The organism is Mesorhizobium sp. ES1-4, from assembly GCF_020164745.1.
In the GTDB taxonomy this organism is placed as follows: domain Bacteria; phylum Pseudomonadota; class Alphaproteobacteria; order Rhizobiales; family Rhizobiaceae; genus Mesorhizobium.
In genome coordinates this window covers 1-55097 of record NZ_JAIUGV010000010.1, presented here as the reverse complement: position 1 = coordinate 55097, position 55097 = coordinate 1, and the positions used below count along the sequence as shown (strand labels likewise).

Annotated in this window: 58 protein-coding genes and 1 other RNA gene (1 of these 59 running past the window's edge); 18 read left to right on the top strand and 41 right to left on the bottom strand. The window is 63.2% G+C overall.

Translation table 11 applies throughout. The annotated features are described in order from the left end of the window. Positions 1 to 520 carry the 5' portion of a hypothetical protein gene (locus tag LB556_RS20080; RefSeq protein ID WP_224569475.1) on the bottom strand. The gene continues 197 nt to the left of window position 1, outside the view, so the window shows 520 of its 717 coding nt (coding positions 1–520); its start codon is at positions 518 to 520; its stop codon lies off the left edge, out of view. 33 nt (positions 521 to 553) lie between these two features. After that, positions 554 to 1666: an endonuclease/exonuclease/phosphatase family protein gene (locus tag LB556_RS20075; RefSeq protein ID WP_224569474.1), complete on the bottom strand. Its 1113-nt coding sequence runs from the start codon at positions 1664 to 1666 to the stop codon at positions 554 to 556. A gap of 186 nt (positions 1667 to 1852) precedes the next feature. On the opposite strand from LB556_RS20075, the gene LB556_RS20070 reads away from it, so the two are divergent. After that, positions 1853 to 2395 (top strand): BA14K family protein, encoded by a 543-nt coding sequence (locus LB556_RS20070; RefSeq protein WP_224569473.1) that lies wholly within the window; start codon positions 1853 to 1855, stop codon positions 2393 to 2395. Positions 2396 to 2489: 94 nt separating this feature from the next. Here the strand turns inward: LB556_RS20070 and ilvC are convergent, their stop codons facing one another. Continuing rightward, positions 2490 to 3509, bottom strand: coding sequence for a ketol-acid reductoisomerase (gene ilvC / locus LB556_RS20065; protein WP_023757108.1), 1020 nt, complete (start codon positions 3507 to 3509; stop codon positions 2490 to 2492). Between the two features lie 26 nt (positions 3510 to 3535). Next, positions 3536 to 4189 (bottom strand): TetR/AcrR family transcriptional regulator, encoded by a 654-nt coding sequence (locus LB556_RS20060; RefSeq protein ID WP_224569472.1) that lies wholly within the window; start codon positions 4187 to 4189, stop codon positions 3536 to 3538. Positions 4190 to 4493: 304 nt separating this feature from the next. Between LB556_RS20060 and LB556_RS20055 the strand changes: the two genes are divergently transcribed. Then, positions 4494 to 5183, top strand: coding sequence for a hypothetical protein (locus LB556_RS20055; protein ID WP_224569471.1), 690 nt, complete (start codon positions 4494 to 4496; stop codon positions 5181 to 5183). 23 nt (positions 5184 to 5206) lie between these two features. On the opposite strand, the gene LB556_RS20050 is transcribed toward LB556_RS20055, so the two are convergent. Continuing rightward, on the bottom strand, positions 5207 to 6478 hold the full coding sequence (locus LB556_RS20050) for an FAD-dependent oxidoreductase (RefSeq protein ID WP_224569470.1): 1272 nt from the start codon (positions 6476 to 6478) through the stop codon (positions 5207 to 5209). A gap of 52 nt (positions 6479 to 6530) precedes the next feature. Beyond that, positions 6531 to 6941, bottom strand: a complete 411-nt coding sequence (locus LB556_RS20045; protein ID WP_224569469.1) for a winged helix-turn-helix transcriptional regulator — start codon at positions 6939 to 6941, stop codon at positions 6531 to 6533. A 135-nt stretch (positions 6942 to 7076) separates the two neighbouring features. Here LB556_RS20045 and LB556_RS20040 point away from each other — a divergent pair, with 135 nt between their 5' ends. Then, positions 7077 to 7967 (top strand): SDR family oxidoreductase, encoded by an 891-nt coding sequence (locus tag LB556_RS20040; RefSeq protein WP_224569468.1) that lies wholly within the window; start codon positions 7077 to 7079, stop codon positions 7965 to 7967. Positions 7968 to 8000: 33 nt separating this feature from the next. Here LB556_RS20040 and LB556_RS20035 read toward each other — a convergent pair whose 3' ends face one another. The 4 genes from LB556_RS20035 to LB556_RS20020 all read right to left on the bottom strand — a co-directional run bounded on the left by LB556_RS20035 (position 8001) and on the right by LB556_RS20020 (position 13942). Beyond that, positions 8001 to 9041 carry an SDR family oxidoreductase gene (locus LB556_RS20035; RefSeq protein WP_224569467.1) on the bottom strand — a complete coding sequence of 347 codons (1041 nt, stop codon included), beginning with the start codon at positions 9039 to 9041 and terminating at the stop codon, positions 8001 to 8003. Between the two features lie 36 nt (positions 9042 to 9077). Then, positions 9078 to 10997 (bottom strand): potassium transporter Kup, encoded by a 1920-nt coding sequence (locus LB556_RS20030; protein ID WP_224569466.1) that lies wholly within the window; start codon positions 10995 to 10997, stop codon positions 9078 to 9080. Positions 10998 to 11190: 193 nt separating this feature from the next. Beyond that, positions 11191 to 13104 (bottom strand): potassium transporter Kup, encoded by a 1914-nt coding sequence (locus tag LB556_RS20025; protein ID WP_224569465.1) that lies wholly within the window; start codon positions 13102 to 13104, stop codon positions 11191 to 11193. A 97-nt stretch (positions 13105 to 13201) separates the two neighbouring features. Beyond that, positions 13202 to 13942, bottom strand: a complete 741-nt coding sequence (locus tag LB556_RS20020) for a pyridoxine 5'-phosphate synthase (RefSeq protein WP_224569464.1) — start codon at positions 13940 to 13942, stop codon at positions 13202 to 13204. A 162-nt stretch (positions 13943 to 14104) separates the two neighbouring features. On the opposite strand from LB556_RS20020, the gene LB556_RS20015 reads away from it, so the two are divergent. After that, positions 14105 to 14533 (top strand): STAS/SEC14 domain-containing protein, encoded by a 429-nt coding sequence (locus LB556_RS20015; protein WP_224569463.1) that lies wholly within the window; start codon positions 14105 to 14107, stop codon positions 14531 to 14533. A gap of 29 nt (positions 14534 to 14562) precedes the next feature. Here LB556_RS20015 and LB556_RS20010 read toward each other — a convergent pair whose 3' ends face one another. From LB556_RS20010 to LB556_RS19965, 10 genes are all read right to left on the bottom strand, one after another. Then, positions 14563 to 15690 (bottom strand): ATP-dependent RecD-like DNA helicase, encoded by a 1128-nt coding sequence (locus LB556_RS20010; RefSeq protein ID WP_224569462.1) that lies wholly within the window; start codon positions 15688 to 15690, stop codon positions 14563 to 14565. A gap of 136 nt (positions 15691 to 15826) precedes the next feature. Continuing rightward, positions 15827 to 16192, bottom strand: a complete 366-nt coding sequence (locus LB556_RS20005; RefSeq protein WP_224569461.1) for a nitrile hydratase accessory protein — start codon at positions 16190 to 16192, stop codon at positions 15827 to 15829. Further along, complete coding sequence (nthB, locus tag LB556_RS20000; RefSeq protein WP_224569460.1) at positions 16179 to 16838, bottom strand: nitrile hydratase subunit beta; 660 nt, start codon at positions 16836 to 16838, stop codon at positions 16179 to 16181. Before nthB ends, LB556_RS20005 begins: the two co-directional genes overlap by 14 nt. Continuing rightward, the gene (gene nthA, locus LB556_RS19995) at positions 16835 to 17458 is read right to left on the bottom strand and encodes a nitrile hydratase subunit alpha (RefSeq protein WP_224569459.1); all 624 of its coding nucleotides are present in this window, start codon (positions 17456 to 17458) and stop codon (positions 16835 to 16837) included. Before nthA ends, nthB begins: the two co-directional genes overlap by 4 nt. An 80-nt stretch (positions 17459 to 17538) precedes the next feature. Beyond that, the gene (locus LB556_RS19990) at positions 17539 to 20706 is read right to left on the bottom strand and encodes an efflux RND transporter permease subunit (protein WP_224569458.1); all 3168 of its coding nucleotides are present in this window, start codon (positions 20704 to 20706) and stop codon (positions 17539 to 17541) included. Next, positions 20703 to 21962 (bottom strand): efflux RND transporter periplasmic adaptor subunit, encoded by a 1260-nt coding sequence (locus LB556_RS19985; RefSeq protein WP_224569457.1) that lies wholly within the window; start codon positions 21960 to 21962, stop codon positions 20703 to 20705. Before LB556_RS19985 ends, LB556_RS19990 begins: the two co-directional genes overlap by 4 nt. A gap of 221 nt (positions 21963 to 22183) precedes the next feature. Continuing rightward, a complete protein-coding gene (locus LB556_RS19980) occupies positions 22184 to 22654 on the bottom strand; it encodes a nucleoside deaminase (protein ID WP_224569638.1) in 471 nt (156 codons plus the stop codon). Between the two features lie 122 nt (positions 22655 to 22776). Continuing rightward, complete coding sequence (locus tag LB556_RS19975) at positions 22777 to 23373, bottom strand: LysE family translocator (RefSeq protein ID WP_224569456.1); 597 nt, start codon at positions 23371 to 23373, stop codon at positions 22777 to 22779. 120 nt (positions 23374 to 23493) lie between these two features. Continuing rightward, complete coding sequence (ilvN, locus tag LB556_RS19970) at positions 23494 to 24069, bottom strand: acetolactate synthase small subunit (RefSeq protein ID WP_224569455.1); 576 nt, start codon at positions 24067 to 24069, stop codon at positions 23494 to 23496. Positions 24070 to 24146: 77 nt separating this feature from the next. Beyond that, positions 24147 to 25943, bottom strand: a complete 1797-nt coding sequence (locus LB556_RS19965) for an acetolactate synthase 3 large subunit (protein WP_263485387.1) — start codon at positions 25941 to 25943, stop codon at positions 24147 to 24149. Between the two features lie 455 nt (positions 25944 to 26398). Here LB556_RS19965 and LB556_RS19960 point away from each other — a divergent pair, with 455 nt between their 5' ends. After that, the gene (locus LB556_RS19960; RefSeq protein ID WP_224569454.1) at positions 26399 to 28207 is read left to right on the top strand and encodes an NAD(P)/FAD-dependent oxidoreductase; all 1809 of its coding nucleotides are present in this window, start codon (positions 26399 to 26401) and stop codon (positions 28205 to 28207) included. 49 nt (positions 28208 to 28256) lie between these two features. Here the strand turns inward: LB556_RS19960 and LB556_RS19955 are convergent, their stop codons facing one another. Continuing rightward, positions 28257 to 28847 (bottom strand): HD domain-containing protein, encoded by a 591-nt coding sequence (locus LB556_RS19955; protein ID WP_224569453.1) that lies wholly within the window; start codon positions 28845 to 28847, stop codon positions 28257 to 28259. After that, a complete protein-coding gene (locus tag LB556_RS19950; RefSeq protein WP_224569452.1) occupies positions 28844 to 29995 on the bottom strand; it encodes a gamma-butyrobetaine dioxygenase in 1152 nt (383 codons plus the stop codon). The genes LB556_RS19955 and LB556_RS19950 overlap by 4 nt, the downstream gene beginning before the upstream one ends. 117 nt (positions 29996 to 30112) lie before the next feature. Here LB556_RS19950 and LB556_RS19945 point away from each other — a divergent pair, with 117 nt between their 5' ends. Continuing rightward, positions 30113 to 31000: a LysR substrate-binding domain-containing protein gene (locus tag LB556_RS19945; RefSeq protein WP_224569451.1), complete on the top strand. Its 888-nt coding sequence runs from the start codon at positions 30113 to 30115 to the stop codon at positions 30998 to 31000. Positions 31001 to 31004: 4 nt separating this feature from the next. Here the strand turns inward: LB556_RS19945 and LB556_RS19940 are convergent, their stop codons facing one another. From LB556_RS19940 to LB556_RS19930, 3 genes are read right to left on the bottom strand one after another with little or no spacing between them, the layout of a single operon-like run. Further along, a complete protein-coding gene (locus tag LB556_RS19940; RefSeq protein WP_224569450.1) occupies positions 31005 to 31535 on the bottom strand; it encodes a GNAT family N-acetyltransferase in 531 nt (176 codons plus the stop codon). Positions 31536 to 31594: 59 nt separating this feature from the next. Continuing rightward, the gene (locus LB556_RS19935; protein ID WP_224569449.1) at positions 31595 to 31903 is read right to left on the bottom strand and encodes a hypothetical protein; all 309 of its coding nucleotides are present in this window, start codon (positions 31901 to 31903) and stop codon (positions 31595 to 31597) included. A gap of 4 nt (positions 31904 to 31907) precedes the next feature. After that, on the bottom strand, positions 31908 to 32471 hold the full coding sequence (locus LB556_RS19930) for a helix-turn-helix domain-containing protein (protein WP_224569448.1): 564 nt from the start codon (positions 32469 to 32471) through the stop codon (positions 31908 to 31910). Positions 32472 to 32626: 155 nt separating this feature from the next. Between LB556_RS19930 and LB556_RS19925 the strand changes: the two genes are divergently transcribed. After that, positions 32627 to 34459: an ATP-binding protein gene (locus LB556_RS19925; RefSeq protein ID WP_224569636.1), complete on the top strand. Its 1833-nt coding sequence runs from the start codon at positions 32627 to 32629 to the stop codon at positions 34457 to 34459. A gap of 216 nt (positions 34460 to 34675) precedes the next feature. On the opposite strand, the gene LB556_RS19920 is transcribed toward LB556_RS19925, so the two are convergent. After that, positions 34676 to 35470 (bottom strand): GGDEF domain-containing protein, encoded by a 795-nt coding sequence (locus tag LB556_RS19920; RefSeq protein WP_224569447.1) that lies wholly within the window; start codon positions 35468 to 35470, stop codon positions 34676 to 34678. A gap of 104 nt (positions 35471 to 35574) precedes the next feature. Then, positions 35575 to 36540, bottom strand: a complete 966-nt coding sequence (miaA, locus tag LB556_RS19915) for a tRNA (adenosine(37)-N6)-dimethylallyltransferase MiaA (protein ID WP_224569446.1) — start codon at positions 36538 to 36540, stop codon at positions 35575 to 35577. Between miaA and serB the strand changes: the two genes are divergently transcribed. Together serB and LB556_RS19905 are read left to right on the top strand one after the other, a co-directional pair. Next, on the top strand, positions 36530 to 37417 hold the full coding sequence (serB, locus tag LB556_RS19910; RefSeq protein ID WP_224569445.1) for a phosphoserine phosphatase SerB: 888 nt from the start codon (positions 36530 to 36532) through the stop codon (positions 37415 to 37417). The genes miaA and serB overlap by 11 nt on opposite strands. Then, on the top strand, positions 37414 to 37986 hold the full coding sequence (locus LB556_RS19905) for a GNAT family N-acetyltransferase (RefSeq protein WP_224569444.1): 573 nt from the start codon (positions 37414 to 37416) through the stop codon (positions 37984 to 37986). Before serB ends, LB556_RS19905 begins: the two co-directional genes overlap by 4 nt. A 46-nt stretch (positions 37987 to 38032) precedes the next feature. Here LB556_RS19905 and LB556_RS19900 read toward each other — a convergent pair whose 3' ends face one another. The 6 genes from LB556_RS19900 to LB556_RS19875 form a co-directional block, all read right to left on the bottom strand. Further along, positions 38033 to 39550 (bottom strand): DegQ family serine endoprotease, encoded by a 1518-nt coding sequence (locus LB556_RS19900; RefSeq protein ID WP_224569443.1) that lies wholly within the window; start codon positions 39548 to 39550, stop codon positions 38033 to 38035. A gap of 144 nt (positions 39551 to 39694) precedes the next feature. Continuing rightward, positions 39695 to 39883 carry a DUF2065 domain-containing protein gene (locus LB556_RS19895; protein ID WP_013894746.1) on the bottom strand — a complete coding sequence of 63 codons (189 nt, stop codon included), beginning with the start codon at positions 39881 to 39883 and terminating at the stop codon, positions 39695 to 39697. Between the two features lie 6 nt (positions 39884 to 39889). Next, the gene (hflC, locus tag LB556_RS19890) at positions 39890 to 40855 is read right to left on the bottom strand and encodes a protease modulator HflC (protein WP_224569442.1); all 966 of its coding nucleotides are present in this window, start codon (positions 40853 to 40855) and stop codon (positions 39890 to 39892) included. Continuing rightward, entirely contained in the window at positions 40855 to 41970 is a 1116-nt protein-coding gene (gene hflK, locus LB556_RS19885) for an FtsH protease activity modulator HflK (protein ID WP_224569441.1), read from the bottom strand. The genes hflC and hflK overlap by 1 nt, the downstream gene beginning before the upstream one ends. A 111-nt stretch (positions 41971 to 42081) precedes the next feature. After that, on the bottom strand, positions 42082 to 42654 hold the full coding sequence (locus LB556_RS19880; RefSeq protein ID WP_224569440.1) for a dihydrofolate reductase: 573 nt from the start codon (positions 42652 to 42654) through the stop codon (positions 42082 to 42084). Then, the gene (locus LB556_RS19875; RefSeq protein WP_224569439.1) at positions 42654 to 43667 is read right to left on the bottom strand and encodes a DUF4424 domain-containing protein; all 1014 of its coding nucleotides are present in this window, start codon (positions 43665 to 43667) and stop codon (positions 42654 to 42656) included. The genes LB556_RS19880 and LB556_RS19875 overlap by 1 nt, the downstream gene beginning before the upstream one ends. A 124-nt stretch (positions 43668 to 43791) precedes the next feature. Between LB556_RS19875 and cobF the strand changes: the two genes are divergently transcribed. Further along, positions 43792 to 44559 carry a precorrin-6A synthase (deacetylating) gene (cobF, locus tag LB556_RS19870; protein ID WP_224569438.1) on the top strand — a complete coding sequence of 256 codons (768 nt, stop codon included), beginning with the start codon at positions 43792 to 43794 and terminating at the stop codon, positions 44557 to 44559. Between the two features lie 32 nt (positions 44560 to 44591). Here the strand turns inward: cobF and LB556_RS19865 are convergent, their stop codons facing one another. The 4 genes from LB556_RS19865 to modA form a co-directional block, all read right to left on the bottom strand. Then, complete coding sequence (locus LB556_RS19865; protein WP_140701847.1) at positions 44592 to 44933, bottom strand: winged helix-turn-helix domain-containing protein; 342 nt, start codon at positions 44931 to 44933, stop codon at positions 44592 to 44594. Between the two features lie 74 nt (positions 44934 to 45007). Next, entirely contained in the window at positions 45008 to 46120 is a 1113-nt protein-coding gene (modC, locus tag LB556_RS19860; RefSeq protein ID WP_224569437.1) for a molybdenum ABC transporter ATP-binding protein, read from the bottom strand. Continuing rightward, positions 46117 to 46821, bottom strand: coding sequence for a molybdate ABC transporter permease subunit (modB, locus tag LB556_RS19855; RefSeq protein ID WP_224569436.1), 705 nt, complete (start codon positions 46819 to 46821; stop codon positions 46117 to 46119). The genes modC and modB overlap by 4 nt, the downstream gene beginning before the upstream one ends. 25 nt (positions 46822 to 46846) lie before the next feature. Further along, positions 46847 to 47641, bottom strand: a complete 795-nt coding sequence (gene modA / locus LB556_RS19850) for a molybdate ABC transporter substrate-binding protein (RefSeq protein WP_224569435.1) — start codon at positions 47639 to 47641, stop codon at positions 46847 to 46849. A 105-nt stretch (positions 47642 to 47746) separates the two neighbouring features. On the opposite strand from modA, the gene LB556_RS19845 reads away from it, so the two are divergent. After that, positions 47747 to 47896, top strand: a complete 150-nt coding sequence (locus LB556_RS19845) for a hypothetical protein (protein ID WP_224569434.1) — start codon at positions 47747 to 47749, stop codon at positions 47894 to 47896. 9 nt (positions 47897 to 47905) lie between these two features. Here the strand turns inward: LB556_RS19845 and LB556_RS19840 are convergent, their stop codons facing one another. Both LB556_RS19840 and LB556_RS19835 read right to left on the bottom strand, forming a co-directional pair. Continuing rightward, positions 47906 to 48700, bottom strand: coding sequence for a thymidylate synthase (locus LB556_RS19840; RefSeq protein ID WP_224569635.1), 795 nt, complete (start codon positions 48698 to 48700; stop codon positions 47906 to 47908). Between the two features lie 163 nt (positions 48701 to 48863). Beyond that, a complete protein-coding gene (locus LB556_RS19835; RefSeq protein WP_149902293.1) occupies positions 48864 to 49175 on the bottom strand; it encodes a DUF2853 family protein in 312 nt (103 codons plus the stop codon). A gap of 168 nt (positions 49176 to 49343) precedes the next feature. Between LB556_RS19835 and ssrA the strand changes: the two genes are divergently transcribed. The 3 genes from ssrA to LB556_RS19820 all read left to right on the top strand — a co-directional run bounded on the left by ssrA (position 49344) and on the right by LB556_RS19820 (position 50909). Next, positions 49344 to 49704: a transfer-messenger RNA gene (gene ssrA, locus LB556_RS19830) on the top strand. Between the two features lie 110 nt (positions 49705 to 49814). Beyond that, entirely contained in the window at positions 49815 to 50390 is a 576-nt protein-coding gene (locus LB556_RS19825) for an AAA family ATPase (protein ID WP_224569433.1), read from the top strand. An 81-nt stretch (positions 50391 to 50471) separates the two neighbouring features. After that, a complete protein-coding gene (locus tag LB556_RS19820) occupies positions 50472 to 50909 on the top strand; it encodes a VOC family protein (RefSeq protein ID WP_224569432.1) in 438 nt (145 codons plus the stop codon). A 162-nt stretch (positions 50910 to 51071) separates the two neighbouring features. Here the strand turns inward: LB556_RS19820 and LB556_RS19815 are convergent, their stop codons facing one another. Beyond that, positions 51072 to 52277, bottom strand: coding sequence for a multidrug effflux MFS transporter (locus LB556_RS19815; protein ID WP_224569431.1), 1206 nt, complete (start codon positions 52275 to 52277; stop codon positions 51072 to 51074). Between the two features lie 185 nt (positions 52278 to 52462). Between LB556_RS19815 and LB556_RS19810 the strand changes: the two genes are divergently transcribed. From LB556_RS19810 to LB556_RS19795, 4 genes are all read left to right on the top strand, one after another. Then, positions 52463 to 53152, top strand: coding sequence for a TetR/AcrR family transcriptional regulator (locus LB556_RS19810; RefSeq protein WP_224569430.1), 690 nt, complete (start codon positions 52463 to 52465; stop codon positions 53150 to 53152). A 146-nt stretch (positions 53153 to 53298) separates the two neighbouring features. Next, on the top strand, positions 53299 to 53835 hold the full coding sequence (locus LB556_RS19805; protein ID WP_224569429.1) for an SspB family protein: 537 nt from the start codon (positions 53299 to 53301) through the stop codon (positions 53833 to 53835). Between the two features lie 16 nt (positions 53836 to 53851). Next, a complete protein-coding gene (locus LB556_RS19800) occupies positions 53852 to 54049 on the top strand; it encodes a DUF4169 family protein (protein WP_224569428.1) in 198 nt (65 codons plus the stop codon). Further along, on the top strand, positions 54046 to 54273 hold the full coding sequence (locus LB556_RS19795) for a ribbon-helix-helix domain-containing protein (protein WP_224569427.1): 228 nt from the start codon (positions 54046 to 54048) through the stop codon (positions 54271 to 54273). Before LB556_RS19800 ends, LB556_RS19795 begins: the two co-directional genes overlap by 4 nt. Here LB556_RS19795 and LB556_RS19790 read toward each other — a convergent pair. Continuing rightward, on the bottom strand, positions 54270 to 55097 hold an 828-nt coding region (locus tag LB556_RS19790), incomplete at its 5' end, for a chloride channel protein (RefSeq protein WP_224569426.1). The two genes, LB556_RS19795 and LB556_RS19790, sit on opposite strands and share 4 nt — an antisense overlap.

Here is a 55097-nt window from a genome sequence, read left to right as displayed (position 1 = left end):
CGCTTGACGTCGACAGGGCGTGCCAGCGCACGCCGCGCCTGGCGTTCGACAAATCGAGGCCGGTCTCCTCGCGCACCTCGCGGATCATGTTGAAGTCGACATCGACCAGCCCATCACGGAAATCGATCGGCTCGAACGAGCCGGCGGCGAAATAGACGCGGCCGGCATTGACCGTTCGTGGTCCCATGCGAATCGCCACCAGCGCATTGTCGGCGGCCACCAGGACGGCATGGGCATAGGCGTGTTCGGCGCCGGAATTTTCGCGCCGCTTGCGCCACAGCATGAAGGCCGAGTAGTTGACCGCATGGCAGCGGCCAATGAGCCTGCGGTCGCGATAGGCAAGTTCCGAAAGCAGCACCACCGTACCGTCGAACAGCGCCGGATTGGCGGCGATCTCGCTCTGCCAGTTCTCGGTGATCGCCTCGACATTATCCAGCGCGAAGGGATGCGGACCGGCATCGAGGCGCACATCGATAGCGTCGACCGGCAGGATGACGTTGCGCGGAAGATCAAAGCTCATGTCGGCTCCGCCCATCAGGCCCCATCTCGCCCATCAGGCCATATCCAGCGTGATCGCCACCGGGCAATGATCCGAAGCCTTGGGCCGATCCCAGCCGGCACGCGGGAAGCGCTCGACTTCCTGGCCCGCGGGAAAAATCGTGCGCCAGGGTTGGCCGTTGCGGATGATGTCGGGAACGGCGGTGGCGTTCTTCGCCGCCAGTCCCCTGGAAAGCAGGACATAGTCGAGCTGGCACAGATGCCGCTCGTCGGGTCCGCGCGTGTGATAGAAGGTCCAGCGGTTCATTTCCGGCCGCCGCTCGACCACATTTTCGCAGAACCCACCCGCTGTCAGCACGTCGATGCACGACAGATTCTCGTCGACCACCTGGAAACGGTAGCCGTCGACCTCATCGCCGGCGATCTTCACGCGCTGGCGATAATCGTTCAGATCGCCACAGATCGCCCAGCGCTTGTCGGCGGCATGCTCTCCGCCGAAACGCTCCTCGATGATGCGCCGCACGGCCTGCGCCTCGGCAATGCGAACCGGCATCGTCGCCTCGCGTCCGTCGAGCCCGTTGCGGGGCGACCCCATCGACTTGAAGTGCACGAGATAGAGCGTCATCGGCGCGCCACCCACCTTGATGTCGATTTCAAGGCAGTCGCGCCGGAAGATGCGTTCATTGGCCTGGTTGCCGAGGGCCGCCAGTTCCGGCGTGTGCAACCCGAACTGCTCGTAGGTGACATAGGCGTGGCTGGTCATGCGCACGAACTCGATCGGCTGTCCCTGCGCGGTTTCGTTGCGCATCATCACGGCGACATCGATGCCGCGCGCATCATTGCCCGACGTGGTGTATTTCTGGCGGTAGCCCTGCCCCACCATCTTGAACAGATAGCCATACTCGAAGGCCTTCAACGCCTCGATGTTGTCGACCTCCTGCATGCAGATGATGTCGGCACGGGTCGCGGCGATGGCCAGCGCCGTCAGCTGGCGCGTGTCGTCGGATTGCGCGATGGCGCGCGCCTGTTCCAGCATCTTGTATTCGGCCTCGCTCTGGATATCGAACAGCGCCAGCGTCCGATCCTCGTTGAGCTGGTTGCGATAACCGGAAAAATCGAACCTGTTCATCAGGTTCTCGACATTGAAGGTGGCAAGGCGCAGCGACATGCCTGACCTTTGCCTGCAAGAGCGCCGGAAAACAAGATCGCAGGACCACAAGCAGGGATCGGCTGGTCCTGACGGCGTTCGCGCCATGGTTGACGGAACCTTTCCGTTCATCCGCCGTTCAGACGCAAATACCCACAGTAGGTCCATTCCAGGTAGGCGTGGGGCCTGTAGCTCTTGGAGACTGCGATGAGTTCGCTCTTTTCTTCCACGATCAAGTCCGGGCTGATTGCGCTCGGTATCGTCTCAGGCATAACGGCGCCATCCGCCGCGGGTCCGATCCTGCAGCCGGATCTGTCGATCCCGGCCAGCACGGCCGCGCCGACGGTCACCCCGGTCCGCGACAGTTGGGCGGGCGGCAACAACAACAGCAATTGGAGGTGGCGGCGATCGGGTAACTGGAATAGCCACCACTGGAATGGCGGCGGCCACTGGAACGGAGGTCGTCACTGGAACCACGGCGGCTGGCGCCATTATCGGGGCGGTCGCTACTACGACGACGGCGCGGGCGCCGCGATCCTGGGCCTCGGCCTCGGGCTAGGCCTCGGCAGCATGTACAACAATTATGATTACTACGACAGGCCGGTACCGCGCCGTTACTATCGCGCCGGCCGGCTGTCGAGCGCGCATGTGCGTTGGTGCTATAATCGCTACCGGTCATACCGTGCCTATGACAACACCTTCCAGCCCTATCACGGCCCACGCCAGCAATGCTGGTCGCCCTACAGCTGAACTGCCGGCTGCCAGAAGGAGAAACGGCGCCACACGGCGCCGTTTCTGATTTTTGACAGCTCGAAGTTGGAGGGCTTCGAGCGGATCGATTCGCTCAGTTCTTGGCTTTGTCGACCAGCTTGTTCTTGGAAATCCACGGCATCATCGCGCGCAGCTTGGCGCCGACTTCCTCGATCTGGTGGCTGTCGTTCATGCGGCGGATACCCTTGAAGCGCGACATGCCGGCGCGGTATTCTTGCATCCATTCCGAGGTGAACTTGCCGGTCTGGATGTCCTTCAGCACGCGCTTCATCTCGGCCTTGGTCTCGGCGGTGATGATGCGCGGACCCGAGACATACTCACCCCATTCGGCCGTATTCGAGATCGAGTAGTTCATGTTGGCGATGCCGCCTTCATAAATCAGGTCCACGATCAGCTTGACCTCGTGAAGGCACTCGAAATAGGCCATTTCCGGCGCGTAACCGGCTTCCACCAGCGTCTCGAAGCCGGCGCGGATCAGTTCGACCAGGCCGCCGCACAGCACGACCTGCTCGCCGAACAGGTCGGTCTCGCACTCCTCGCGGAAATTGGTCTCGATGATGCCCGAACGACCGCCGCCGACGCCGCAGGCGTAAGAGAGAGCGAGGTCGAGCGCATTGCCCGAGGCGTCCTGGTTGACGGCGACCAGGCACGGCACGCCGCCGCCCTTCTGGTACTCGCCGCGCACCGTGTGACCGGGGCCCTTCGGCGCGATCATGACGACGTCGACGGTCGACTTCGGCTCGATAAGGCCGAAATGCACGTTGAGGCCGTGCGCGAAGGCAATCGCGGCACCGTCGCGGATGTTCGGCGCGATCTCGTTCTTGTAGATGTCGGCTTGCAATTCATCGGGCGTCGCCATCATCATCAGGTCGGCCCACTTGGCGGCGTCGGCGACGCTCATCACCTTGAGCCCGTCGGCCTCGACCTTCTTGGCGGTCGCCGAGCCGGCCTTGAGGCCGATGGCGATCTCCTTCGCACCGGAATCCTTGAGGTTGAGCGCATGCGCCCTGCCCTGGCTGCCGTAGCCGATGATGGCGACCTTCTTGCCCTTGATCAGGTTGAGATCGGCATCACGATCGTAATAGACACGCATTTTGTTTTCCTTCCCGTTTTCTAAGATCAAAGGCCCTGCGGCCCGGTTTTTGCTCCGAAAAGAGCGAGAAACTGTTGCGTCGCGCGGATGGCATCGCCGCCGATCGCCGCCTCAGTCAATTCCAGCCGGTCCCCGAGCAGCAGACGGATCTGCACATCCCGGCCAACCAGCCCGAAAAAGGTACGGAAGGCCATCTCGGCATCCGCGAATTCGAGGAGCCCTGCCTGCCGGCCGGCTTCAAGCACCGGCTTCAGCCGCTTGGCCAGCGCAAAGCGCCCATTCTCCAGCACGACGGCGCCGAGATCGTCCTTGCCGGAACCGGCATGGCCAACCGCCACCCGGTTCAGAGCGATCGAGGTGTCGCTTGAAATGACACTGAGCCAGTCGGAGGCAAAGCGCTCGAGGCTCGCCGTCAGCGAGGCGAGGTCAAGTCCCTTGCCGTCGACCGAAGCGACCCGCACTTTGGAGGCCTGCCATTGGACGGTCGCGGTCAACAGCCCGTCGCGGTCGCCGAACCATTTGTAGAGCGTTTCCTTGGAACAGCTAGCCCGCCGCGCCACGGCGGTCATGGTCAGATTGTCGCCCTCCTCGACCAGCAGCCGCAATGCCGCGTCGAGAACGGCCTGCTGCCGCTCCGTCAACCCTTCGCCGTTGTCGATGTCGGCGTTTGCCAGCAACACGTCCTGTTCCTGTTGATGATGGTGGTCCTTGGCCGCGGCGGGCGCGGGCCGTACCGTACGTTACGGTTCGGCATATTGCGCAATCCATCGCCGGGCACAAGAGCAAAGGCGAAAAAAGATGCATGGCCCGGCCGGCCCGCTCCGATGCGACAACGACAAAAAGCCGTCGCCTCAAACTGCACTTATGCGATGCCGAAGGGATTTGTGGTGAGAAGCATTAGAAAGATTATACGATGAAACCGTTATCATTCCGGCTCTAAGCAGATGTAGCTTAGCTCGCGCGAAAAAAGATCGGAAATCGTCGATGGGAGTATCAGTCGATAACGAAAACATTGTCCTCATCCCAGGGATGCCGACATTCCGAAAATCGCTCGTGCCGCCATTGAGCATCAAACTGCCACTCGTGGTCCACTGTCGTCGCGGCATGTATATATTGAAAGGTCTTTTCTGTTCATTCTGTACCCTGCTGATGCTGGCGCCCACGCTCGCATTCATTTTCGGGGATCCTGATGGCGGCCGGACTCTCTTTGAGAAGATGGCACTGTTGGGAATCCTGCTATACGCCCTCTCCTATGCGCCGTTTCTCTCTATCGCAGCAGCGTTTTCGTTCTGGGACGCAGGTCTTCGCAAACCTGCCTTGATCATCGACACGCATGGCTTGCTGGATAACCGCTCGGGCCTATCGGTCAAATGGGCTGATGTTTTGAGCGCTAAACCAATAATGGGCAGGACTGGCTACTGGGGCGTGTCCTTGCAGATGCGAGAGCCGGCGCTCTTGCCCAGGTCAATTCGACTTGGCTATCCGTTGTTGTGGCGACGCAAACCCGGCGAGGCTCATATCCAGTGCAGCTTTTTGACCGCGCCTGAGCATCAAATCGCAAACTCAATCCTGACCCTCGTACATAGAAGCGGTGGGCAGCTTCTGCCGGCACATCCTGTTTTTTGGAGTTCTGTTCCGGCGGTTGTCCCTCAGGAGAAACCTCACAAGGAATAGGCACTTCATGATGGGAGGATCGTCTACGCTTCCCAACGCCGTTCGCTCGGCCACTGCGCTTCGGCAAGCCCTGCCCGCCTGAACGGATCGATCACCGTGCCGGCGACCATCGACGCCAGGAAGCGCGGCGCCGGCGGGATCCTCGCGATCGTCGCCACCAGCCTGTCGCGGATGAAGGGCAGCACCACGGAATCCGACTGGTAGAAGGGCGTGAATGCCAGCGACAGTGCCTGGAAGACCCGCACATGCCAACGCCGCGCCTTGGCATAGGCGTCAAGCGCCGTCTCGACGCTATCCGTCCGCGCCAGCGCACAACTGAGCGCCGCGGCGTCGAGCAGCGCCATGTTGGCGCCTTGGCCAAGCTGCGGGCTGGTCGAATGCGCGGCGTCGCCGATCACGGCCAACCGCCGGCCAACCGGAAACTTCATCGTGTGGTGGCCGTAGCGGGCCAGCGAAAGCTGGTCGAAGCTCCCGATCTGGCTGGTGAACGCCTCGGCCTGCGGCCACAGCCGCACCACCCTCTCCTTCCAGGCATCGATGCCAAGGCCGCGTACCGCATCGGCATCCGCCGGCTTGAGGCTCCAGAAGAACGCCGCCATCATTTCGGCATCCGGTTCCGGCCGGCCGATCGGCAGCACGCCGATCATAACGCTGGCCTTGTCGTAGCGCTGCAAAAGCGCGTGCTCGTCAAAGCCCTTGCTTCTCCAATCCAGCGATGCCCAGAAGGCGCCATAGGTGAGCGGCCGCAGTCCGCCTGCATTGGCCACACTCTGCCGCAGTCTGGAGCGCGAACCGCTGGCGTCGACGACCAGATCGAACGGTCCTGCCCTTCGTCCGTTGCCGAGGATCAACGTCGCCCGCTCGCCAGCCTCCAGGGCTTCGATTTCAACGCCGGTCTCGATGGGGATCGCTTCGCGTTGCGTCGCATGGAAAAGCAAGCGGAAAAGGGCGGCCCTATGCACCGCTAGGCCGAAGCGGTTGCCGCGCCGGGCGTCGTAGCGGACGTCGAGCACGGTGCGGCCGGTCGAGGCATCGGCGCCATGCAGCCGGTCGATCCTGCTGCCCAGCGCCATGATATCGTCGAACAGGCCGAGATCGGCCAGCACCGTCAGCCCGGTCGGCTGCAGGATCAACCCTGAGCCAACCGGCTTGGGTTCCTCGAAGCGCTCGAAGATGGTGACACGGTGTCCGGCCCGCTTGAGATAGAGCGCCATGGCCAGTCCCGCCGGACCGGCGCCTGCAATTGCGATATCGTAGGAAATGCCGTTGCCCCCAAGCCGAACTGGCCGGGACAATCCTTCAGGCGCCGGATGAAATCAAGTCGCGACGCCCACGCGGCCCCGCTGGTCAAGCCTGTGTCTGCTCGAAGGCAGCGCGCGCGTCGCGCACCGCATCGTGGTTGTTTTCTGCCCACTGCAACAGATACTGCAAAGCGTCGAACATCGAGCGCCCAAGGTCGGTCAGGCTGTATTCGACACTGGGCGGCTTGGTCGGAAACACTTCGCGACGCACATAACCGTCGCGCTGCAGATCGTAGAGCGTCTGGGTCAACATGCGTTGCGAAATGTCGGGAACCAGCCGCCGCAATTCGCCGAACCGATAAGGCTGCTCGGCCAGGGCCGCCGTCAACAGCGAACTCCATTTGCCATTGAGTCCCTGGATGACGTCGCGGACCGGACAATCGGCAATGTTTCCGCCGTCGGTCATGGCTTTGTAGACTTCGAGTTTGGATCTCAGATTGACGGTCCGGCTGTCCATGGCTGGTTCCCTGCGTGTGCCTACCTCCCGAAAAACTGCCTTCTTTACGCCAGTAGGTCAATTCCTATTTTAGTGCTGGTCTCTTTTTGAGACTACCACTCGAACCGCCCTTCCGGCGCAATGTCAGGATCCCTCATGACCGCAACTCTTCTCGTCACCGGCGCGTCCGGCCAGCTTGGCCGCAGCGTCATCAAGCATCTGCTGGACACATACGGGGTGCCGGCGGCCCGGATCATCGCCACCACCCGCACGCCCGCCAATCTTGCCGATCTGTCGGCACGCGGCGTCACTGTTCGCGAGGCCGATTTCGACGATCAAGCCTCGCTTGCTGATGCTTTCGACGGCGCTGACCGGGCGCTCATCATTTCGACCAACGAACTGGCGATCCAGGGAAAGCGGCGCGAACAGCAGCTCGCGGCAGTCGCGGCGGCCAGCAAGGCAGGCGTCGGCCACCTGCTTTACACCTCGCTGCCCAACACCGAGCCGGGTTCCGCCGTGCTCTTTGCCCCGGACCATTACGACACCGAACAGGCGATCAAGGCCAGCGGCATTCCCTACACGATCTTCCGCAATGGCTGGTATGGCGAGAACCTGTTCATGGCGATGCCGCAAATCCTCGCATCGGGCCAATGGTATACGTCGGCGGCCGACGGCGCCATTTCCTATGGCGCGCGTGACGATCTCGCCGTGGCCATTGCCAGGGAGCTGGCTTCGGACAACACCGAAAGCACGACTTACACGCTGACCGGCCCCAAGGCTTATACATCAGCCGAAGTTGCGGCGCTGGTCACCGAAGTCACCGGCAAGCCGATCCAGGTCGTCCAGCTCTCCGATGAAGCCCTTACCGAGGGGATGAAAGCCGCTGGCCTTCCCGAGCCGATCGCCAGGCTTCTGGTGTCCTTCGACGCCGCCACGCGCGCCGGCGATCTTGGCATGGTGACGGACTCGGTCGAGACGCTTTCCGGCCGGAAGTCGCTACCGCTGAAGCAGTTCCTCGAAGCCAACAAGGCCGCGCTGCTGGGCTGAAACGCGCGCGGCGGGAAGTCTTTTCCCGCCGCGCTATTTCGGGGTTTTGACCAGCCCAAGCCGGACCAGGCTTTCTCCGGTGGCGGCCAGCGCGTCCTCGCGCGAGCGCGGCTCCCAGCCGAGCATGCGCACCGCCTTGGCGTTGGTGGCATTCTTGACCTTGCCGAGTTCCGTCACGAGTTGCGCGGCTTCCGCGTTGAACAGGCCGACCGCCCGCACCAGCCAATCGGGAATCTCCCGCGTCGAAACCCGCGCGGCGGCCGGGCCGAGTCGCGTCTTCACCGTCCGCGCAATCGCCCGCACGGTCATGAAATCGCCGGCGACGGCCAGAAACCGCTCCCCCTTGGCTGCGGGATTGGTCATGGCGCGCACATGCAGGTCCGCCGCGTCGCGCGCATCGACCACGCCAAAGGACAGGCGCGGCAATCCGGGCATGGCACCGTTCATCATGCGCTGGACGAATTCGGTGGAGGTCGAATGATCGGATCCCAGTACAGGGCCGAAAATGCCGACCGGATTGACGACCGCCAATTCCAGTCCGCCGCCCTCGGCGGCGACGAACTCCCAGGCCGCGCGTTCGGCGAGCGTCTTTGATTTCACATAGGCGCTGACGTTGGCCGTGGGATCGGTCCAGTTCTCCTCGGTGAAGGGTCGCCCGTCGGGCGGCATCTCGCCATAGCCGATAGCGGCGAAAGACGAGGTAAGCACCACCCGCCTGACGCCGGCATCCCGCGCCGCCCTGAGCACGCGCAAGGCGCCTTCGCGAGCCGGGATGATCAGCTCATCCTCACGCTTCGGCACGCCGGGCGGGAACGGTGACGCGACATGCAGGACATAGTCGCAGCCGGCGACAGCGTCGGGCCAGCCGGCGTCGCTCATGAGGTCGGCCACGGCAAAGGAAAGCCTGTCGTCCGGCTCGGCGCCGCCGGCCTTCAACATGGCAAGGACATCCGCCTCGCGCTTGGCGGAGCGCACCGTCGTGCGCACGCGATAGCCCGCCTTCAACAGGGCAAGAATACAATGAGCGCCGAGAAACCCCGATCCGCCGGTTACAAGCACCAATTCGCCGCTCATACCGCCTCCCCCTTCAGGCCGAGGCGATCGTGCCTGTCAGATCGCCACCTGCGTGCCGATTTCTACCACACGTCCGGTCGGGATCTGGAAATATTCCGTCGCATCGGCGGCCGTGCGCGCCAGGCCGATGAACAGCCGGTCCTGCCACACCGGCATGCCGGAATTGGGCGAAGCCTTCAGCGAACGCCGCGACAGGAAGAAGGAAGTCGTCATGATATCGAACTTCCAGCCCTGCTTGCGGCAGATCGCCAGCGCACGCGGAATGTTGGGTTGTTCCATGTAGCCGAAAGTCAGCGTCACCCGCATGAACAGCTCGTTGACCGTCTCCATCTTGACGCGCTCGCTGTCGGGCACGATGGGCTGCGGCGCCGTCACCACCGAAAGGATGACGTTCTGTTCGTGCAGCACCTTGTAGTGCTTGAGGCTGTGCATCAGGGCGGTCGGCGCGCTGAGTGGATCGCTGGTCAGGAACACCGCGGTGCCGGACACCAAATGCGGCTTCTTCTTCAACAGATTGCCGGCGAGGAAATCGAGCGGGATTTCATTGCGGCGCGTCTTGTCGAACAGATAGCGGCTGCCGCGCACCCATGTCCACATGCCCAGCACGATCGTGAAGGCCACGACCAGCGAAGCCCAGCCACCTTCGAACACCTTGACGATGTTGGAGGCGAAAAAGCCGATGTCGATGAAAGCGAACAGTGCGGTCAGCGGGATCGCCAAAGACAGCTTCCACTTCCAGATCCGGGTCATCACCACATAGAGCAGCACCGTCGTCACCAGCATGTTGCCGGTCACCGAGATGCCGTAGGCGGAGGCCAGCTTGCTCGATTCGCCGAACCCGACCACCAGCATCATCACCACCAGCGCCAGCAGAAGGTTGACGCGCGGCATGTAGATCTGGCCGGACTGCTTTTCCGATGTGTGCAGGATTTGCAGCCGTGGCAGCATGTTGAGCTGAACCGCCTGGCGGGTCAGCGAAAAAGCCCCGGAAATGACCGCTTGGCTGGCAATGACGGTAGCCGCCGTCGCAAGCACCACCATCGGGATCAGCGTCCATCCCTCGTTCATCTCGAAGAATGGATGGCCCACCACACCGCCATTCGCCAGTATGAAGGCGCCTTGCCCGGCATAATTGAGCAGCAGGCAGGGGAACACGATCGCCAGCCAGGCGAGCACGATCGGCTTGCGGCCGAAATGGCCGAGGTCGGCATAGAGGGCCTCCGCGCCGGTCACGGCAAGGAAGACGGCGCCGACCGTCACGAAGGCGACGTCGGGCGAATTGATCAGGAACGCAACGATATAGTGCGGGCTGACGGCCCACAGGATTTCCGGATCGACGATGATGTGATTGATGCCGGATAGGCCGATGGCCAGGAACCACACCGCGGTCACGGGGCCGAACACCAGCCCAACGCCCCCGGTGCCGAAGCGCTGGACGGCAAACAAGATTGCCAGGATGACCAGCGTCAATGGCACGACATAGGGCTGGAAGGTGGGCGTGACGACATTCATGCCCTCGACCGCCGAAAGCACCGAAATCGCCGGCGTAATGACCGCGTCACCGAAAAACAGCGAGGCGCCGACGATGCCAATGCCGAGAATCACCGCCGAGCGTTTCGGAAAACTCCCGCGTGCCAGCGCCATCAGCGACAGCACGCCGCCCTCGCCGCGATTGTCGGCGCGCAGCACGAACATGATGTACTTTACCGTGACGGTGATGGTCAGCGACCATATGATCAGCGACAGCACGCCGAGAATATCGGCACGGGTGGCGACATCGCTGCCGGACGAAGCGTGCAGCGCCTCGCGTAGCGCATAGATCGGGCTTGTCCCGATATCGCCATAGACAACGCCGAGCGCGCCCAGCATCAGCACCTTGGTGCTATGCTGTTCGATTTCGGGATGGCTCGATTGGTCGACGGGTTCTGCCTCACTACCAGCATTGGCAAGGGCCATGTACGACACTCCCATAAACGCGCGGTGCTCTACGCTTGCTGCAGTGCAATATCAAGTGCCGTTGCGTTATGGCACTCATGCTGGCGGCGCGCGGCTCTTTTGGGCGACTTCTCGCGGATGTCGGTCCCTGCGGACGTTCGCAGGCTCATGTCCGGACCCTGGCAAACCTGCAGGCCCGGCGAGCACGGGTCTGTTAAATGGCGACCTGCGTGCCGATTTCAACGACCCGGCCGGTCGGGATCTGGAAATATTCCGTCGCATCGGCGGCCGTGCGCGCCAGGCCGATGAACAGCCGGTCCTGCCACACCGGCATGCCGGAATTGGGCGAAGCCTTCAGCGAACGCCGCGACAGGAAGAAGGACGTCGTCATGATATCGAACTTCCAGCCCTGCTTGCGGCAGATCGCCAGCGCACGCGGAATGTTGGGCTGTTCCATGTAGCCGAAAGTCAGCGTCACCCGCATGAACAACTCGTTGACCGTCTCCATCTTGACGCGCTCGCTGTCGGGCACGATGGGCTGCGGCGCCGTCACCACCGAAAGGATGACGTTCTGCTCGTGCAGCACCTTGTAGTGCTTGAGGCTGTGCATCAGGGCGGTCGGCGCGCTGAGCGGATCGCTGGTCAGGAACACCGCGGTTCCGGACACCAAATACGGCTTCTTCTTCAACAGATTGCCGGCGAGGAAATCGAGCGGGATTTCGTTGCGGCGCGTCTTGTCGAACAGATAGCGGCTGCCGCGTATCCACGTCCACATGATCAGCCCCATCAGGCTGGCAACAGTGATCGAGACCCAGCCGCCCTCCACGATCTTCACGACATTGGCCAGGAAGAAGCCGGTGTCGATGACGCCGAACAGCAAAGTCAGCGCCAGGGCGAGCGCCAGCTTCCATTTCCACAGCTTGCGCATCACCACGAACAGCAGGATCGTCGTCATCAGCATTTCGCCGGTCACCGAAATACCGTAGGCGGAAGCCAGCGAACTCGAGCTGCCGAAGCCGACCACCAGCAGCATCACCCCCAGCGCGATGAGCAGGTTGACGCGGGGCATGTAGATCTGGCCGAGTTGCATTTCGGACGTATGCTGCACCTCGATGCGCGGCAGAAGGTTGAGCTGCACCGCCTGGCGGGTCAGCGAGAAAGCCCCCGAAATGACCGCTTGGCTGGCAATGACCGTCGCGGCCGTTGCCAGCCCCACCATCGGCATCAGTGCCCATTCAGGCAGCATCTGGAAGAATGGATTGTCCGGTTTTCCGTCATTGGCGAGCACAAAGGCGCCCTGCCCGAAATAGTTGAGCAGCAGACAGGGAAAGACCACGGAAAACCACGCCAGCACGATCGGCTTGCGTCCAAAATGGCCGAGATCGACATAAAGCGCCTCGGCGCCGGTTACCGCCAGGAACACGGCGCCGACAGTGACAAAGGCGGCTGTGGGTGCGCTGGCAAGATAGGCAACCGCATGATAGGGGTTGACGGCCAGCAGGATCGATGGGTCGTCCATCAAGTGCCAGAATCCCGCTACGCCGATGGCGAGGAACCACAGAGCCGTCACCGGCCCGAACACCGCCGCCACCTTTCCCGTGCCGAAACGTTGCACGGAGAACAGGACCGCAAGGATGACCAGCGTGATCGGCACGACATAGGCATCCAGCGTCGGGGTTACCACCCTGAGGCCTTCGACCGCCGACAGCACCGAGATGGCCGGCGTTATGATCGAATCGCCGAAAAACAGCGCCGCGCCGCAAAGGCCGATCACCAGGATCATTCGAGCGCCTTTGGGATAGGCGCTACGCGCCAACGACATCAGCGACAGAGTGCCGCCTTCGCCTTTGTTGTCGGCACGAAGCACGAAGGCGACATATTTGATGGTGACGATGATCGTCAGCGCCCAGACGATCAGCGACAGCACGCCAAGCACGTGAACGCGCGTATCGATGCCGGGCGAAGCATGAAGCGCCTCGCGGAAGGCGTAAATCGGACTTGTGCCTATATCGCCATAGACAACGCCGAGCGCGCCCAGCATCAGCACCTTGGTGCTGTGCTGCTCAACCCCGGAATGGCTCGATTGCTCGACGGTTTCAGGCTCGCTCCCGCTATTGGCAAGGGTCATCGACCACTCCCCGACAAGCGCGCGCTGCTCTTTGCATGCTGCGATACGATATCAAATGCACGCGACTGGCTGCCATATCAAGACGAAGCATTTCCCCCTACCAGCCGCAAGCCCTGAGAAACCGGCCCACCGTACCGGCCATGCCATACTCCAATGCGTCGGCTGTCAACCCATGTCCGATCGACACTTCCGCCAATGCCGGAATGCGCCTTGCCAGCGCGGGCAGGTTGCCCACCGTCAGATCGTGCCCGGCGTTGACCTGAAGGCCGGCGGCGAATGCCGCGTCAGCCGTTTTCCCCAATTTTTCCAATTCTTTGGCCGCCTTACCGGAATCGGAATGGTAGCTGCCATAGGGACCAGTATAGAGTTCGATCCGATCGGCGCCGGTATCGCGCGCGGCCGCCATGCCGGCGGGATCCGCGTCGGAAAACAGAGAGACCCTGAAACCGCCCTTCTTCAGACGCCTGACGATCGGAGTGAGCAACGCCGCATCCGCGACGAAGTTCCAGCCATGGTCCGAGGTTGCCTGTGCCGGATCGTCGGGAACCAGCGTCACCTGTTCGGGCTGATGCTTCTCTACAAGCGCCAGGAAATCCTCGCTCGGATACCCCTCGATGTTGAATTCCGCCTGCGGGAACTCATCGTCGATCAGCGCCCGGATCTCAGGCAGGTCGGAATACCGGGTGTGACGTTCGTCGGGGCGCGGATGCACCGTCAGCCCATGCGCCCCCGCGGCAAGGGCAAGGCGGCCGATACCGATCACATCAGGCCATGGCAGGTCGCGCCGGTTGCGCAGCATGGCGATGGCGTTGAGGTTGACAGAAAGCTTGGCGGGCATGGGCTTGGTGTCCGTGAAACAGGCGATCATGGCGCGCCACGCTCATTCGTTCCGGCACGGCGCATTTTGAGACGGCGCATCTATAGCGTCTTTGACGGGAACAGATAGGGCCTTTCCGGTGTTCCAGAAGACCAACATACTCCACCAAAGAGAGGCACCACCTTGAATTTCCTCCAATCCGTGCCGGCGATCCGCCGCATCGAGACCAGCCGCGACGACCTCTTTGCCATAGATGTGGTCGGCCACGTCTCGGCCGCCGACGCCGAGAACCTGTTCGGCCTGCTGGAGGCGGCCTATCTGCTCCACCAGAGAATCGACGTCGCCGTGCGCATCGTCGATCACGAAGGCGTCGACTGGTCCGACATCTCCGATGAAACCATCAACAAGGGTGCCGTCCACGCATTGGAACATATCGGCCGTTGCGCCGCTATCGGCGCCCCCGACTGGACGCCGAACGCGCGACACGCCCTGCCCGCGTCGTCGCCCGTCGAATTCAGGCATTTCAGGATCGAGGACGAAGCTGCCGCCTGGGAATGGCTGGGGGCGCGGCCGACAAGCGAGGAGGCCACGGCCGCTCCAGAGAAAGGATGAAACGGCTCTCGCGGCTCCACTGATTTCCGCTATCTGACGATGGTCAGCCGTTCGGCGGCCCGTGTGATAGCCGTGTAAAGCCAGCGCTGGCGCGTTTCCTTGAAGGCCCAACTCTCGTCGAACAGCACGATCTCGTTCCACTGCGAGCCCTGCGCCTTGTGTACGGTCAGAGCGTAGCCATAGTCGAAATCGTCGAAGCGCTTCTTCTGCTGCCAGGGGATGTCGGCGTCCGGATCCTCGAACGCCGCCTTGAGCAGCTTGATCTTGGCCACGCCGCGGTCCGGATCGTCCTCTTCGGGCGAAACCAGAAGGTTGATGCCGGGCTTCACCGTCTCGCGCGACGAGGTCATTACCTTCCACAGCGAGCCGTTGAGCAAGCCCTTGGCCGGGTCATTGCGCAGGCACACCAGCTTGTCGCCAGCCTGCGGATAGTCGGCATTGAACCCCTTCAGTTCGCGCAGGCGCTGGTTGTAGCGGCGACGCGTGCGATTGGTGCCGACCAGCACCTGGTCGGCCCTGAGCACCAGGTCCTGGTTGACGTCTTCCTTGCCGATCACCTGCGCGGTGCCATAGTCGCCACGCATGAATTCGCGGCCCTCGCGCACATCGAGCGCCAGCCGCAGGATCGGATTGTCGCGCGCCTGCCGATGGATTTCGGTCAGCAAAAAGTCCGGCTCATGGTCGGTGAAGAAGCCGCCGCCCGAGATCGGCGGCAACTGGCCCGGATCGCCCAGCACCAGGATCGGCGTGCCGAAACTCATCAGGTCGCGGCCGAGCTGCTCGTCGACCATCGAGCATTCGTCGATGACGACCAGTTTCGCGCGCGAGATCGGGCTTTGCCGGTTGAGCGAAAAGGTCGGCGACATAGAGGTCTTGCCGGTCACCTCGTCGGCCACCGATTCCTCGCCCTTGGGCCTATAGATCAACGAATGGATGGTGCGGGCGTTGACCGCGCCCTTGGAGCGCAGCACTTGCGCCGCCTTCCCGGTGAAGGCGGCGAACTGCACCTGGCCGTCGACATGCTCGGCGAAATAGCGCGCCAGCGTCGTCTTGCCGGTGCCGGCATAGCCGAACAGCCGGAACAGTTGTGGCTTGCCGGTCTGCAGCCAGCGCGCGACTGCCTGCAGCGCCTCGTCTTGTTGCGGTGAAAATTCCATCTGATCGTGTGACCGGATTCGCGAGGCAAACACAAGATAGGCGCCATCGACATTGCCGGTGGCGAACTCCCGTGCGATTGACGCTATCAGCCGCGAACAAGAACGTAAAGCGAACGAAGGAGCGGTCGTGCAAACGTCAGTCGGCAGCGCGCGGATCGTTCTCCAGCAGGATCGGCTTGCCGTGTGGCGTGGCGTGCGCGGCGCGCTCCCAGGCCTGCGCCATCGCATCGACATCAGGCTTGGCGGCCAGCCCCTTGGAGGCAAGCAGCCCTTCCAGCGCCGCCAGCCAGTGCTCATAATAGTCATGACCGTCCGCGGCGGCGCCTGGCTTCTTCACCTCGGCCGACAGGGCATGCGCCCACTCGCTCCATGAAAACAGGCCCCTGTCGTGCAGTGCCACCGTCATGGCGAAGGCTTCGGCCTGCCATGGCTCGTCGAAAACCGGCGCGTCGAGGCCGGCGGGCAAACCGGCGGCGGGCCCGTTCGCTTCAGGCCGGCTCAAGATAGCTCTCCCAGGCATCGATCGAGACGGTCAGCGTCGGGTCGGCGCCATCGCCCCAGATTTCCGTGCCGTCGAAGGCCACGGTATAGACCCATTGCGGATGCTCGCCCCGCCCATGCGCGTTGCTGTCGGGAAAGACGAAGCCGTCGCGCACCGCCTCGATCGTGCCCTGCTTGTCCCGTGCATAGCGCGGCAGCCTGGTATGGCCGGTCGGATTGAAGTTTCTGGTCCGCACCGCATCGCCGACCTTGAAGCGCGGCGCTGTCTCGACTGGCCGGTTACACGGACCGCCCTTGGCGAGCACGGCCGGCACGTTCTCAGCTTTCAGCACCCTTTTGGGTGTCGCCGCCGGATCGATCGCCTCGCCCGCCCCGAGGTCGCGCTCACTGACGAAACCATGGCGCTTGAGCAGGGTCTCCAGCGCCTTGATCCAGATCTGATAGTAGCTGGAGCCATAATAATCGGCCGGATGCAGCGATTCCCGTGCGTGCCGGCTCTCGTCGATGTTCCAGGCTCCCATGGCGCCGGCGCAAAGCGTGACGCCGAGCGCCCGCCTCTCCCACGGAGCGTGGAAACAGGGCTCATCCTTTTCGGGCGCGACCGGCCCGAACCCCATCTGTCCGCCAAGATCCTGGGGGCCATTCATGCCGGCTCACCCTTTATATCGCCTTTTTGGGCCAGTCCCGTGCCGATCATGGCGTCGCGGCTCACCAGTCCGGCCAGCCGCTCCTCGCTCCAACCCTCGGTGCCCTCGGGCCGCATCGGCACCACGAGATAACGCAGCTCCGCCGTCGAATCCCAAACGCGTATCCTTGTCCCGGCCGGCAGCACCAGCCCGAATTCCTCGAGCACGCCGCGCGGATCGATCACCACGCGCGACCGATAGGGCGGCGCCTTGTACCATACCGGCGGCAAGCCAAGCACCGACCATGGATAGCAGGAGCACAGCGTGCAGACGACGAGGTTATGAGTATCCCCGGTGTTGAACACCGCCTGCATGTGCTCGCCCTGGCGGCCGGTGTAGCCCAACGATTCGATCGCCGCCGTCGCGTCGCCCCTCAGCCACTCGGCGTAGGTGGGATCGCTCCAGGCCTTGGCCACCACCCTGGCGCCGTTGCGCGGGCCGATCTTCGTCTCGTAGGTATCGACGATGACGTCGATCGCGGCCGGATCGATCAGCCCCTTGCGGGTCAGGATGGTTTCGAGCGCACGCACCCGCGCGGCAAACGGATCGAGTTCGTTGTCATGGTCATGATCGTGGGACATGGCCGCAAAACTACGGTCCCGATCCGCCGGCCGCAAGCGCCGTGGCTTGGGCCAACGGGGACCGGTGACATGTCCGCCTGCTACTCCGCGGCCGTTTTCTGCGGCTCGCCGGGAACGTCGTCATTGGTGCCGAACAGCGAGGGCTGGTCGCCGTCTTCGATCAGATGCAACTCGGCTTTGCGCTTCGGCATGAGCCCGACCAGCCAGCCCGACAAGTTCTCCATGTAGACATAGATCACCGGCGTCACGAACAGCGTCAGCGCTTGCGAAGCGAGCAAGCCGCCGACAACGGCTACGCCCAGCGGCTGGCGCAGTTCCGCGCTGGCGCCTGTGCCGAGCGCGATCGGGAACGTGCCCATCAGGGCCGCCAGCGTCGTCATCATGATCGGCCTGAACCGCATCAGGCAGGCCTTGTGGATGGACTCCTTGGCCGACATACCTTCCCGTCGCAGTTCCAGCGCGACGTCGACCATCATGATGCCGTTCTTCTTGACGATGCCGATCAGCATCAGAATGCCGATCACCGCAATGACGGACAGATCCATGCCGGCGAAGCGCAAGGCGACAACCGCCCCGAGCACAGCCGACGGCAAGCCGGTCAATATGGTGAGCGGGTGGATGAAGCTCTCATACAGAATGCCGAGCACGATGTAGATGGTCAGGATCGCGCCGCCGATCAGCAGGCCCTGGTTGGCAAGCGAATCCTGGAAGGTCTTGGCCGTACCGGCAAAGCTCGTCGAGATCGCCGTCGGCATGCCGATCTGCTCTTTGATCGCATTGATGCGGGTCACGCTGTCGCCGAGCGCGACGCCTTGCGGCAGATTGTAGGAAATGGTCACCGCCGGAAGCTGGCCGAGCTGGTTGACCGTCAGGGCGCCGGCCGTGCGGTCGACCCTGGCGAAGGCGCCGAGCGGCACCAGGCTGCCGCTGGTTGTCCTGATCTGGATGGCCAGCATCCGCTCCGGCGACCAGGCGATCTTCGGGTCGAGCTCCATGACAACCGCGTAGCTGTCGGCCGAACCGAAAATCGTCGAGACCTGCGCGGTGCCAAAGCCACCGTAGAGACTGGTGCGCAGCGTATCCGTGTCGATGCCGAGGTTCGCCGCCTTATCGCGGTCGATGACCAGCGTCGCCTGCAAGGCATTGTTCTGCAGGTCGTTCGTAACGTCGGCGAACGTTGCGTGATCAGCCGCCATGGCGTCGCTCATCTTCTGCGCCCAGATGTCGGTCTGCCCCGTATCGAGGCCCTGAACCACCAGTTGATAAGCGCTCGCCGAGGAACGCGAGCCCAGCCTGAGGTTCTGCACCGGCTGCATGTAGGCCTCGATGCCGGCCACATTGGACAGTTGCTTTCTCAGGTCTGAAAGCACCTTCTCGATGCCGGGACGCTGGCTCTTGTCCTTCAGTTGCACATAAAGCCGGCCCTGGTTGAGCGCGCCGCCTCCGCCTCCGCCACCCACCGACCTGGCGACATGCGTTACGTAGGGGGAATGCGAGAAGACGTCGGCGACCTCGTTCTGCAGCCTCACCATGGCGTCGAACGAGATGTCCTGCCGGGCGATGGTCGTCACCGACACCTGGCCGATATCCTCTTGCGGGAAGAAGCCCTTGGGCGACACCTGGATCAGCCACGCCGAGGCCGCCGCGGTGCCGATGAAGACGAGGAACACCAGGAAGGTGTTGCGCAGGCAGAAACTCAGCAGCCAGTCATAGCCACGCGTGAAGAGATCGTGCTTGTGGCCATCGCCATGCGCCTTGCGGTCGGCCTTGGTCAACGACAGCAGCCGCGAGCAGAGCATCGGCGTCAGCGTCAACGACACGAACATCGAGGCCAGGATGGCGACGGTCACCACCACGGCGAACTCGTTGAAGATGCGCCCGATCACGCCGCCCATCAGGAGCACCGGGATGAACACCGCCACCAGCGAGATCGAGATCGAAATGATGGTGAAGCCGATCTCGCGCGCGCCCTTGAGCGACGCGTCGAAGGCCGACAGCCCGTCCTCTTCCATGTGGCGGAAGATGTTTTCGAGCATCACGATGGCATCGTCGACGACGAGACCGACCGCGAGCGTCAGACCCATCAGCGAGATGTTGTCGATGGAAAAGCCGAACAGGAACATCGCGCCGAGCGTGGCGATCAACGAGATCGGCACCGCCACGGCCGGGATGATCGTCGCCGTCACCCGGCGCAGGAACACGAAGATCACCATGACCACCAGCGCGATGGTCAGAAGCAGCGTGAACTGCACATCGTTGACCGCCTGACGGATCGAGGTCGAGCGATCGTTGAGCAGCTTGATCTGGGCGGCGGCCGGCATCTGGTCCTGGAAGGTCGGCAGCATCGCCTTGACGCGATCGACGACATCGACGGTATTGGCGTCGGGCTGGCGTTGAACGGCAAGGATGATGGCGCGGGTGCCGTCATACCAGCTCGCCGTCGTCGTGGTCTCGACCGAGTCGATAACGCGTGTCACCTCCCCCAATCGCACCGGATGGCCATTCTTGGTGGCGATGATGAGGTTTGAAAAACCGGCGGCATTGTCCAACTGCGTGTTCGCCGTGATGGTCAGTTGCTGCTGGCTGTTCTGCAGCACGCCGAGCGGCGTGTTGCTGTTGGCCGAGGCAATAGCCGCCTGCAACTGGTCGATCGAAATGCCGCGAGCGGCAAGCGCGGTCGGATCGATCTGGACGCGAACAGCGTATTTCTGCTGGCCGTAGATTGACACTTGCGCCACGCCGTCGATCGTCGACAGCGACGGCGAGATGACATTTTCGGCGAAGGCGTCGAGGTCGGTGAGCGGAACCGTGTCGCTGACCAGCGACATCAGAAGGATCGGGGCGTCGGCGGGATTGACCTTGCGGTAACTCGGCGGCGACGTCATCTGCGGCGGCAGTGATTTCTGGGTGCGCGCGATGGCGGCTTGCACGTCGGCCGCGGCCGCGTCGATATTCCGGTTGAGCACGAATTGGATGGCGATCGAGGTCTGGCCAAGCGAGTTGGTGGTCGAAATGGAATCGATGCCGGCGATGGTCGCGAACTGCTTGATCAGCGGCGTCGCCACGGATGTCGCCATGGTTTCCGGCGAAGCGCCCGGCAGCGAGGCCGAGACGTTGACCACCGGAAATTCGGCGCTCGGCAGTGCCGCCACCGGCAGGAATTTGTAGGCGAACAGTCCGCCCAGCACGAGGGCGAACGACATCAAAAGGGTGGCGACCGGCCTGCGAATGCAGAATTCGGAGATCATTGGGCCGCCTCGCCGGCGTTGGTCGCCTGGGCCACCTTGGGTGGTGCCTCCTTGCCTTCATGCACCGCCGCGCCGTCCTTCAGCCTCGTCTGGCCTTCGGTGACAACCTTTTCGCCGCTTTTCAGTCCCTGGCTGATGGCGCTGTTTTGGCCCTGGGTCAGCGCCACCTGCACCAGCCGCATCTCGACGGTGTTGTCCGGCTTGACCACATAGACGAACGGCCCCTTCTGGCTGGGTTGGACCGCCACCGTCGGAACCGAGGTCATCCGCGGCATGATGCCGGCGTCGAGGACGACATTCACATACTGGCCTGGCCACAGCGAAAGATCGGGATTGGGAATGCTTGCCCGTGTGGCAATCGTGCCCGACGCGGTGTCGACGCTGGAATCGACGAAATCGAGCGTACCCTTGCCGATCGGCGTCGGGTCGCCGCTCTGGGTCAAAGTCACCGCGTTCTGCTGTGGATCTGCAAGCGCCTTGTGCAGCAGCGCGAGGTTGCTTTCCGGCAGGCTGAAGTTGACCTGCAGCGGGTCCATCTGGGTGATGGTCACCAGTGGCGTCGCCGTGCTGCTGTTGCCATTGCTGACGGTCACCAAGTCGCCGACGGCGACGTTCACGGCACCCAGCCGGCCGGCGATCGGCGCGGTGATGGCGGCAAAGCCAAGCTGGACATTGTCCGCGTCGATCGTTGCCTTGTCGGCATCGACGGTTGCCGCGGCCGCCTTCTGCGCTGCAACGGCCTGGTCGTAGGTCTGCTGCGTACCGGCCTGCTTGGCGACAAGATCCTTGGCGCGCTGAAGGTCTGAATTGGAGCTGGCGAGCAACGCCTGGTCCTTGGCAAGCGCTGCCTGGTCCTTGGCGAGTTGCGCCTTCAGCGCCCGGTCGTCGAGCGAGAACAGGAGGTCGCCTGCCTTGACCATCTGCCCGTCCTTGACGTGGATCGAGACGATCTGGCTGGAGACACGCGCGTTGATGTTGACCACGGCTGGAGAGGATACGAAGCCGATGGCATAGCGCCGGATCGGGAAATCGGCGGTCGTCGCCGTCGCCGAAACGATCGAGGCGGAACGGGCGCCATTGCCGCCCCCGGCCTGCTTGCCACCTGCCGGCTTGTCGGCCGCCGGCTTATCAGTGGCGACGACCTGCTTTGCACCGATGATCTGTTGAGCCTTGATCAGCGCGTCCGGCGACAGATAGAGCCAGGCCGCAGCCGCACAGGCAACCGCCAGCAATGATAGAATGACTTTTCCACGCATCGACAAAAAGACCTCTCCGTCCGACACGCCATAGCCAGATGGTCGTATTCTAGCGCAATTCGCGGCCCGTTGCCGCGATTTCGCCGAATAGATAGGACACGCGTTTGTCGGAAAAGGGCCAAAACGCGGCATTACGAAGATTTAATGTGCACTGCACAATGGCTGTGCAGCCGGCTATTGTCGCGGGCCGAAGCCCGTCATGGGCACCAAAAGACCAGGCTTTAAGCCTTGCCCAGATGCTTCGGCCAGAATTCCTGATGTACTTCGGCGGCTTCATCTTCGAGGTTCGGGCCAACCACGGTGACGATGCGCGCGCCGGTTTGCAGCACCGCCCGGCTCGGCACGTTCAACCCGATCCCGGCGATCTCGCCAAGCCGCGCTTCGGAGCAGGCAAACACCATACGCCCGATGCCCGACCAGTAAATCGCCCCGGAGCACATCGCGCACGGCTCCGTGCTGGTATAGAGCGTGCAGTCGGCGAGAAAAGCGGTGTCGTAGTGCCGTGCCGCCAGTTTAACCAGGTTCATCTCGGCGTGGTTCGTCATATCGCGGCCCGTAAAGACGCTGTTTTCGGCGCGCAGGATGACTTCGCCGTCCTTCACCAGCACCGAGCCAAACGGCTCGTCACCGTGTTCCATCGCGGATCTCGAGAGCGCAATCGCCTCGCGTAAAAACGGCTCGTGGCTTTCCATGAGACTCCCCCCAAAGAGGCTAGGCTGGATGATCTTGTCCTGAAGCGGAGGGATTTCCAAGGGGCTGCAAATCAGATTCAGGTCGGCGATCCGCATCTGGCTCCAATCGATGAGCCCTGGGCCTATGTCAGCATCGGCCACAACGTCGCCGCCAGCAGCAGGCCCATGGCGATGTTGAACCATTTCAGCCGCAGCGGATCCGACAGGAACCCGCGCAGCGCCGTACCGAATCCGGCCCAGACCGAGACGCTGGGAAGATTGACCACGGTGAAAGCCACGCCAATCAGAATGACGGACAGGAATGGCCGTTCCGGATTGGTGTAGACGGCCATCGCGGTGATGGCCATCACCCAGGCCTTGGGGTTGACCCATTGGAAAGCCGCCGCATCCATGAACCGCATCGGCCGTCCCTCCGACTCACGCTTGCCGCTGAGCGAGCGCGACATGGCGATCCTCCAGGCGAGGTAGAGCAGATAGACGGCACCGGCGACCTTCAGCCCGGTGTGCAGCGCCGGAAACGCGGTCAGCACCGCGCCCAGCCCGAAGCCTACGGCGAGCAGCAGGACGAGAAAGCCGATGCTGATGCCCAGCATGTGCGGCACCGTCCTGGCGATGCCGAAATTGACGCCGGAGGCCAGCAGCATGAGGTTGTTCGGCCCCGGCGTGATCGAGGTCACGAAGGCGTAGATGAGGAGAGCGAGGAATGCGTCGAGAGACATGATATCCTCCCAGATACGTCAGCGCTATTGTCTCTTTTCGACAGCTGTAAAAAGGCCAGTGCCGACCGTTGGTCATGCCAGTCCTACACTCGCCTAAAATTTCGGATGGGTTAAGTCGGCCTACATGCCTTGCGGACCGCGATTCATCGCCGCCACGCCGGTGCGGCAGATTTCGACAAGGCCGAGCGGCTTCATGATGGCGATGAACTGGTCGAGCTTGGAACCCTTGCCGGTGATCTCGAAGATGAAGTGCTCGGTGTTGGCGTCGATGACGCTGGCGCGGAAAGCGTCCGCAAGGCGCAGCGCCTCGACCCGAGCCTCGCCGGTGCCGGCGACTTTGACCAGCGCCAGTTCACGCTCCAGCGGCCGCTCCTGGCCAAGCTCGTGCGAGCGGACAGTCAGATCGACCACACGATGCACCGGCACGATGCGTTCGAGCTGGTTCTTGATCTGCTCCATCACATGCGGCGTGCCACGCGTTACGATGGTTATGCGCGACAGGTGCTTCTCATGCTCGGTCTCCGAGACGGTCAAGCTCTCGATGTTGTAGCCGCGCCCGGAAAACAGGCCGATGACCCGGGCGAGCACGCCCGGTTCGTTGTCGACCAGGACGGAAAGCGTATGGATTTCGGGCCTCTCCGTCTCCTTGGCTATGAAGTAGGCGGAACCGGTGGGTTGAAGGTGCTGTGCGTTCATGACATGAATCTCGAATTCTTGACCTAATTGTTTGTTTTCGCACGGCTTCTTTGACCAGCCCTGCCTTGGCTCGTCGCCTACACCAGTTCCCTGCCCTTGGCGTCGATGGCATTGGCCACGGCCTCGTCGGTGGCCTCGTCGGGCAAAAGCATCTCGTTGTGCGCCTTCCCCGAAGGGATCATCGGGAAGCAGTTGGCGAGCGTCGCCACGCGGCAGTCGAACAGCACCGGCTTCCTGACCGAGATCATCTCCTTGATCGCGTCGTCCAGCTCGTCGGGCTTGTCGCAGCGAATGCCGTGGCCGCCATAGGCCTCGGCCAGCTTGACGAAGTCCGGCATCGCCTCGGTGTAGGAGTGCGACAGACGGTTGCCGTGCAGCAGCTGCTGCCACTGCCGCACCATGCCCATATACTGGTTGTTGAGGATGAAGATCTTGATCGGTGCGTCATACTGCACCGCCGCACTCATCTCCTGCATGGTCATCTGCACCGAGGCGTCGCCGGCGATGTCGACGACCAGCGCGTCGGGATGCGCGATCTGAACGCCGAGCGCGGCCGGCAGGCCGTAGCCCATCGTGCCCAACCCACCCGATGTCATCCAGCGGTTCGGCTTCTCGAAATGATAGTGCTGCGCCGCCCACATCTGGTGCTGGCCGACCTCGGTGGTGATGTAGGTGTCCATGGTCTTGGTCAGTTCGTAGAGCCGCTGGATGGCGTATTGCGGCATGATCACGTCGTTGTTCATCTTGTAGGCGAGTGAATCGCGCGCGCGCCATTTGGCGATCTGCTCCCACCAGGGATAGAGCGCCTTCTTGTCGGTCTTGGCGGTTGCCCGCCACAGCCGCACAATGTCTTCCAGCACCCGGCCGACATCGCCGATGACAGGCACTTCGGTGTGGACGTTCTTGTTGATCGACGACGGATCGATGTCGATGTGGATCTTGCGCGAATTCGGCGAGAACGCCGTCAGCCGGCCGGTGATGCGGTCGTCGAAACGCGCGCCGATGCAGATCATCACGTCGCAGTCATGCATGGCCATGTTGGCTTCGTAGGTGCCGTGCATGCCCAGCATGCCCAACCAGTTCTTGCCCGAGGCCGGATAGGCGCCGAGCCCCATCAGCGTCGAGGTGATCGGGAAACCGGTGAGGTCGACGAGTTCGCGCAGCAGATGGCTTGCTTCCGGGCCGGAATTGATGACGCCGCCGCCCGAGTAGATGATCGGTCTCTTGGCGCTAGCCATCAGTTCGACCGCTGCCTTGATCTTCTCCAGGTCGCCCTGGACCTTCGGTTGGTAGCTGGTGCGCGGCGCGATCTGTGGCGGGACGTAAAAGCCCTTGGCGAACTGCACGTCCTTCGGGATGTCGACCACAACCGGACCGGGACGGCCGGTCGTCGCGACATGGAAGGCCTCGTGGATGGTCGCGGCGAGGTCATTGACGTCCTTCACCAGCCAGTTGTGCTTGGTGCAGGGCCGCGTGATGCCCACCGTGTCGCATTCCTGGAACGCGTCGGAACCGATGAGCGAGGTCGGCACCTGCCCCGTCAGGCACACCAGCGGGATCGAATCCATCAACGCATCCTGCAGTGGCGTCACCGCATTGGTGGCGCCGGGGCCCGATGTCACCAGCATGACGCCGGCCCTGCCGGTCGATCGCGCATAGCCCTCGGCGGCGTGGCCGGCGCCCTGCTCGTGCCTAACCAGAATGTGCTCGATCTCGTCCTGCTGGAAAATCTCGTCGTAGATCGGAAGGACCGCGCCGCCGGGATAACCGAAGACATGCTTGACGCCATTGTCCTTCAGCGCTTGCACCACCATTTCGGCGCCCGTCATCTCCCTGCCTGGCATTTCGCGCCGCTCGTTCTGTCCATTGCTCATCGGTCTGGTCCCGTACTGTCGCCCCTTGGGCGTTGCCATTTGGGTGTTGTTGGTCGTTTAGTCGTGTTTCAGGCAATAAAAAAGGCCCCCGAGGGAGCCTGTGTGTTGCGCATGGGAGGTTTTCGCCCGGCGGTTACACCGCCTTGCCCACGCGCCTTCCTACGAGGATGAGTGCCGTTTTCATGGTGGCGGACCATAAAGGCGAACTCGCGGGGTCGTCAATGGGGTACGGCACGAATTCACCCGGCCGTGAGATCGGCTCCGCCACGCGCTACCATAGTACAGTTGAGCCGGTCCCGAGGACGCACCACTATGCCGGGCCAACGACGTGCTTGGGAGGAGACGCGTTGCCGGCGAACGGGAGTCCCGTCCCCACTTAGGGGGATCCCGGCCGCTTGCTGTTCCAGAGGAAGCCCGATCAGGCGTCTTGGATACCGACAACCGGAGGAGAAACCATGCTCGAGAGAACACCAACCACGAAGGCGCAGGCGCTGCTCGACAAGTTTGGCAAGGCGCTGGAGACCGGCGACATCGATGCGGCGGTCAATTGCTTCCAGGCGGATTGCTACTGGCGCGACCTCGTCACTTTCACCTGGAACCTCAGGACGATGGAGGGCCAGGATCAGGTCCGCGACATGCTGAAAGTAACCTTGGCGCAGACCCGGCCAAGTGACTGGAAGGTGGCGGAAGGCGAGGAAGCGAGCGAGGCGGACGGCGTCACCACCGCCTGGATCACCTTCGACACCGAGGTGGCACGCGGCTTCGGCCTGGTACGGTTCAAGGGCGACCTTATCTGGACATTGCTCACAACCATGGCCGAACTCAAGGGCCACGAAGAGAAAGCCGGTTTCACCCGCCCGCTCGGCGCCAAGCACGGCCACGGCAAGGACAGGAAATCGTGGCGCGAGGAGCGTGACGATGAACTCGCGGAGCTCGGCCGCAGCAAGCAGCCCTATGTCGTGATCATCGGCGGCGGCCAGGGCGGCATTGCGCTCGGCGCGCGCCTGCGCCAGCTCGGCGTCTCGGCCATCATCATCGAGAAGAACGAGCGGGCGGGCGATTCCTGGCGCAAGCGCTACAAGTCGCTCTGCCTGCATGATCCGGTCTGGTACGACCATCTGCCCTATATCGACTTCCCCAAGAACTGGCCGGTCTTCGCGCCGAAGGACAAGATCGGCGACTGGCTCGAGATGTACACGAAGGTGATGGAGCTCAACTACTGGAGTTCGACCACGGCCAAGAGTGCAAGCTACGACGAGAAGGCCAAGGAATGGACCGTCGTCGTCGAGCGCGACGGCGAGGAGATCACGCTCAAGCCGAAGCAACTCGTGCTGGCCACCGGCATGTCCGGCAAGGCAAACTGGCCGAAATACAAGGGGCAGGACATCTTCAGGGGCGAGCAGCAGCATTCCTCGACCCATCCGGGCCCGGACAAATACCGCGGCAAGAAGGTCGTGGTCATCGGCTCCAACAACTCCGCCCACGACATCTGCGCGGCGTTGTGGGAAGCAGGCGCCGACGTGACCATGGTGCAGCGCTCCTCCACCCACATCGTCAAGTCCGACACGCTCATGGATATCGGCCTGGGCGCGCTCTATTCGGAGCAAGCCGTCGAGAATGGCATGACGACGCGCAAGGCCGACCTGATCTTCGCCTCCCTGCCCTACCGCATCCTGCACGAGTTCCAGATCCCGCTTTACGAGCAGATGAAGGAACGCGATGCCAAGTTCTACGCGGACCTGGAGAAGGCCGGCTTCCTGCTCGATTGGGGCGATGACGGCTCGGGACTGTTCATGAAATACCTGCGCCGCGGTTCGGGCTACTATATCGACGTCGGCGCCTGCGACTTGGTCATCGACGGCTCGATCAAGCTCAAGAGCGGTCCGGGTGCGGCGGTTCAGGAGCTGACCGAGGGCGGCGTGAAATTCGTGGATGGCACCGAATTGCCGGCCGATCTCGTCATCTACGCCACAGGCTATGGCTCGATGAACGGCTGGGCTGCGGATCTTATCTCGCAGGACGTGGCGGACAAGGTCGGCAAGGTCTGGGGCCTTGGCTCCAACACCGCCAAGGACCCTGGTCCCTGGGAAGGCGAGCAGCGCAACATGTGGAAGCCGACCCAGCAGGAGGCGCTGTGGTTCCATGGCGGCAACCTCCACCAGTCGCGCCACTATTCGCAATATCTGGCGCTGCAGCTGAAAGCCCGGCAGGTCGGCTTGCCGACCCCGGTCTACGGCCTGCAGCAGGTCCATCACAGGGCCTGAAGCAAAAAGGCGGGGTGTGACGGAAGCCCGGTTATGTCGGGCTTCGTCCTTATGTCGCCCTTTGGGACGCGAAATTTTCCACGACGCGCTGCAGCAACGGCACATAGTCGCGAAACGCCCGCGTCCGCATATTGGCGACCTTGCCGCCCTCGTCCCAGACGCGAACCCGCACCGCTTCCTCGTGGAACGGATTCTCGCGGAACGCGGCCACCTCGTCCGCATTCATCGGTCCGCCCTGCAGCGACAGCGTATGCACCGAAGCCGGCGACAGCCTGGAGAAATAGGTCGGGTCGGTGGCGCAGAGATAGCGCTTGGCGGCGACATGCAGCCGGACGCATTCGACGATGACCGGCGGGAAGAACGGCGCCAGCACCTCGCCGCCGGCCTCGTCATGGTGCTTGTCCTCGACGTCGTCGGGCGAATAGGTGCCGAACTCGCTGGTGTAATGGCCGATGTCGTGCAGCAGCGCGGCGGCCACGAGCACGTCGGGCGCGCCATCCTGTTCCGCCAGCCATGCCCCTTGCAGCATGTGCTCGGACATTGTCACCGGCTCGCCGAGGTAGGATTCCGCGCCCCGGCGCTCGAAGATGTCGGCGATGAATTCGACGATATTGTCCGCGTTCAGATTTTGGCCGGTCATTCCGCTGCCTCCTTGAAGCCGTGTTCGATCGCGGCGAGCGTCGACAGCAGGCCGTCCTTGTCGGCGTAGCATCCCTGCAGCCAGCGCTTGCCGGTGCCCGAAAACGCCTTGCGGGCATGCATGACGCGGGTGTTGTCGACTATGAAGGCCTGGCCGGGCTCTAGCTTGAAGGTTACTTCGAAGGATGGATCCTCGATCAGCTCCGCGAAGCGGCGGTAGGCCGCATAGTAGCGATCCATGTCGGCGAACGGCACATCGACGGTCGGCGCCAGCGAGCGGTTGTTGAAGCGGATGCAGATCAGTTCGCCGTCGGGTCCAAGCTCGATCATCGGTCGTTTGGACCGCAGCCGCACGCCGGATGAACCTGCATATTCGAACCGCGCCGCATGGGAGCTCAACAGTCGGAAACCGTCGGGGTTTTCCGCCTGCAGGGCGGCAGCGACGGCAAAGCCGTCGACCACGCTGGATTCGCCGCCCTCCACCGTATTCTCGATGCAGGACAGGATCTGCAGCGTGGGCACCGGATCGCGATAGGGATTGTCGGTATGCGCCTGCAGGCCGAGATTGGTGTAGGCGAGATTATTCGGGTTGACCTCGGCGCGCACTTCGAACCAGCGCCCGTAATTGGTTTCCCTGATGTAGCCGAAAAGGTCGGACACCTTGCAAAGCGAACCGGATTCGATTGGCAAGCCATCCATCACCGCGAAGCCATAGGCTCGAACTGCCGACAGCCATTGGCCCAGGACGGCACGATCGCGGCTGGCGGCGATGTAGCCGGCGCGCGGTACCGAATTCTGCATGCTGGTCTTGGTCCAGCGCGTGATGTCCTCGCCTGTCCAACCGGGCTGGCGGGCAGCCTCGCGATCGTAGGCGTTGGCGTTCAGCCATGCAGCGGGAAAGCTGACCGTCTTCTGTTCTGGCGGGAAGGTGATTTCGAGGACATCACCTTTGATCGAAGCCGCGCCGATCCGCGTCTCGGCAGGGATATCGAGGATGGTGATGAGCCGCTGGCCGTTGCCGGCACTGCGCGTCTGGTCGTCGAGCGCATTGTCGCGCAGCCAGATGGCGTGAAAGCGGGTGCGACCCCCATCCTCCCAGCCAAGTTCGATTGTTGTGCCTTCATCGCCAACCAGCGCGTGGGTGAGCATGGAATCCGTCCTGTCCGCCGTTGTCCACGGCTTGTTCCGTGGGTTTCTATTGCATGTTGGACCCACGACAGACATAATTCAAATTATCATATTTTGGCCAATGGCATCGATTAACTAATGGCTCGACGTCTCGTCCCCGCCTTGCCTCCACTCGACTGGCTGCGCAGTTTCGAGGCTGCGGCACGGCTGTCGAATTTCACCGCGGCGGCTGCCGAACTCGGCCTGACCCAGGCGGCCGTCAGCCAGCATATCCGGCTGCTCGAGGAACGGCTGAAGACGCGGCTGTTCTTGCGGCTGGCGCGTGGGGTCGCGCTGTCGCCGGAAGGTGCCGCCTACCTGCCGCACATCCAGTCGGCCTTCGCCACCATCTCCAGCAGCACCACGCAATTGTTCGAACCCCGCGCCGTCCGCACCGTCTCGATCCGGGTGCCGATCTCGTTTGCCTTGCTGGCGCTGGTCCCGGCGCTGCCCGACCTCGTCGAGGCACTGCCGCGCATCCAGCTCGATCTGGTGACGATCCATCGCCCGACCGACTACGATCTGCCGGGCTCGGCGCTCGACATCCGGTTCGGCAACGGATCCTTTCCTGGACGCGAGGCCGAGAGACTGACCGCCGAGCGGCTCGTGCCGGTGGCAAGCCCCGCCCTGGCCAGTGCCGCCGATTGGACATCCCTGCCGCTGCTTCTCGTGGCCGGCGCGCGCGAGATGTGGGCGGAATGGTTCGCGGCGGCCGGATTGGCCGGCCATCCCCAGCGGTCGCACCGCTTCGACAGTTTCGTCGCCGCGATGGCGGCAGCGAGCGCCGGCGCCGGCGTGCTTTTGGGATCTCGGCCGCTTGTCGATGGCGCACTCAAGAGCGGCGCCCTGATCCCACTTTCCGATTTCGAACTCTCCAGCACCTCGGGTCATTTCCTGACCAGGCCTTCGAGCGCGCACCTGACCCGTCCCGAGCAGGATTTCCGCGACTGGCTGCTAACGCGCCTCGCCGGGAAGGCCATGACCTGACCGGCTACCGCGACGCTGTGCCGATGCGCTTCCAGTAGATCAGCGTGCCCGTCAGTCCGCCATGCGGCTTCAGCGCATAATCCGGCACCTCGCCGGCCAGGGTGAAGCCGAGCTTCTCATAAAGTCCCGAAGCGCCCTCCTCCGTCGCCGTGTCCAGGACCAGCAGCGTGCGTCCTTGCTCCACCGCGAGGCGCTCGGCGGCCCGCATCAGGCCTGTCCCGACACCCTTCCCTCGCTGCTCGACAGACGTCATCAGCTTGGCGATCTCGGCCCGGTGCGGCTGGTTGGGCGGGCAGTCGAGCAGCAGCGTGACGGTGCCGACAAGAGCCCTGCCGTCCCAAGCTCCAAGCACCACTCTTTCCCCCCGTGCCGCCGCGGCCAGCGACGTCTCCCAGAATGCGCTTGCCGCTTGCGCCGCCAGCGGATGCATGAAGCTGACCGATCCGCCGGCGGCAACCGTCTCGACCAGCAGGTCGGTCAGTCGTGCCAGTGTTTCCTTGCTGGCGGTCAACGGCCCGATTTCCATGGCAGTCATGGTTGGTCCTCTGGCATATTTGGTTCCCCGGAAACGGTTATGGGCCGATAGCGCCCGCGTCAGCCGAGATGGCGCGCACGCCGCCGCTTGCGGGCGGCCTTGATGGCGCCGATGCGTTCGGTGTCTTCTTCCCGGAGATGCCGTCCGCGCTCGAGAATTTCGAGCGTGTATTCCTCATAGGTCAGGCCCAGCCGCTCAGCCTTGTCCATGCGCATCAGCATGACCTCGCGGCTCGGCGCCTCCCACGCCTTGGCGTGCGCCGCCTGCCAGGCCAGGAAGATGTAAGGATCGCCCTTGCCCCATGGCGGTCCCTTGTACTCGTCGAGAGGCGGCCCGCCATTGTGGGAGCGCCTTGGCCGTCCTGCCATGACGTCAGCCCCTGACCAGGGCGACGAGATAGTCGGCGCCCGGCTCCAACGCATGAAAGGTGCAATCCGTCGGCGCCCCGAGCGCCAGGCAGTCGCCGGGCTCGAGCCTGTGTACCTGATCGCCCTCGGTGAACTCGAGTTTTCCCGAGATCAGCCAGATCTGCTGCTTGATGAAGGCGTAGGAAGCCGCGGGCAGGCTGACCTTCGCACCCGCAGGCAGATGCACCTTGATCAGTTCGAGCGGCATGTCGCAGGCCGGGGACAAATGCCGCCTCACATAGCCTGTATCGGGGTCGCGCCACACCGGCTGGCCGGCCGCGCGCAGCAGCCCGCCGCCTTGCAATTCCGCGCGTGCGATGAGGGTCGACAGCGTCATGCCGAAGGCCGCCGCGATGCCCACCAGAAGTGCGGCGGTCGGGCTGGTCAAGCCGCGCTCGATCGTGCTCAGCATCGCCTTGGAAACACCGGACCGTTCGGCGAGTTCGGCCAGCGACCAGTCCCGCATGATCCTCTCGGCGTGAATCCGCCTGCCGATGGTCGACGAAATATCGTTCGCTATATCATCCATTCGTCCATTATAACGAAAAAATGTGACGAGTGAAGAGCCTCCTCATGACAAGTTTCATCGGGTTCTTAATCCTCTCTACACCATCCGACATCATCCGACCTTAACCCCGCGCCCTGTAGGGTGCGAGTTCCAGGGAAATGGGGATTGGCCTGTCCATGTATGTCGAGCGCGAAGCTTCCATGGGAGAACCGACATCGCAGGAGCGACGCAACGCCGAGCAGAACGACCGGCGCATTCTGGGCAATGTCGTGCAATGCGACGGCGCGCGTGCCACCATCAGCGCTTATGCCGACGATGTCGACGGCGCGGTCACCGGCCTGTGGACGGTGGGCAAGATGATCTCCATCAATCTGGGCGTGACGCGCACCGTTGGCCTGGTCTATGCGATCGGCAAGTCGGATCGCGCCTGGAGCAACGAGGGCCAGAACGCCATCGAGGTCAGCATCGAGCTGATAGGCGAAGTCCGTGACGGCGCCGAACCAGGTGCCAAGCCGATCTTCGACCGCGGCATCACCGCCTATCCGCATATTGGCGCCGTCGCGCATCGCATCCGCAGCCGCGACCTGCAGGCAGTCTATGACCTGGCAGGCCGCCATTCCATCACCATCGGCTCGCTGGCGCAGGACGAGGCCATCGACGCCCACATCGCCATCGACGATACGCTGGCGCGCCATTTCGCCATTGTCGGCACCACCGGCGTCGGCAAGTCGACCGCCGTGTCGTTGCTGCTGCGCAAGTCGATCGCGGCGCGGCCCGACCTGCGTATCCTGATCCTCGATCCACACAATGAGTTCGCGGCCTCGCTGCCTGAATATTGCGTCAAGGTCGATTCCAAGACACTCGACCTGCCGTTCTGGATGTTCAAGCTGGAGGAATTCGCCGAGGTCCTGTTTCGCGGACGCGAAACCGAGCCGGAAGAGATCGATGCCTTGCGCGACCTTATTCCGTTGGCGAAAAACCTCTACCGCAACCCGGCCTCGGGCGCTTACCTCAGGCGCGGCAGCGACGCGCTGACCGCCGACACGCCGGTGCCTTACCGCATCGCCGACCTGCTCAAGCAGATCGACGAGCGCATGGGCATGCTCGAAAGCAAGAACGATCGCCCGACGCTCAAATCGCTGAAGACACGCATCGAATCCGCGGCCGCCGATCCGCGCTACCGCTTCATGTTCAATTCGCGCCTGATCGAGGACACCATCCACGAGACGATAGGCAACATCTTCCGCGTGCCGCACCATGGCCGCCCGGTGACCTGCTTCGAGATGGCCGGCATGCCCTCGGAAGTGGTCAATTCCGTCTGTTCGGTGCTGGCGCGCCTGGCCTTCGACCTTGCTCTGTGGAGTGAAGGCAAGCTGCAGCTGCTGTTTTTATGCGAGGAAGCACACCGCTACATGCCGGCCGATGCGCGTCTCGGTTTCGCGCCGACCCGGCACGCCCTGTCGCGTATCGCCAAGGAAGGCCGCAAATATGGCTGCTATCTCGGCGTCGTCACCCAGCGCCCCGGTGAGTTGGACCCGACCATCCTGTCGCAATGCTCGACCTTCTTCGCCATGCGGCTCGCCAACGAGCAGGACCAGGCGATCATCCGCTCGGCGATCGCCGACTCGTCCGCCTCAACGCTCGCGTTCCTGTCCTCCATGGGCCAGCGCGAAGCGATCGCCTTCGGCGAAGGCGTAGCGACCACCATGCGGCTGAAATTCGAAAGACTGCCAGCTCATCTGCTGCCCGGCACGGCCAAGCGTGAGGAAGAAGCGGCGTCGAGACCCGGCGAGGTCGATCTTGTTGCAATCGTCGAGCGGCTGCGCAACGTGCCGAAACCACAGAGCCAGGCGATGGCTTTCGCGGAGGCGGTCGATTCCGGCCGGCAGGCCGGCGATCCCGACTACCGCAAGCCGCCGGCGGCGGCGCGTGTCCAGGCGGACGAAGATTTCGACACGCGCTACGGCCTCAAGCCCGCCACCTTCGGCCTGCGTCCCCAGAACGATTGAGGCTGGGCGCCACGCCTCGCGAAGCCCTGAGAAGTCGCCCATGCCGACACTCGCCTTCATTGGCCAGCTTGGGTAAATCCCGTCAGGAAATTCGTCAGGCCGCGTCGATCGGCGTCGACCTCGAGACCCGGAGCGGAGTGGACATTCAGCCCGTGAGCACTGGAAGCGCGGAAAACGGCAGCAGGCTGCCGGCCTCACGAATTCGGTGATGGGATCTCAGGCACAGACGCGGTTGCGGCCTTGCCTTTTGGCTTGGTAGAGCTGGCGGTCGGCGCGGCGGTAGAACTCTTCCGCGGTTTCCTTGCGATCCCAGACGGCGAGGCCGACGCTGGCCGTGATCTTGAGCCGGACATTGTTGCCGGAGAGGATCGACATGTTGGCGATCGCCTTGCGGATGCGCTCGGCGAATCTGGCCAGAAGGTCCGCTTCCATGTTGGGCGTGACCACGGCGAACTCCTCACCGCCCAGGCGTGCCACCACGTCGTGATAGCGGGTCATATCCTTGAGGCAGCGGGCGACGGCCTTGAGCACCTCGTCGCCGACATCGTGGCCATGCGTGTCGTTGACCTGCTTGAAATGGTCGAGATCGAGGATCATCAGCCCGACCGGCTTCTCGATGCGCCGGAACTCCGCGAGATATTCCTTGAGCGCGTCGTCGAAATAGCGCCGGTTCTGCATGCCGGTCAGACCGTCGGTCAGGGCGGCGTGCTCGAGCGTTTCGGAGCGGGCGCTGAGCGAAACCGTCATGGCGCGCAGCTTGCCTTCTTCCGTCGCCTGTTTGCGGATCAGCGGATAGATGAAGAAGATGCCGAAAAACAGCGCGGTGGCAAGCAGCACGCCCGTCGCGAACAACAGCTTGTTGAGGTAGATCACCTTGTCCATGCCCGATTGCGTATGGAGTTCGGTGGCGAAGGATTGCAGCTGTCCATAGGCGTGCAGCGTCACCAGGCCAGCCGCCAGGATCACGAAGATAAAGACGAAAAAAGCGGATTCCGCCTTGTGGAAACGCATCTGCTCCCCGATGAAAGATACCCAAGGACCTTATGGCACTCACCGCCTTACGGAGCGTTAATTGCGGCAACTTCGGCGAGAACCTTGCCGTCAAGGTCAACTTTTTAAGTTGCATTAGCAACAAGTGTTTGGATCGTGGTTCCGAGATCGTCATCGGGGCGCAATCTCCGCCATTCCGGCCCCAGCTGATGTCGAAACCAGGTCGCCTGCCGCTTGGCATATTGCCTGGTTGCGATCTTGGCGCGTTCGATCGCCTCGGGAAAGCTCGATAGCCCTGCCATTGCGGCCTGCAGCTCGCGAACCCCGATCGCCTTCATTGCCGGCAGGTCCGGATCGAGACGAAGGGCCGCAAGCTGCTTGACTTCCTGCAGCGCGCCCTTGTCCAGCATCCGGTCGAAACGCCTTTCGATGCGGCCGACCAGCGCCGCGCGGTCCGGCTCGATGACCAGGAAATGCGCGCTTTGCCTGTCGATCAGCGGGCGGCCGCGCTCGGCCTGCCATTCCAAGATCGAGCGGCCGGACGCGTCCAGCACCTCGAGCGCCCGCACGATGCGCTGGCTGTCGGTCGGGTTCAGCTGCATGGCGACTTTCGAATCTTCGCGCAGCAGCGTGCCATGCAATTTGACCGCCCCGTGCTCCTTCAACTCATAGCGCCAGCGATCGCGGATCGACTGCGGAATATCGGGCATTTCCGAAATGCCCTCGGCCAAGGCGCGAAAATAGAGGCCGGTGCCGCCGACGAAGATTGGCCGCCGCGAGAGCGCCCCGTCATCGATGAGCTTCATCACGTCGCGCAGCCAGGCGCCGGTCGAGTAGGCGGTGCCGGGATGGACGTGCCCATAGAGAAAATGCGGCGCTCGTGCGAGATCGGCCGCCTCCGGCCGGGCCGTCAGAACGTCGAGAACCGAATAGCCCTGCATGGAATCGGTGTTGACGATGACGCCGCCCGTGCGTTCGGCCAGTTCGACCGCCAGCGCCGACTTGCCGCTGGCGGTCGGCCCGGCTATCAGGATCGCATTCTTCACGCGGCCTTCGCCCGCACCCGTGCCGGAATTTTCGATGCCGCTCATTGCCACGCTTGTTTCCAGTCCCGCCAACCGCGCTCTGTCGCCGTCTCTTGCGAATATGGCCTCACGGTCGACAGGCGCAAGCGGTGTCGTCTGGCTGGCCGAGGGGATTGCCTGTGATCTTGCCTTGCCGCAGCAGGCTGACGCCGCCGATATCACCTCAGTCCTGCGGGCCGCATTGGGCGCCGAACCCGTCGACGTGATCGTCCAGCAGGCCGAAACACGCCGCAAGAAAATTCTTCTCGCCGACATGGATTCGACCATGATCGACCAGGAATGCATCGATGAACTGGCCGACGAGATTGGCGTCAAGGATCGAGTCGCGACCATCACCGCGCGCTCGATGAACGGCGAGATCGCCTTCGAGCCGGCGCTCCGCGAGCGCGTCGCGCTGCTGAAGGGCCTCGATGCCGCCGTGGTCGACCATATCGTCGCCAATCGGCTGACGCTGGCCTCGGGCGGCCGCGCCCTGGTCCAGACCATGCGCGCCAATGGCGCCTGGACAGCGCTCGTCTCGGGCGGCTTCGAGGTGTTCACCACGCGCATCGCTGCGATGCTCGGCTTTGAGGAGAACCGCGCCAACCGCCTGCTCGACCAGGACGGACGCTTCACCGGGCTGGTCGGCGAGCCGATCCTCGGCCGCGCCGCCAAGGCCGATGCGCTGCTCGAAATCTCGGCGCGGCTTGGCCTGACGCCAGCCGACGCCATCGCCGTCGGCGATGGCGCCAACGATCTCGACATGATCCGCCTGGCCGGAACCGGTGTCGCGCTGCACGCCAAACCGACCGTGGCGGCACAAGCCAAGGTTCGCATTGACCATGGCGATCTTACCGCATTGCTCTATCTGCAGGGCTACCGGCAGGAAGAATTCATCCAATGAAACCGATCCGTACCGAACGGCTGATCCTGCGCAATTGGGAGGATCGCGACCGCGATTTGTTCCATCGCATCAATTCCGATGAACGCGTGATGGAGTTCTTCCCGTTTCGTCGCGACCGCGCGGCCGCCGACGTCAAGATGGATGAGTTCCGATCCTGGATCGCCGAGGACGGCTATGGTTTTGCCGCCGCCGAGATCGCGGCCACCGGCGAGTGCATCGGCTTTGTCGGCCTCCTCGAAACCGACCACGTGCCCTCCCTGCCGGCCGGCACGATCGAGATCGGCTGGCGGCTGGCACCGGAATACTGGGGCAAGGGCTATGTCACCGAGGCGGCGGAGGCCTGGCTCGCCTACGGCTTCGAGACGCTGGGCGTCAACGAGATCGTCTCCTTCGCCGTAGCCGACAATCATCGCTCCACCGCCGTCATGAAACGCCTCGGCATGAACGCCGACCCGGCCAGCGACTTCGATCATCCCGAGATTCCGGACAGCCATCCCACACTCAAGCGGCATGTGTTCTACCGGCTCGCTCGCCAAGACTGGCAGGCGAGAAAAAGGGCGGCTCTCTAACCGCCCTTTTCCATAAACATCAGGTGCTTTCAGGCCTTGCCAGACGTCAATCCATCCGGATCGTCACGAACCTGAGTTCGCCGGTCTTCGACGCCAGCATCAGCAGCGCGTTCTTGCGCCCCTGCTCCTTCAGCGCGCCGATCCGGTCCATGACGTCCTTGGGTGTGGCGACCGATTCCTGCGCGATTTCGGTGATTACCTCGCCCGGCTGGATGCCACGTTCGGCGGCGGCCGAATCCTTGGCCACGTCGGTGATGACGACGCCGGAGACATCGGCCGCGATGCTGAACTTCTTGCGCGTCTCGTCGTTGAGTTCGCCGACCGTCATGCCGAGCACCGAGGCGGTCGAGACGGCCGGAGCCTTGTCGCCGCCCTTGTCCTGGTCGGTGTTGCCATTCTCGCCGCTGGCGAGCTTCTCGCCATCCTCGAGCCGGCCGAGCGTCACCTTCACCGTCTGCTCGACACCCTTGCGCACGATCAGCACGTCGACGGCCTTGCCCACCGGGCTTTCGGCGACGACGCGCGGCAGGTCGCGCATTTCATGGATGTCCTTGCCGTCGAACTTGACGATGACGTCGCCCGCCTGGATGGTGCCGTTGTCGACAGGCCCACCCTTGATGATGCCGGCGACCAGGGCGCCCTTGGCGGTCGCCATGCCGAGGCTTTCCGCGATGTCGTCCGTCACCGGCTGGATACGCACGCCGAGCCAGCCGCGCCGCGTCTCGCCATACTGGCGCAACTGGTCGACAACGCCCGAGGCGAGCTGCGAGGGAATGGAGAAGCCGATGCCGATCGAGCCGCCCGACGGTGAAATGATCGCGGTGTTCATGCCGATGACCTCGCCGGCGCTGTTGAACAGCGGTCCGCCAGAATTGCCGCGGTTGATCGCCGCATCGGTCTGGATGAAGTCGTCATAGGGGCCGGAGTTGATGTCGCGGTTGCGCGCCGAGACGATGCCGACCGTAACCGTGCCGCCGAGGCCGAACGGATTGCCGACCGCCATCACCCAGTCGCCGACGCGCATCTTGGTGGAATCGCCGAATTTCACCGCCGTCAGCTTGTGGCCTTTCGGGTCGACCTTCAGCACCGCGACGTCGGTCTTGGTGTCGGTGCCGACCAGCGTCGCCTTCAAGGTCACGCCATCGGAGAAATTGACCTCGATATCGTCGGCATCGGCGATCACGTGGTTGTTGGTGACGACGATGCCTTGCTCGGCGTCGATGACGAAACCGGATCCCAGCGACTGCACCTTCTGTGACCCACCGCCCTTGTCACCACCGCGGTTCTTGAAGAAATCGTCGAAGAAGTCCTGGAACGGAGAGCCTTCGGGCAGCTGCGGCATCGGCACGGCGCCCGGCCCTTCCGTGCCCTTCACCGTCTGCGAGGTCGAGATGTTGACCACCGCGCCGAGCACGCCTGCAGCCAGGTCGGCGACCGAGGCAGGTCCGTCGGCGGCGAATGTCGGCGTCACGAAGGACGGAACTGCGGCTGTGCCCAGCACGAGCGCCGCGGCGCCGGCGACCAAAATCCGTCGAGCGGCCCGCAAAAGGGTGTTGGATGTCATCGAGAAGCCTCCCGGTATTTCTGAAAGAGAAAAGCGCTTCGACGAAAACGCCGTGTCGCGCCATGATGGCAAGAAATACGGCACGTTTGCGGCTATGGCTATCGGCAGAGTGTAAATCGAGCGTTATTCCCCAAACCGCCCAACCTACCCGCCCCGGACCAGCCAGACGATGCCGACACCGATGGCGATGGCGACAAGCCCGCCAATCCGCAGAGCATTCTCCGGCATCGACAGCACCTCGCCCGCGAGCTTCCTCGCAAATCCGGGGAAGCCGCCATAGACCAGGCCCTCTATGACGAGGACCAGGCCTATCGCCGCGAAGAAGTCCTGCACCGGCAGTTACTGGCCGGTGCTGGGTTGTGTCGTCGGCGCGGCGGGTGTCGCAGCCGGCGCGGGTGCCGGCGACGCCGGCTTCGCCTGCCCTTCCTTGCTGTTAGGATCGCGGAAGAACCGGAAGAACTCCGAGCTCGGCGACAGCACCATCGTCGTTCCGGTGTTGTCCAGCGCGGTGCCATAGGCGTTCATCGACCGGTAGAAATCGAAGAAAGCCGGATCACGCTGATAGGCCGCCGCGAAGGTGGCGCTGCGCTGGGCTTCGCCCTCGCCGCGCAGAATCTCGGATTCCTTCCGCGCTTCGGCAACGATCTCGACCACTTCACGATCGGCGCGTGCCGTGATGCGCTGTGCCGCTTCGTTGCCGCGTGCCCTCAGCCGCGCGGCCTCCGCAAGGCGTTCCGCTTTCATGCGGTCGTAGGTCTGCTGTGAGACTTCGGCCGTCAGATCGGTGCGGCGGATACGGACGTCCTCGATCTGCAGCCCGAGCGACGTTGCGTCGGGCCTGAGCTGGTCGCGAACTTCGCGCATCATCACGGCACGCTCCTCGGAGAGCGCGGCCTCGAAATCCCGCAGGCCGTAGACGCGGCGCAGGGCAGCGTCGAGACGGGTCCTGAGCCGGGCTTCGGCCAGTTCGATCTGACCCGACACCGCCGCACGGAAGACGCGCGGATCCGAGATGCGGTAGGCGATGAAGGCGTCCACCTCATAGAACTTGCCGCCCGATACCTGGACGCGAATGTTGTCAAGGTCGAAGCGCAGCACCCTGTTCTCGATCAACTGCACCGTGTCGGCGTCGAAGAACGAGAACGGTGCCTTGAAGTAGATGCCCGGCTCGCTCTTGACGTCAACGATCTCGCCGAAGCGCAGCACCAGCGCCTGCTGGCGGGCATTGACCACGAAGACCGAGGAATAGATCAGGAATAGGATGACCGCCGCTACCACGACGAAGATGGGAAGACGGTTGGCCATCACTGGGTACCTCCCGTTTTCGCAGCGGGCGCTGCCGGTGCCGGCGGTTTCGGTTGCAATGCGGGCAGCGGCAGATAGGGCACGACACCCTGTCCGTTGCCCTGCTCGACGATGACCTTGTTCGAGTCCTTCAGAACCTTCTCCATGGTTTCCAGATAAAGGCGTTTGCGCGTGACATCGGGGGCTTTGACATATTCGTCGTAGACGGAGATGAAGCGCTGGGCTTCACCCTCGGCTTCCTGCGCCACACGATTTTTGTACGCCGCCGCGTCTTCGCGGACCTGGGCCGCCTCGCCGCGCGCCTGGCCGAGCTTCTGGTTGGAATACTGGTTGGCCTGCTCGACGAACTTGTCCTCGTCCTGCTCGGCGCGCTGCACCTCGTCGAACGCGTCCGCAACCTCGCGTGGCGGCGCTGCATCCTCGATGGAGACGGCATTGACCTGCAGGCCGGCCTTGTAGCCGTCCAGCGTCGTCTGGATGATCTCGCGCACCGAGGCCGCAATGCCCTGGCGGTCGTCGCGGAAAATGTCCTGCGCCGGCCGGCGGCCGACGGCTTCACGCATGGCGCTCTCGGCAACCTGCCGCAGCATGCCATCGGGATCCGAGACGTCGAACAGATAGGCGCGGGGATCGGAGACCTGATAGGCCACCGAGAACTGGACGTTGACGATGTTCTGGTCGCCCGAAAGCATCAGCCCGTTGCCGCTGGTGTTGCCGCCGCCAATATCGACGAGCTGCTCTGAAATCTTGGCCGTCTCGACAGTCTCGAGCGGCCACCAGTGGAAGTGCAGGCCTGGCTGGGAAAGCTCGGCCTTCGGCTTGCCGAAGCGCAGTTCGACCGCGACTTCGTCGGGCTGCACGGTGTAGACCGCCTGGAAGGCCCACAGGACGACCAGAACCGCCGCGATCAGCCCGAACACCGCGGGACTGGCGCCACCGCCGCCAGGCAGCGCGCGCCTCAGCCGATCCTGGCCACGGCGAATGATGTCTTCGAGATCGGGAGGCGACCCCTGGGGGCCGCTCGGTCCCTTTGGTCCCTGCCCCCAGGGTCCCTGATTGTTACCGCCGCCACCCCACGGGCCGCCGCCTCCGCCACCTTTGTCGTTCCAGGGCATGAATGTCCTTTCGCTTGGAATTCCCTCAAGCGCCGCGGTTACGGCGCAAATCCAGTGTCGTTCTTCTATAGGGACGCCACGGCACGCTTTCAACGCGATGCGCCGCCGACTTCAACCGTTTTGGGCCTGTAGCGACCCTTTGTCGTCCTTGAATGCCGTTTTATCTTCAACTGTCTCGCGGTGGCGCTCGTAAACCGTATAGCGCGTCGCATGGCTGTCCTTTTCTCCTGACGGAACCTCCCGCGAACTGACCACGTGCCACGATTTCGGGTCGATCGGCGGAAAATGCGCGTCGCCGTCAACGGCGGCAAGCACATGGGTGACGTGCAACCGGTCGGCGAGCGGCAGCGCCTGGGCATAGATCTCGCCGCCGCCAATGATGCAGACCTCGTCGACGCCGGCCATGCAGCGTCCGCGCACTGTCGCCAACTGAATCGCGGCTTCCAGCGTATGCGCCACCTCGACGCCATCGGCGCGCCAAGCCTTGTCGCGCGTGACGACGATGTTCAATCTCCCGGGCAATGGCCTGCCTATACCTTCATAGGTCTTGCGGCCCATGATGATGGGCTTGCCCATCGTATCGGCCTTGAAACGCTTGAGATCGGTGGAGAGCCGCCAGGGCAATCCACCGTCCCGGCCGATCACGCCGTTCTCGGCGATGGCAACGTAGATCGCGACATGCATCAGTTGGCATCCCCGCCATTGCTGTCCGAAGGCTCGAGGATCAGGATATCGATATCGTGCTCGGGATAGAAATCGTCCGCCGTCATCTCGAAAGTCGTCGGCCCGACCTTCTGGACGTTATCGCCGCAGAACGAAACCAGCGCTTTCGGATTGCCCTTGTCGACGGTCAGCTTGAACTTACCGATACTACCCGCCGCCCAGTTGCCGCCGGTCGTCAGGATATAGGCGATGCGGCTCTCATAATACCGGGGGTAGCCGTCCGCATTGTCCTTGGCCGCCTTGCGCACCGCGTTTTCAAACGTGTCGTCCATGCAGTAGCGGGTCTTGTAAGCCGCGTACTGCCCCTGGAACTTGCCGTCATAGAAGAAACTGACCGAGGACGTACCGCCGACGCTTGGCTTGTAACGGTGCGAGACATGAACGTCCCTGTTCGCCGGAAAGGTCGAACGCCACCAATAGGTCGAGTGCAACTGCCAGAACGGCGCATAGCCGAGCTTCTGGCCACTGTCGGCTTCCGGATCCTCGATGATGATGCCGCGGTTGACCCAGTCGTCAGCCACCGCTTGCGGCAGCTTCCCGAGCGCCGCCTTGGCTGCATCGCCGAACGGATTGAAGGGCACATCCTGCGCCTTGAGGTCGGCGCTGATGTCGATGCCGAGCGCGAACACCTTCTGCTCGAGTTGCGGCGTTGCCGGCGCGCCGTCGATCGTCACCTCGAAGCCGAGGAAGTTGTCGCTCTGGTTTTCCGGAATCGCCGGCATCTCTTCGGGATCGCCCGAAATGTCGGGCATCGGGAAAGCAACGATCGCCTCGACATCCTTGTCGGTGTTGTTGTGGAAAACGTAGTCGACCGTTACCGTTTCCGGCGAGATGAAGAGGTCCTCGCTTTGCATCGCCACGGCATCGCTGCGCGATAGGATCAGGCCGCCGGTGCCAAGCTCGGCAACTGAATCGTTGGCCAATGCAGGCGCCGCCGACAAGGCCAGCACGGTGGTCATGACATATCGTAGCATGAAAGCCCCTCGGCGAGAATGCCCGCGGGACCCTAGCCGTTTCAATGCGGGGTTTCAAAGCCCTTCCGCATCCGTGGCACGGCGGTCTGGACTATCAGGTTCCAATCGGGCAGGAGTTCGCGCCATGCGCAAGCTTCTCGTCATCGGCATCGGCGCCGGCAATCCCGACCACATGACGGTCCAGGCCATATCAGGCCTGAACCGGGCGGATGTCCTGTTTATTCCCGACAAGGGCGCCGACAAGACCGATCTTGCCGACCTGCGGCGCGGCATCTGCGACCGCTTCGTCTCCAACCCGACCTCACGCCGGGTCGAGTTCGACGTGCCGGTGCGGGCGGAACCGACATCTTCCTATCGTTCGACCGTCGACGACTGGCACGAAGCCATCGCCGCAATCTACGAGGGACTGATCCGCGACGAGATCGCCGGTGATGGGTGCGGAGCCTTCCTGATCTGGGGTGACCCATCGCTCTATGACAGCGCGTTGCGCATCCTCGAGCGCGTGCGCCTCAGGGGCAATGTCGCCTTCGAACTGGAAGTCATCCCCGGCATATCCGCCATCCAGGCACTGGCCGCCAGCCACAAGACGGCGCTGAACCGCATCGGCGATCCCGTGCTCATCACCACCGGCCGCCGCCTGACCGAGGAGGGCATGCCCGACAATGCCGGCAGCGCCGTTGTCATGCTCGACGGCAAGTGCGCCTTCAACACGCTGGCCGACCAGCACCTTTTCATCCAGTGGGGTGCCTATCTCGGGACACCGGACGAGATCATCATTTCCGGCCGCCTCGGCGATGTCGGCGCCGAGATCGAAAAGGTCCGCGAGAACGCCCGCCGCAACAAGGGCTGGATCATGGATACATATCTGCTACGGAAGCAGGAGAGTGACTAGTGAAGCCAGCTTCATTCACTACTGACCACTGACTACCCCGCTTCAATCTCGGCCTGCAACGCATCCATGTGTGTCGCCGCCGCGGCGGACGCCGCCCGCTCGATGGCGCGAAAGCGGCTGACCACCGCCAGGCCGACCGTCGTCAACTGTGCACCACCGCCCTTGCGGCCTCCGGTCTGGGCCGCAACCAGCGGTTTGCCGAACACCCGGTTCATGTCCTCGACCAGGTCCCAGGCATGCTTGTAGGACATCTCCATGCCGCGCGCGGCGGCCGAGATCGAGCCAAAGGTGGCGATGTGCTCCAGAAGCTCGATCTTGCCAGGGCCTATCCGTCCGTCCGGATCGAGATTTATCCGCAAGCTCAGCGACGGCATTTTTGCTCCTCCGCGATCGCTTCAGCCTCGGCGACCGTTATTCCAAAACAATATAGCGCCTGTCGCCGGACCTGTCAGCCATCGACCTCGAGCGGCAGGCCGGCGCCGGTGTTCGCCCGGTCGAAGCTCACGGTCTTGACCACCGCGAAAACCTTGCCGCCAAGCCGCAGCTTCAGCACCTGCCGCGACTGTTCGGTGATGCGGGCGAGCACCATAGCGCCATTGCAGTCGATGCCGACCTCGACCGTCGGCCCATCGCCCGGGCTGATCGCGACGATCGTGCCGGGCAGGATGTTGAGCGCGCTGAGGCCCGTCGGGTGCTCCGTGGCGATCATCACGTCGCGAGCGCGGATGCGGGTACGCACAGGCGCCCCGGGCTTCATTGCAAGGCGCGGCACACGGATCTCGCCGGCGGCCGAGCCGAGCACGGTCATGCCGAAAACCTCGTCGTGACGCAGCACCTTGGTGTCCAGCACCGCCCCACCCTCGCCTCGCTCTTCCGCCGGCAACAGGTCGAGCCTTTGAATGACGGCCTCGGTCGGGCCGCTGGCGGTGACTTTGCCCTGCGCCAGCATCACGACATCGCTGGCCAGCCGCGCCACCTCGGCGACCGAATGGCTGACATAGACGATCGGGATCTTCGTTTCGTCGCGCAGCCGCTCGATATAGGGCAGGACCTCGGCCTTGCGCGCTTCGTCGAGCGAGGCCAGCGGCTCGTCCATGAGCAGCAGCCTCGGGCTTGCAAGCAGCGCCCGCCCGATCGCCACGCGCTGCTTTTCGCCACCGGAAAGCTTTGCCGGGCGCCTGTTCAGCAGCGGCCCGATGCCCAGCAGTTCGACGACGGCATCCATGTCCGCGTAGCGCTCGGCCGCCGGTGTGAACCAACGGCCGTAGCGCAGATTGCTCGTCACGCTCATATGCGGAAACAGGCGCGCATCCTGGAACACCATGCCGATGCGGCGCTTGTGCCTTGGCACGAAAATGCCGGCGCCGGTGTCGACCAGCACGCGGCCGTCGACCTCGATGCGCCCCTTGTCCGGCCGGATCAGCCCCGCGATCATGTTGATCAGCGTCGTCTTGCCGGAACCGGACGGCCCGAACAGCGCCGTCAGCCGCCCGGCGCTCTCGAAGCGGGCGTCGATGGCAAAATCGCCGACCCTGTGACCGATGTCGATGAGAAACGTCATTCGATGTCCATCCGCCGCCCGACCCGCCGCGCCAGCACTTCCGAGGCGACCAGGGCCGCCATGGAGATGACGATGGAAATCAGCGTCAGCCGCAGCGCCCCTTCATCGCCGCCCGGGACCTGGGTAAAGGTGTAGATCGCCGACGGCAGCGTCTGCGTCTCGTTTGGGATGTTGGAGACAAAAGTGATCGTCGCGCCGAACTCGCCCATCGCCTTGGCGAAGGACAGGATGGCGCCGGCGATCAAACCGGGCAGGATCAGCGGCAGCGTGATGGTGCCGAACACCCAGAGAGGGTTAGCGCCGAGCGTGCCCGCCGCCGCCTCCATCTTGCGGTCCACCGCTTCGATGGACAGCCGGATCGCCCGCACCATCAGAGGAAAGCCCATGACGCCGCAGGCAAGGGCAGCACCCGTCCAGCGGAACGAAAAGACGATGCCGAAATGCTCGGCTAGGAAGGCGCCGGCCGGGCCGCGCTTGCCGAAAGTCAAGAGCAAGAGATAACCGGTCACCACGGGCGGCAGGACCAGCGGCAGATGCACCACCCCGTTGAGCAGTGTCTTGCCCCAGAATTTCCCCCGGGCAAGCAGCAGCGCGATCGCTATGCCCGGCGGCAGGCTGGCGAGCATCGCAACCGTCGCCACCTTGATGGACAGCCGGACCGCATTCCATTCGTCGGGAGTGAGGTCCAGCAGCCAGGTCATAGTGCGATATCGAGGCCTTTCGAACTCAGTTGCTCGGCGTGAGCACGGTAAAGCCCTGTTCCTTGAAGAGCGCGCCGGCCTTGGCGGATTGCAGGCACTTCAGGAAGGCCAGCGTATCCTTGTCCTTCGAATCGGCGATCTGGGCAACCGGATAGATGATCGGCGGATGCGAATCCTCCGGGAAGGTGCCGACCACCTTGACGCCCTTTTCGGCGTGCGCGTCGGTGGCATAGACGATACCGAGGGCCGCTTCGCCTGTCGAAACCAGCTTGAGCGCCGCACGCACGTTCTCGGCCTGCGCCACCTTGCCCTCGACCGAGGGCCAGACGCCGAGCGATTCCAGTGCCGCCTTGCCATACTTGCCGGCCGGCACTGCCTTGACATCGCCCATGGCGAGCTTGCCGTCGCCGACCAGCCTGGCGAGGTCGAAGCCCTTCTCGATCCTGGCTTCAACCGTCGAATCCTTCGGCGCTACCAGCACGATCTCGTTGCCGAGCAACTTCACTTCCGTGTCGGGCTTGGTCAGCTTCCTGTCCGAGAGATATTTCATCCAGTCGAGATCGGCCGAGATGAAAATATCGGCCGGTGCCCCGCCCTCGATCTGCTTGGCCAGTGCCGAACTCGCGGCATAGGAGACGGTCGCGGCCTCGCCGACATCGGCCTCGCAAGCCTTGTTCACCGCGTCGAGCGCGTCCTTGAGGCTTGCCGCCGCGAACACCATGACCTTGTCTTCCGCATGCGCTGCCGGCATTGCCGCCAAAACCGCCGCCGCAAAACCGCCAATGGCGATCGTCCTCAACCCGAAACCTTTATGCGTCATCGAAAACTCTCCCTGAGTTCGAAAATCCGATCGGCTCGAAGCCTGCAGACCGATATATCCGCATGGATATAACAAGGGAAGGCCTGGCCCCTTGTGAAAACGTCTGTGCGGCTCCGATTGTTGTGGCAAGACGAGCAGGGCGGCGGCGGCATTGCCACCGCCTCGAATGAAGCCGTTGCCGACCTCAAGCTCGAAAAGGAAAAGCACGCCTATGCCGTGGTCAAGACCTCGGACGTGATGGTCGGCATCGACTGAAAAGCCGGCTCAGACCGCTATAGGCGCCTTGATCGAGGCATCGGCGACGTAGTTTTCCAGCCGGAAATCCTCGAAGCGGAAGGCAAACAGGTCCTTCACCTGCGGATTGATCCACATCGTCGGCAGCGCCCTCGGCGTGCGCTGCAACTGTTCGCGCGCCTGCTCGAAATGATTCGAGTAGAGATGCGCATCGCCGAGCGTGTGGACGAAATCGCCCGGCCTCAGTCCGGTTACCTGCGCCACCATCAGCGTCAGCAGTGCATAGGAAGCGATGTTGAAGGGCACGCCGAGGAAGATGTCGGCCGAGCGCTGGTAGAGCTGGCACGAAAGCCGGCCCTCGGAAACGTAGAACTGGAACAGGCAGTGACAGGGCGGCAGCGCCATGGCTTCCACCTCGGCGGGATTCCAGGCCGAAACGATCAGCCGCCGCGATTGAGGATTGCGGCGGATCTCCTTGAGAAGATTCGCAATCTGGTCGATCGACCCGCCATGGCCATCCGGCCAGGACCGCCACTGCCGGCCATAGACCGGGCCGAGGTCGCCATTCTCGTCGGCCCATTCGTCCCAGATCGAAACGTCGTGCTCGGTCAGGTATTTGATGTTGGTGTCGCCGGCCAGGAACCACAGGAGTTCATGGATGATCGACTTGAGGTGCAGCTTCTTGGTGGTGGTGACCGGAAAGCCCTGCGCCAGATCGAAACGCATCTGATAGCCGAAGACGGAGCGGGTGCCGGTGCCGGTGCGATCACCGCGATCGGCGCCGTTTTCCAGCACATGCTGCAAGAGGTCGAGATACTGGCGCATCGGTTCCGGCTCGATTCGAGATGTCACCGATCATACCGCATGTGCGCGCCAGCGCCACGCCTGTCTTAAATCGTCGCCATCCGAACGGAAGACCATCGCGGAATCGCTCTGGCGAGCCGCAAGCGCAACGCTGGCGGCCGCCAGGGTAGAACCATAACGGTCCTCAAAGGGAGCCGAGCTTGCCCAGATCCTTGGCCACCAGATAGTAGAAGGTCACCCGGTTCTTGGTGTTGTCGGCGTGCATCGCCTTGCAGGTCTTCTCGATCGCCGCGTCGGCCTTCGCGCCGTCGCTGACACCGAGTTTCTTGGCCACCCAGCTCTCCTTGACCCGCGCCAATTCCTTCGGGTCCGTGCAGGACACCAACGAGGAGTCGCGGTTCCTCAGCGCAATGCCCAGATGCTTGACGATCTTTTCGACCGCATCGGCGTTTGCTGCCGCGTCATATTTCTTCACATCCGCAAGATAGTCGGCCATCGAAATTCCCCTCGTCGGCGCCACGGATCCGATCGATGAGGGCTGTGGCGCGCATCGCAACTTGTGCGCTAGGTCGGTAACTCCTCACCGCCCGCAAAGCTTCGGTTGAGACCGCGGCCAAGTCAACCCTTGGCGTCGCGATTTGACACAGGGACAAACCACCATTGCGGCCTTTCATTTCCGCCAAACGCCCCCTATATTCGTTTTGTCGGCTTGACCGACTATGGCGATAAATGGGCGATGAAATAAGCCGTTCGGACCCGGGGGCGGTACCCGGCGCCTCCACCAAAAGCCGCTGTAGATGACAGAGCGGTTTTTGCTGGGGGCGAAATAGGATCGACGAAGGTGTAAAGATCGTACTTTTGCCCGGCATTGTACCACCGTCATCGGGCTAAACTTATAGTTGCCAACGACAACTATGCGGAAGCACGTCTCGCTGCTTAATGCAGTGCGATAGCTTCAAATCAAGCCCTAGAGGTTCGCACTTCTAGGCGGGGTTCGGAGGTACCTGGCAACAGAAACCTCCACTTCTCCCCCCTTCAATTCGCTTCACGCACAACGGCTCCCGCCGTCAACACTCCGCACGGCCCATAAGCCGCGGAGCCTCTGCGTCGCGTGCCGCTTTCTCCACGGACAAAAATGCAAAACGATTCCGATCGATTCTTCGTACTGACCGGCGGCCCCGGCTCCGGCAAGACAACCCTGATCGAAGCCTTGCGGCAGGCGGGCTTTGCCACATCCGTCGAGGCCGGGCGCGGCATTATACGCGACCAATCCGCCGTTGGTGGAACCGCGCTGCCCTGGAGCGACCGCGCATTATTCGCCGAACTGATGCTGTCGTGGGAGATGCGCTCGTACCGTGCGGCCCACGAAATGGCCGGGCCGGTCTTCTTCGATCGCGGCATGCCGGACACGATCGGCTATCTCAGGCTCTGCGGCCTGCCGGTACCGAGCCACTTCATGGACGCCGCAACGGAATTCCGCTATGCGCGTCGCGTTTTCATCGCGCCGCCATGGCCGGAAATCTTCACACAGGACGAAGAACGCAAGCAAACGCTCGACGAGGCCGAGCGCACTTGCCAATCAGTGGCCGGTGCCTATGCCGAGCTCGGCTACACATTGGTGACCTTGCCGCTCGCGTCAGTCGAGAAGCGCGTGCGCTTTCTCCTCGACGCTGCTGGATTGCCGCTGACATCGCTGACATCGCGGACATAAAGAGGCTGGACCTGTCCGGCCTTTCATGTTGGAACCGGGCGACTGCCTGTGGATTGAAACGACATCTTGGAGGTTGGAGACATGGCGCTCAAGCGGATGGACAATGTGGGAATCGTCGTTGAAGACCTCACAGAAGCGATTGATTTCTTCAGCGAACTTGGCCTCGAGCTCGAAGGACGGGCCACGGTAGAGGGAGAATGGGCCGGACGTGTCACGGGACTGGGCGATCAGCATGTCGAGATCGCCATGATGCGCACACCGGACGGCCACAGCCGGTTGGAGCTCTCCCGCTTCCTCGCGCCGCCTGTGGTCGCGGATCACCGGAACGCTCCGGTCAACGCCCTGGGCTACCTCCGCGTCATGTTCACCGTGGACGACATCGACGACACACTTGAAAGGCTACGCGTGCGTGGCGCGCAGCTCGTCGGCGAAGTGGTCGAGTACAAGGACGTGTATCGGCTCTGCTACATACGTGGGCCTGAAGGGCTTCTCATCGGACTGGCCCAGGAACTCAGCTGAGGACGCCATCTGAAGCCGGGCCGGGCGCAAAGACACACATTGCAGGTGGGATAGAAGGCTTTACGCTGGGTTAAATTGACGCAAGCTGCGTCGCCCGTGTTGCCTCCGACATAAAAAAAGGCCGGGATCGCCCCCGGCCTTTCGCGGCTTGTGATGATTTGCTTATTCCGCCGGCGCTTCGATCGCTTCCCGCGAACGGCCAAGCGTGATCTTGGCCAGTGCGAACGATATCACCGCGCAGAGCGTGATGCCGGCGACCATCGGCAGTGGCGTGCCGTCGAAGAACACACCGGCAATGCCCATGGCGAGTGCGCCGATGGCAAAGTGCAGCGTGCCCATCAGCGCCGACGCCGTGCCAGCGATCTCGCCATGCTCTTCCATGGCCAGCACCGACGTGGTCGGGATCACCAGGCCAAGGAAGCCGTAGCCGACGAACAGCAGGGCCGCCATCACGTCGAGCCGGTCGACGCCCGTCGCCATGATGGCGAACAGCACGACCATCGTCGTGGCATAACCGGTCACCGCCACCCACACCACGCGCTTCAGCCCGAACCGTTCGGAAAGCAGGCCGGTCAATTGCGACATGCCGATGAAGGCAACCGCGTTGATCGAGAAGAAAACGCTGTAGACCGAAGGCGACAATCCGTAATGGTCGATCAGGATGAAGGACGAACTCGACAGATAGACGAAGAAGCTGGCGATGCCGAAACCGGCGATCGCCACCAGGCCGAGGAAATTACGGTCCCCCATCAGGAACCGGTAGCCTGCAAGTGCGGTGCCGAAGGAGGAACCGACACGTTCTTCCGGCGGCCGCGTCTCCTTGAGCGAGGTCGCGAGCAGGATGGTGGCGAGCACCGCCGCGCCGGTCACCGTCCAGAACACGGCGCGCCAGCCGAAATTCTCGATGATCTGGCTGCCGGTCAACGGCGCCAGGATCGGCGAAACCGAAAACACCAGCATCAGCAGCGACATCAGCTTGGCGGCCTCATTGCCGGTGTGCAGATCGCGCACGATGGCGCGCGGGATGGCCATGCCGGCGCTGGCGCCGAGCCCCTGCAGGAAGCGGAAGGCGATCAGCCACTCGATGGTCGGCGCCATTGCCGAACCGATGCCGCCGGCCATGAACAGGGCCAGGCCGCCATAGAGAGGCAGCTTGCGGCCGACCATGTCGGAGATCGGCCCGACCACGATCTGGCCGAAGCCCATCGACAGGAAGAAGATCAAAAGGCTCATCTGCACGGCGGCGGTACCGGCATGCAGATCGGTGCCGATCGACGGCAGCGCGGGCAGATACATGTCGATCGCGAACGGTCCTATGGCGGACAACAGGCCGAGCACGACCGCGATGCGGAGGAATTTAGGACTCATGATATTGGCTTCTTTCGAATCTGGTTGCCGCCGCCAGGCGACGTCTGACCCTAGGACGTTCCATCCCGTGGGGTTCCCGACTCCTTGAGCGAATTATTCGTCTCGCGGGAGTGAAACCCCTCATATCGTGTCCACAAATTTAGACAGCCTTGTCCAAATCGTCAATCGCCGCTATATACATTTTCATGAGACCGGGCGTTTCTCCTGACATTTTCCCGCCACGCGGCCACGAGGCAAAGCGCCTGTCGATCGTCGACGCCGCCGCCGGCGTTTTCTGCCGAGAGGGTTTCGCCGGCGCCAATATCGACCTGATCGCCGCCGAGGCAGGCGTGTCGCGCCAGACCGTCTACAATCATCATGGCGACAAGGAAAAGCTGTTCATCGCCGTCGTGCGCGACCTGACCGAGCGCTGCAACACCGGCATCTTCGCCACCATCGCCACCTTCCCCGATCAGCCCGGGGATCTGGAGGCCGACCTGATCGGTTTTGCCGTTCGCCTGAACCAGAACTGCATCTGCAACCGCGACGGAAAATTCCTGCGCAAGCTGATCCAGACCGAGGGCGAGCGCTATCCCGAACTCTTTGCCGAGTGGCGCGAACAGGGACCTGGCAGGACATGGCCGGCGATCGCCGCGCGCTTCGCCCGCCTCGCCTATGGCGGCCACCTCGTGATCGACGATCCCGACGTCGCGGCGCGCCAGTTCCTTGGCCTCGTCAACGCCGAACTGCAGACCACCTTCATGCTTGGCGGCACGCCGCGAGAAGATGAAGTGGTGCAATCGGCTACCAATGGCGTGCGCACCTTCCTGCGCGCTTTCGGCAAGCGCCCTTCCGCGGCCAGCGCGAAAAAGCAAACTGCGCTGGCTAACGCATAACATTTGCGGTTGCCGCCAAGCCGCTTCGCCGATCAAATCGTTGGCGATATCCTCGCTTCGGCGCTGCGGCGATCTATATCCTGGTTTACGGCGCGCTCAAGCTTGATTACAGCTATGCGGACGATTCAACGGAACCCGACCAACTCATGGCCGACGACCACATCCGCTACGACATTTTGGCCCAGGAGGCGTTGCGCGGCGTCATGCGCAAGGTCCTGGCCGAGGTCGCACGCACCGGCCTCCCCGGCAACCATCATTTCTTCATCACCTTCCTGACCGGCGCGCCCGGCGTGCGCGTGTCGTCGCGCCTGCGCGAGCGCTATCCGGAGCAGATGACCATCGTCATCCAGTTCCAGTATTGGGATCTGAAGGTGACCGACACCGGCTTCGAGGTTGGGCTCTCCTTCTCCGACGTGCCGGAGAAGCTCGAGATTCCATTCTCGGCCGTGCGCGGCTTCTATGATCCCTCGGTCAATTTCGAACTCGAATTCGACGTCAAGACCGATGCGCAGCCCGACGAGGAACTGGCGGCGCCGGCACCCGAGCCGCTGGCCATCGTCTCCGAGAAGAAGCCGAAGGCCGAGAAGAAGGCCGCCGCCGAAGCGGAGAAGAATGACGCAGATACCGATTCCGGCACCAAGGGTGCCGAAGTGGTTTCGCTCGACGCCTTCCGCAAGAAATAGCCTCACGGTTCCGACCATGGCCGACATCGTCAACCTTCGCCAGTTCCGCAAGCAGAAGGCGCGGGCCGGCAAGGAACAAGCGGCCAGCCAGAATCGCGCCCTGCACGGCCGCACCAGGGCCGAAAAGAACCGCGACCGCCTGATCGCCGACAAAAGCGAAAGGTTCGTTGCGGACCATCACCGCGAAAAGCCGAGCCAAGCTGACGACCAATGAGCGTCGTCGAAAAACGCTCCGTGACCATTCGCGGCCATCGCACCAGCTATTCCCTCGAAAAGCCTTTCCATGACGATCTCGTCGCGATGGCGGCGATTAGAAAGCTGACGCTCGCCGCCCTTGTCGCCGAAATCGACGAGACGCGGCCCCGCGACACCAACCTGTCCTCAGCGCTCAGGTTGCATGTCCTGGCGTGGGCGAAACGCGGCGCCGGCAACACTTAAGAAGAAATCGTGCCTTCCTCTTTCTTGCGTCTGGTACCGAATCCAAGCAAGATCGAGCGCTCCCGCTCCTCGGCTTGCTTGCGTGAGCGCACGCGCATCAGATCCTTCCAGCCGACATAGCCGACCAGTTGCAGGTTTTCGCGGTTAACCACCGGCAGATGCGACACATTGGCGGTCAACAATTTGTCCGACAGGCCTTCCAGATATTCGTCGGGATAGGCCAGCGTCACCTTGCTTCCGGCCAGCAACTCCCCGAGCGTTGTCGTCCGGTGCTTGCCGGCACGGCGCCAGCGCAGGATCGCCGGCGGATCGATAAGGCCGAGCACCTGCCTGCTTTTGTCGACGACAGGAAAACTCGGATGCCGGGTTTCCGGCGCGGTCAGGAACGCGGCCGCGCCATGCAGCGTCATGGTCGCCGGCACGCTCTCGACCTGCGAGGTCATCACCTCGCGCACCCTGGTCAGCGCGAAGGGATCGACACGATATTCGCGAACCAGATGATGTCCCCGCCTGGCGATCTTCTCGGTGAGGATCGAACGCTTCATCGACAGCACGGTGACTGCGTGCGCCGCCGCGCAGGCCGCGATCAGCGGCACCAGCACATGCGTGTTGCCGGTCAGTTCGACGGCGAAGAAAGTGGCTGTCAGGGGCGCCCGCATCGTGCCGCCCATGGTGGCGGCCATGGCCAGCAGCGCCCAGAATCCCGGGTCCGCCGGCGGCAGGATCCCGGCGAGCACCGCGCCCATTGCGCCACCCATGATCAACAGCGGCGCCAGCACGCCTCCGGATGTTCCCGAACCGAGCGCCACCGACCAGATGATGGC

Excerpts from the sequence above, each read along its gene's own strand:
- LB556_RS20075 (WP_224569474.1), bottom strand. The coding sequence starts at position 1,666 with ATGTCGCTGCGCCTTGCCACCTTCAATGTCGAGAACCTGATGAACAGG.
- LB556_RS20070 (WP_224569473.1), top strand. The coding sequence starts at position 1,853 with ATGAGTTCGCTCTTTTCTTCCACGATCAAGTCCGGGCTGATTGCGCTC.
- ilvC (WP_023757108.1), bottom strand. The coding sequence starts at position 3,509 with ATGCGTGTCTATTACGATCGTGATGCCGATCTCAACCTGATCAAGGGC.
- LB556_RS20055 (WP_224569471.1), top strand. The coding sequence starts at position 4,494 with ATGGGAGTATCAGTCGATAACGAAAACATTGTCCTCATCCCAGGGATG.
- LB556_RS20045 (WP_224569469.1), bottom strand. The coding sequence starts at position 6,941 with ATGGACAGCCGGACCGTCAATCTGAGATCCAAACTCGAAGTCTACAAA.
- LB556_RS20040 (WP_224569468.1), top strand. The coding sequence starts at position 7,077 with ATGACCGCAACTCTTCTCGTCACCGGCGCGTCCGGCCAGCTTGGCCGC.
- LB556_RS20035 (WP_224569467.1), bottom strand. The coding sequence starts at position 9,041 with ATGAGCGGCGAATTGGTGCTTGTAACCGGCGGATCGGGGTTTCTCGGC.
- LB556_RS20030 (WP_224569466.1), bottom strand. The coding sequence starts at position 10,997 with ATGGCCCTTGCCAATGCTGGTAGTGAGGCAGAACCCGTCGACCAATCG.
- LB556_RS20025 (WP_224569465.1), bottom strand. The coding sequence starts at position 13,104 with ATGACCCTTGCCAATAGCGGGAGCGAGCCTGAAACCGTCGAGCAATCG.
- LB556_RS20020 (WP_224569464.1), bottom strand. The coding sequence starts at position 13,942 with ATGCCCGCCAAGCTTTCTGTCAACCTCAACGCCATCGCCATGCTGCGC.
- LB556_RS20010 (WP_224569462.1), bottom strand. The coding sequence starts at position 15,690 with ATGGAATTTTCACCGCAACAAGACGAGGCGCTGCAGGCAGTCGCGCGC.
- nthB (WP_224569460.1), bottom strand. The coding sequence starts at position 16,838 with ATGAATGGCCCCCAGGATCTTGGCGGACAGATGGGGTTCGGGCCGGTC.
- nthA (WP_224569459.1), bottom strand. The coding sequence starts at position 17,458 with ATGTCCCACGATCATGACCATGACAACGAACTCGATCCGTTTGCCGCG.
- LB556_RS19990 (WP_224569458.1), bottom strand. The coding sequence starts at position 20,706 with ATGATCTCCGAATTCTGCATTCGCAGGCCGGTCGCCACCCTTTTGATG.
- LB556_RS19985 (WP_224569457.1), bottom strand. The coding sequence starts at position 21,962 with ATGCGTGGAAAAGTCATTCTATCATTGCTGGCGGTTGCCTGTGCGGCT.
- LB556_RS19980 (WP_224569638.1), bottom strand. The coding sequence starts at position 22,654 with ATGGAAAGCCACGAGCCGTTTTTACGCGAGGCGATTGCGCTCTCGAGA.
- LB556_RS19975 (WP_224569456.1), bottom strand. The coding sequence starts at position 23,373 with ATGTCTCTCGACGCATTCCTCGCTCTCCTCATCTACGCCTTCGTGACC.
- ilvN (WP_224569455.1), bottom strand. The coding sequence starts at position 24,069 with ATGAACGCACAGCACCTTCAACCCACCGGTTCCGCCTACTTCATAGCC.
- LB556_RS19965 (WP_263485387.1), bottom strand. The coding sequence starts at position 25,943 with ATGAGCAATGGACAGAACGAGCGGCGCGAAATGCCAGGCAGGGAGATG.
- LB556_RS19960 (WP_224569454.1), top strand. The coding sequence starts at position 26,399 with ATGCTCGAGAGAACACCAACCACGAAGGCGCAGGCGCTGCTCGACAAG.
- LB556_RS19955 (WP_224569453.1), bottom strand. The coding sequence starts at position 28,847 with ATGACCGGCCAAAATCTGAACGCGGACAATATCGTCGAATTCATCGCC.
- LB556_RS19950 (WP_224569452.1), bottom strand. The coding sequence starts at position 29,995 with ATGCTCACCCACGCGCTGGTTGGCGATGAAGGCACAACAATCGAACTT.
- LB556_RS19945 (WP_224569451.1), top strand. The coding sequence starts at position 30,113 with ATGGCTCGACGTCTCGTCCCCGCCTTGCCTCCACTCGACTGGCTGCGC.
- LB556_RS19940 (WP_224569450.1), bottom strand. The coding sequence starts at position 31,535 with ATGACTGCCATGGAAATCGGGCCGTTGACCGCCAGCAAGGAAACACTG.
- LB556_RS19935 (WP_224569449.1), bottom strand. The coding sequence starts at position 31,903 with ATGGCAGGACGGCCAAGGCGCTCCCACAATGGCGGGCCGCCTCTCGAC.
- LB556_RS19930 (WP_224569448.1), bottom strand. The coding sequence starts at position 32,471 with ATGGATGATATAGCGAACGATATTTCGTCGACCATCGGCAGGCGGATT.
- LB556_RS19925 (WP_224569636.1), top strand. The coding sequence starts at position 32,627 with ATGTATGTCGAGCGCGAAGCTTCCATGGGAGAACCGACATCGCAGGAG.
- LB556_RS19920 (WP_224569447.1), bottom strand. The coding sequence starts at position 35,470 with ATGCGTTTCCACAAGGCGGAATCCGCTTTTTTCGTCTTTATCTTCGTG.
- serB (WP_224569445.1), top strand. The coding sequence starts at position 36,530 with ATGCCGCTCATTGCCACGCTTGTTTCCAGTCCCGCCAACCGCGCTCTG.
- miaA (WP_224569446.1), bottom strand. The coding sequence starts at position 36,540 with ATGAGCGGCATCGAAAATTCCGGCACGGGTGCGGGCGAAGGCCGCGTG.
- LB556_RS19905 (WP_224569444.1), top strand. The coding sequence starts at position 37,414 with ATGAAACCGATCCGTACCGAACGGCTGATCCTGCGCAATTGGGAGGAT.
- LB556_RS19900 (WP_224569443.1), bottom strand. The coding sequence starts at position 39,550 with ATGACATCCAACACCCTTTTGCGGGCCGCTCGACGGATTTTGGTCGCC.
- hflC (WP_224569442.1), bottom strand. The coding sequence starts at position 40,855 with ATGGCCAACCGTCTTCCCATCTTCGTCGTGGTAGCGGCGGTCATCCTA.
- hflK (WP_224569441.1), bottom strand. The coding sequence starts at position 41,970 with ATGCCCTGGAACGACAAAGGTGGCGGAGGCGGCGGCCCGTGGGGTGGC.
- LB556_RS19880 (WP_224569440.1), bottom strand. The coding sequence starts at position 42,654 with ATGCATGTCGCGATCTACGTTGCCATCGCCGAGAACGGCGTGATCGGC.
- LB556_RS19875 (WP_224569439.1), bottom strand. The coding sequence starts at position 43,667 with ATGCTACGATATGTCATGACCACCGTGCTGGCCTTGTCGGCGGCGCCT.
- cobF (WP_224569438.1), top strand. The coding sequence starts at position 43,792 with ATGCGCAAGCTTCTCGTCATCGGCATCGGCGCCGGCAATCCCGACCAC.
- LB556_RS19865 (WP_140701847.1), bottom strand. The coding sequence starts at position 44,933 with ATGCCGTCGCTGAGCTTGCGGATAAATCTCGATCCGGACGGACGGATA.
- modC (WP_224569437.1), bottom strand. The coding sequence starts at position 46,120 with ATGACGTTTCTCATCGACATCGGTCACAGGGTCGGCGATTTTGCCATC.
- modB (WP_224569436.1), bottom strand. The coding sequence starts at position 46,821 with ATGACCTGGCTGCTGGACCTCACTCCCGACGAATGGAATGCGGTCCGG.
- modA (WP_224569435.1), bottom strand. The coding sequence starts at position 47,641 with ATGACGCATAAAGGTTTCGGGTTGAGGACGATCGCCATTGGCGGTTTT.
- LB556_RS19840 (WP_224569635.1), bottom strand. The coding sequence starts at position 48,700 with ATGCGCCAGTATCTCGACCTCTTGCAGCATGTGCTGGAAAACGGCGCC.
- LB556_RS19835 (WP_149902293.1), bottom strand. The coding sequence starts at position 49,175 with ATGGCCGACTATCTTGCGGATGTGAAGAAATATGACGCGGCAGCAAAC.
- LB556_RS19825 (WP_224569433.1), top strand. The coding sequence starts at position 49,815 with ATGCAAAACGATTCCGATCGATTCTTCGTACTGACCGGCGGCCCCGGC.
- LB556_RS19820 (WP_224569432.1), top strand. The coding sequence starts at position 50,472 with ATGGCGCTCAAGCGGATGGACAATGTGGGAATCGTCGTTGAAGACCTC.
- LB556_RS19815 (WP_224569431.1), bottom strand. The coding sequence starts at position 52,277 with ATGAGTCCTAAATTCCTCCGCATCGCGGTCGTGCTCGGCCTGTTGTCC.
- LB556_RS19810 (WP_224569430.1), top strand. The coding sequence starts at position 52,463 with ATGAGACCGGGCGTTTCTCCTGACATTTTCCCGCCACGCGGCCACGAG.
- LB556_RS19805 (WP_224569429.1), top strand. The coding sequence starts at position 53,299 with ATGGCCGACGACCACATCCGCTACGACATTTTGGCCCAGGAGGCGTTG.
- LB556_RS19800 (WP_224569428.1), top strand. The coding sequence starts at position 53,852 with ATGGCCGACATCGTCAACCTTCGCCAGTTCCGCAAGCAGAAGGCGCGG.
- LB556_RS19795 (WP_224569427.1), top strand. The coding sequence starts at position 54,046 with ATGAGCGTCGTCGAAAAACGCTCCGTGACCATTCGCGGCCATCGCACC.